This is a genomic window from Paenibacillus jiangxiensis (assembly GCF_046098255.1).
Classification (GTDB): domain Bacteria; phylum Bacillota; class Bacilli; order Paenibacillales; family Paenibacillaceae; genus Paenibacillus; species Paenibacillus jiagnxiensis.
Genome location: NZ_JBJURI010000029.1, coordinates 1 through 57,671, shown reverse-complemented (window position 1 = coordinate 57,671; position 57,671 = coordinate 1). Strand labels below are relative to the sequence as shown.

The following is a 57,671-nucleotide window of genomic DNA, read 5'->3' as shown; positions in this document are numbered from 1 at the left end:
GTGAAGCCAAGTTAGGCGCACCTTTATCCTTCATATAGAAGTGATCTTATATTTTCAAAAGGAGGCTGATTATTGATGCAACCAAGAGTGTACACACCTGCCATGCAGGGAAAAGGCGAATTTGACGGCGGGAAAATCAAGGAACAAAAGCCCATCGGCTTCTCGGGCGAAGGCTCGGTCATCAAACGTGTGGGGCCTCTGTTCTACTGGGCATGGGGAATCTCAAGTGCGAATGCCATAATCGGTCTGCATCCTCATGAGGGCTTCGAGATTTTGACCTACGTGGTGGAAGGGACATCCTATCACAAAGATACCGCGGGAACAGACAGTGCAGTGGGCGCAGGCGGGGTACAGATCATGCAAACCGGCTCGGGTGTCAGCCATCAGGAGAAGCTTAGTCCGGATACGGAGTTTTTTCAAATCTGGTTTGAGCCTTATTTAGAGGAAGCGATGCAGAGACAACCGGCCTATCACCAATATGAGCATGCAGATTTCCCACTTGAAAGCTATGAAGCAGGCTATAATGCAAAAACGGTAATTGGCAGCGGCTCCCCTATCGAACTTGTAGCTGACGCTGAAGTGTGGGATGTTGAAGTCAGCGCTGAAGCCAAGTATGAGCATATAGTACCTGCAGGCTATACTTTAACGGCTCTTGCCATTCGCGGAGACGGAGCCTGGGGAGAAGCTGGCGCAGCGAAGCAGCCCATTCCTTTTCATCATAAAGATTTCATTGTTGGGTACGCGGATTCAGATACAACGGTGGAAATCACAAACCCGAATAAAGGGATTCTGCGGCTGATTCTTATCAAGGTACCGACAACCGTAAGTTATCCGCTTCAACCGAAGCGATAATATCAGGAATGTAAACGTTACTCACGTCATATATCTCTAATTAGAGATTATCAAAATAAAATCAAAATCAGGAGATGATTAAAATGTCGATGGCAATTGGATTATTGGTGGTACGTGTGGTTGTAGGCTTGTTGTTTGTGGGACATGGTGCGCAAAAGCTGTTCGGCTGGTTTGGCGGTCACGGTCCGAAAGGAACAGGCGGATGGCTGGAATCGATCGGCGTTAAACCCGGTGTCACGATGGCAGTCATAGCCGGACTCCTGGAGTTTCTGGGAGGTCTTCTGTTTGCCCTCGGACTGTTGACTCCAATCGGAGCATTGTTCATCATCCTGGGCATGATTGGCGCCATAAAAACTGTACACGCCAAAAACGGTCTCTGGGTAACCAATAACGGCTATGAGTATAACCTTGTTCTGATCGCGACAGCCGTTGGTATCGCATTGACTGGAGCAGGCGCTTATTCTTTGGATGCTGTATTGAATATTTTCTAATGAAATGTAAAAGAACGCTAGGTTTGCCCCATATAGGCTGCTCCATATATAGCAAAAGAGCCCAGGACAGACAACGTTCCGTCCTGGGCTCGCATTTTTCGTACGATTCATTTTCTGCGGAGGGGTACTCTGCGATTAGGTCCGGCTCCGGGGATCGTTTTGCCTCCCGGAAATATTTGGGTGAGCGGTAACGCATTCATCCATATTATCCGGACGTGTTTGTTTTGTGTGCGATGAAATCCGGTCTCCGGATTTTCCCCCTCATCCCTCCATACCTTGGTAGGCGGCAGGCCCCTGTGCAACTTTTGCTTGACCCGGCTTAGGATCACAGCGAATTATTGCCATCTGAGCGCCCATTTTTCCATTTCGGTCAGTGAGTGTTTAAAGTCCATCCCCTTCTCCGTCAGACTATACTCCACCGAAACCGGCACGGTAGGAAATACCTTACGGTGCACGATCCCTTTCGCCTCAAGATGCTTAAGCGCGTTCGTTAATGACTGTGTTCTGACGACAGCCACGTCACGATGCAGCTGCTTGAATCGCTTCGGTCCGGCTGCCAGCTTGGCAATAATGAGAATCGACCATTTGGCCTCAAGTACCTCCAGGAATGCGCAGGTATGCATAAACTCCTCGTTCATATTCATGATGTACCACCACTTTCCAAAGTATAGTTGATCAATTTATTTGGTTTATATCCATTCAGTTTGCCTTCTTATCTAAGTATAGCTTCTTAATTATAATACAACCAAGACTTAGGAAGGGAATGGTACTCATGTATCGATCAGCTATTTACCTGCTTGCGCTGGCGGTGTTTCTGACGGCTACTTCGGAACTGGTTATCTCCGGTATCCTGGCCATCATTGCTAACGATATGGGCATTTCGCTTGCCGCTGCCGGGCAGCTTATCACCTTTTATTCACTTGCATTTGCCATTGGCACCCCTGTTGTGATATCACTGACATCCCGCATAGGCCGTAAAAAGCTTCTTTTCTCGGCCATGGTTGCTTTCACAGCGGGCTGCGCACTATCGGCCATCAGTGTGTCGGCGGCCATGCTGATTGTGTCGCGGATTATACTTGGCGTGAGTTCCGGCGTTTTTCTGGTCACCGCATTTGGCATAGCAGCCAAGCTGGTGCCGGCCGAAAAGCTTGGCAGCGCGATCGGAACCATTATTCTCGGCTTTAGCACGGCCATGATTTTGGGTGTGCCCGCGGGTATTACAATCACTGAGTGGCTGAATTGGAAATCCATTTTTGTACTGCTTGGGCTGTTGGGCATCGTGATTGGTATTGTCCTGTTACGCCTGCTGCCGGAGATGGAAGGAGACGAACCGACTCCGTTTTTTCAGCAATTCAAATGGCTGGGGAGCTCTGCCGTGATCATAGGCTTGTTAATTACTCTGTTCCGCGAGGGCGGAAATTCGGTGATGATGACGTATTTAACGCCGTATTTGCAGGAGCTGTATCATTTGCAAACATCAGAGCTGGGGCTTGTTATGCTGGGGCTGGGAGTGATCGGCGCCGTCGGTTCCCGGTTAGGCGGGTACGGTGTCGACCGCTGGGGGGCCGCCGTCGTCATAGGCTATGCCCTTCTGACTCATGCGGCAGCGTTCATGCTGCTTCCCTTATCCGGCCCCGTTCCGGGATTCAGATTTATACTGATCGCATGTGCTGTTTTGGCCATGTTTGCTGCGGGACCGGCCATGCAAAGCTATTTTATTCAGAAGGCACCCCATTCTGCTAATTTTATACTCAGCATAAACACATCCGTCATCCACCTGGGGCTGGCGGCCGGAGCAGGCATTGGCGGCATCGCCGTTAACCAGGCAGCGACGCTGGCGTATCACCCCTGGATCTCGGGTATTCTGCTGCTGCTTGGGCTGTCAGCCTGGGCGATCGGCGTCGTCGCGGGCAGAAAACGCGTTCAGTCAGTGTAATGATCCCCGAGAATCGTTATAAATCCAAAAATATGATTGACGAGTAAGTTTCGAAAATTTTACAATGGCTGTACATCGAACTGAGAGTGATAAACGTGAGTTGATAGATGAAGTAATATATCTTTATCACTAATTTGGTCGCTTATACCCAAGAGTGAATTTACCTTTGCGAAAGGAAGATCTTTATTACGAGGCCAGATCGTCAAACAAATCGTTTATCCTCTTTGGATCGCCAGCCTTGGATCGGGGATGTCGCACTGCTCCTTGTATCGCTCGCGTGGGGTTCCAGTTACATAACGGCTAAATTTGTGCTCCATGAGACGGAACCTTTTTTATTCCTGTTTCTGCGATTTCTCATCACCGTTCTAATCATGCTGCCCTTCACGTTGAAAAGCTTAATCAAAGCCTCCAAAGACACCTGGATCACAGGGATCATTTTCGGACTGTTTATCTACGCTATTTTTTCATTTGAAACGTGGGGAATCCGTTTTACTTCCGCGTCCAACTCAGCTTTTATCATTAGCTTGATAATCATTTTAACGCCACTAGTGGAGTGGAAAGTGAACCGCAAATTTACAGGCTATTTGTTTCTGCTTGCTGTGGCCATATCATTCGCAGGTACCGCCCTGCTTACGGTAAAAGAGAACCTTCTTTTCAATTGGGGAGACATCCTGATCTTTACCGCCGCTTTATTAAGAGCAACCCAGATGACTTATACGAAAAAATTAACGAACGGCAGAACGTATGACAGCAGCGCATTAACGATAATCCAGCTGGGAGTCGTGGCCATTCTTTCCGGATTTTCAACCCTCATCGTCGAAGGCCCCTCTTCTTTCTATATCCCTGTCTCTGCGAGTTTTTGGTTAAGTACGCTGTACCTGTCTGTCGTATGCACGATCTTCGCCTTCTATGCCCAACTTGTGTTTATTCGTCGAACCTCTCCTTCGCGTGTGGGATTGCTGATGGGGATGGAACCTGTCTTCGGGGCTTTGTTTGCGGTCATGCTCGGCGGTGAAGTATTGACGTTCTGGAATGTGCTTGGCGGCCTTATGATTATTGGCGCCACTTTCTGGGGCCGATATTTGTTGGACCGAAGAAATGCCCGGCAGGCGCAGACGGAACATGAGGCGGAAACGGAACATGCCAACAGTGCTCAAGCGTAGCAAAAGCCCAGTTCTGCCACTCTTTAGCGAAGCCAATCAAGCACCCGCCAGGCCTAAACGGCCAAGCGGGTGCTTGAATTTTGCTGCTTCCGGGTGCTTTAAGTTACTTGATGTCGTCGGGTGAGAAATCATAGTTATTTCTGTAAAATCACATTCAAATCCGCCCTAATCCTCTGCTCCTCACCACTTCCTGTTGTAGCAAATCTAAGCAAGGGAAGTTCGTAGGCTCTAAAAATACTATCCTTCAAGCAATCTCGTTTTAGCTGCCTTGGATTATTTTCATGAAACGCAAATCCATCGACCTCGATTGCAAGAACTGGAGATTTATCAAGCTTATTATAGAGAACAAAATCAACTGAAGCACCATTTTTTATATAACGGCGTTCCTCTTCCTTCAGCTTATCCATGTGAGCAAACAAATTTCCAAGAAAAACTTGATTACCTAACTCAAGCATATTGTAAGGTGGCTCATGCAATATATCCTCCAGCAAGGTTCGCATGATATTCTCAGATGCATACTTCGATTTCTGCTTGATCCGTTTCTTGAAAGCTTCTAATTTCTCTGAATATTCCTTATACAGCAAATCAAAAACAGATACGATCTCACTCTCAACTATGTTGTCATCGACTGTACTGTACTCCATGTACCTAATCAAATCACCAATTTCGTTACCATATTTGCGGAATACAGAATGATCGGTGACCAGGATGAATTTTTGCTGAGCCCTGGAAACTGCTACATTGATCATACAGGGGTCATTGACAAATTTAAGGCCCTTCTTTCCCGCTTTTGAACTATCTAGTACTGACGACATGATCATAATTGGCTTTTCACGACCTTGGTATTTATGTATGGTGTCGAATTCAATGGTCTGGGATAGCTGATTTGACGCTTTATCAACTTGTTTTCGATAAGGAGTCGCAAACCCAATGTCACTATACCTGCTGGCTGCTGCTCTCAGGTCCACAAGCACCTCTTGCTCAATCACATCAAGCTCTCGTTGATTGAACTTTCCTTTCTGACCATGCGTCAGTTCTCTCATATGATTACCGGCTACCGTTCGGTAGATTAACAAGGGACTATCCCCTTCCTGTTCAGTAGTATACGCTATGAGCTGCCCATCATAATACTTCCTGTTACAGAATTCAATAATTTGGGGATGACACCTGTAATGCTCCCTCAACATCACCTTAGGAACCGCATTACCATACAATTTGACCATAGCGGACAATAGATTGTGTCTAAAATAGTCATAGGGTCCACCTTGCTCCACCACGGCACCATTTAATTTCTCCTCTATACTCATGTCGGCTATCTGGGGCAGCTGTTTTACATCACCTACAATAATGACATTTTCGCAGCAGGAAAGTGCCAGTGCTGCTGTCAAAAGATCAACCTGGGAAGATTCATCTATTATGACGTAATCAAAAAGAAAGTTGTTAGGCACACAATTCCGAAGAGAATGTGTCGTGCTTAGCATTATAGGATACTGCTCCAGGAACTTGGCAAAATTCTTCATATAAGAGCTGGCGGTTACCTGAACAGGTTTGTAATTGAGATACTTTTGATAGAGTTTATGACGGAATAATTTCTCTGAATATTGCTGATGTTGCATTAGCAGGTTTTTAAAAGAATTTTGGGCTAGTTTACGTTCAATAGCTGTTACTTGCTCAGTCAATTGCCTGACTTTAAGCTCATAATATTTTCTTTGAAAATTTAAAATCACTTCCAGTTCTCGATCCTTCAGCCGCCTAAAATCATTGAAGCCGTGTCGTAATAATAGCTTTAATTTATGGAGAATGCTGTAAGTTTTACCTTGCTCCGAGGCTATATGACTATCTGCTAAGAAGGTTAATATTTTATCTGGTGTTTGACGATAAAACGAGAGTCTACCGATTTGTTCAATATCCTGCTTAGCAAAATAAGTTTTGAAGTGCTCCCATTCCAACCGATAGGCAGACAACAACTGTTGAAGTTGGGCTTTATTTCTTTCCAATTCCATCAATTCATGAATCTGAACGTCAATCTCTCTAATCTGTTGCAACAGTTCGCCTTCATCTATTTCACTTTTCCACATAGTTACGTCTTGGTAAGGCGGATTTGCAAAAAACCTCTTCTTATTCTCCGTATTGCCAAGAGCAGCCACGAGAAAATGGTACCCTTTCGCCTCCAGCTTGTCCCACACATTTTGAACAGCGGCATTATTTCCTGATACAACAGCCACCTTCTTATTCTGCATAACCACAAGATTGGCTAGAATGTTAAGGATGGTTTGCGTTTTTCCAGTGCCTGGTGGCCCCTCAATAATGGAGATCTGACTACACAGTGCCTTATCCAGTGCTTCCTTCTGACTTAAATTAAAATTGAATGGGAATATCGTATTAGAAACGGCTTTGGGTTCTACTTTTATCGGATCCCCATTTAGATAACAACTCAATACACTTTTCGGACTAATAAATGCGAGCTTTTTGAATTGCTTTTCCAGGAATGCTTCCTCTTCCGAGTTCTCTTCTGTAATGCGCGTATAATGAGAGATTGTCTCTAAATAATGCATAATAGATTTAGCCGTATTTGTCGTTACACTGCTGCTCTCTACCCGAATCGAATCTGCATGATATACGCGACTGGTGTTATTGTTGAATTTTATTCTGATTTTGGACCCAAAATCTATTGTGAGTTTAACATTATTCAGCGGAATATTCTTATGATAAACCACCATTTCACTTGTAATCTCTGTGATAACCGGGTTCTGTGCAAACACAACATCTCTTAGTGCATATGGGTATGTTTTTAAAGACCCTCGATAGGTGATCCAAACTACCGACTCTCTGACTTCGTATGATTGAATCTCGGTAGTTTTGTCCTTGCCCTTGACTAAAACTAAATAATATTCCTCGTTCATAGAAGAAGGACCTTTCGATTTAATGCGAATTTTGTAAGATATACGAATACAAATTTCGCCAATTGGGGTGTTAATTCCTGCAATAAAAAGAACTAAGATAAGCTTATATAAGATGATATCAATGAAGAAGTTGATCTTCCGTGCAGTTTGGACACTTGTCCGGAAACCGTAAACCATCGCTCGTGTAATATTCAAGATTCGTATCATCAAATATAAAAGGACTTCCGCAGGACCGGCATCCCAAAAAAATCGGGTCTTTCGAGCGAATGATCAGTGATTTGGCCCGCTCCGCCACTAGCTGTTTCCATTCCGCATCATCCAGATCATCGCTCTGTTGCAGTGCTTGGATCACATGACGGATTTCAGCCCGTACTTTTTTGAAATCAATGGGTTCCCACAACGCCAAGAAAGGAATATACTTCTTATTCCTGGAGCATAAAATTTTGTACAAAAGCAAGAAGATCATTCCCCGATTTCGTTCTTTCAAATACTCCATGCTGAGCGGTGTTACGTTATTCTCCAGCCAGTGATCCCATTCTTGCAGGAACTCTTCAGCCCGTCTCTCCCTCTCGACTGCCCATCCGCGGGAAGTAAACACAATCAGAGGGTACTTGCCGCTCATCTCCGTTTCCAAAAAATCGGTCCGGATCATCAGATCCACTTTATCCATGATCTGCTCTAATGTAATGTCTTTATAGTAACCATACGAGGGGTTTTGATCTAATCCAAGCCCCAGCACCTTACGATCCTTTGAACCTTTCAAAATTTTCGCAAGCAGCGTCCTTCCACCTTGGGCAATAATATCGTCGGCAGCCCGCAAAATAGCCCGCAGTTCAGGGTCCGGCAATGGTTTTACACGCTTCTTCATCCCTCTTCACCCTCCAGTCTATCAAAAATCAGATAAACTCAGTCTGTACGAGACTGTGGCTCACAGCTCCGGCGGGAGCGTAGCGTAAAGGCTTTCCTCATCGGCAAGCCTGTCCATTTCCCCACATGTTATACCATACGGAAAGCCCCATCCCGTATATCCGGCAATATATGCAAGCGTTCCGTCAGACCAAGGAGTTTCGCCTAATTGCTGCTCCCGCTGGCGTTGCAGCCTCTTTTCCTTGCGGATCTGTCTTGCCCTTGCAGCCTCTTTCTCACCTTCTCTAGCCTTCTGGGCGGCATCATCGCTTACCGCTACTCCCAACATGCGGAGCTCTATTATGGCCGTCTCTGTGTTAACACCAAAATGCTTGCGATAACCCCGGATGTAGCTTTTCCCGTCATAAGACTTCAGCCAACTTGCTGCAGCTGACTGCAGCCGCCTCTCCCTGTTCATTCTTTTGACTCGCGGTGTATTTGTACTTTTCTTTTTCTTCTTCCCCAACGATGTCCCTCCCACAGAGTTACGAAAAGAACAGATTAGATCAGTTTTCCTCAGAATGCTCTTCCAGAATAGCAGCGATCGCCTCCACCGAGTGTAGCCCTTGTACATTTTATCAAATCTTTTCATGGGCATAAAACTAAACCAGCTAATAGTGCTGTACACGCGCCAGATCTAATAACGAACTAAAGTATGAAAAATTATCCAATGGTTATAATTGATAACATTCTTCTTAAGGGGGCAACCTGTTTGTTTGCTTTGGATGCATTAGCTCTTATCATTTCGGGATTTATTTTGCTCAGGATTGCAGGAAAAAAGGTCATTTCTGAAATGACCCCCCTTGAGATGGTGACCACGCTGGCCATCGGTACGATCATTGGACATGTTGACGCACACAGCAGGTTATTGAGGACGATTATTACAATCGGGTTGTTCATAACTATACTGATCGTGTTTCAATATACCGCTATGAAATGGCCTTTTTTTCAAAAAATGATTATTGGCAAACCCACGTTAGTGATCAAGGATGGGCAAATATTACAACAAAATTTGGCCAAATTAAGAATGACTACTGAACAATTGGAGCTGCGCGTCAGACAGCAAGGTATAGAGAGTATATCCGATATCAAAACGGCAACGCTTGAAGTGAACGGCCAGATTGGCTATGAACTCACCAAATCGGCCAGCCCGGTAACTCGTAAGGAGTGGGAACAGCTGTTAAAAGCTTTAAAGGTTGAGTTGGAAAAAGAGGAGCCGAAAAAAGACAATGTGTTTGAAAAGGTGCGGAGGAGTGCTGAGTAAAATCAATGGTTGAGAGGAATTTCCCTGGGTCTTCTGATACGAAAAAGGCACTGATCTTATTGCTCAGTGTCTTTAATGTGTTGAGGCGATCTGCATCTGAGTAAATCCTCAGCTTCTGCCGCTTTTTCTATGGCGTCATAAAAAATCTCGAACTTATTCCCTTCGAATCTTCACCACACGTTTGCTGTTGAAAGGCTCCCCCTAAAGAGCTGGCTGACGGCGGAATTCATATTGCAAGTAACACTTCTGAAAAGCCGCCCGATATAAAATCAGCCTCTAGATTGAGTTTTAAATCTATAATTGTATAATTGTTATAACAGTTGAATAGAATGATATGGGGGATGCTCAATGAATAGGGTGGTTGAAATGGAACGAAAAGTGACGAAATTCGGTAACAGTTTGGGTATAACAATGACCGATGCACTGAAACAAATAGGACTGGATCAAGGAGATACCGTTAGTATCGATGTAAACAAATCTACTGGAGAAATCATTATCAGAAAATCAACAAAAGTGTCACTCCCTAATGGGATTAGTGGGGACTTCATGGAGTCTTTATCTGAGGCAATTAATGAGTACGATCAAACCTTAAAGGGCCTCAAAGACAGATGACGCCGGTTCGTTATTTATCTGTCCAAGAAATTATAGCCATTAATCTTGCCATGATTCAACGCTACAGTCCAGGTGAGCAAGTTGGAGTGAAAGACCCGGGATTGCTCGAATCAGCAATCCTTCGGCCACAATCTTCCGCTTTTGGAGACGATGCTTACCCGACCATTTTCGAAAAAGCAGCCGCTCTTTTTGAGTCACTAGGTCAAAACCATCCATTTCACAATGCAAACAAACGAACTGCTTTTACGGCACTTTTTATTTTTCTACGTTACAATAATCTACTTTTTAAGATGGATCCAAAAAAAGCTGAAGACTTTACTGTAGATATGGTTAATCACAAATATGAGTTTCAAGAATTGGCTGCGATTATTCAAACACATTGTGTGGAGAAAACGAAAGCTTAGAGTATGGGCGAAAAAGCAACCGGGCAAGGTTGCTTTTTCCTGTTAAGTGTGGCTTTAAAGGTGCCTTTAATATATGAGCGAACCATAATCATACAAATCCCCAGTGCATGTGCTCTTACTTTTCAACTGAAATCTGCTCTTAATGATTTGGGGTCGATTCTTTTAAGATTAGCAACATCAGAAAGCGGTAACGCGCTAGAGCCCATCCAGACTGTCTACTCCAATTCCATATAAAAAAGATTAGTAGTATTATCTTTTGTAATAGTATGCGCCCCTGGAGCAAGTGACACACTGACAATACCATTCGTCATTGGATAACTTGTTCCATCAACTTTGACCTTTGTTCCGTCTGGCGAATTAAACACTAATGTTAATGTAGCAGTTTCCGTAGAGGTAAAGGAAATACGGGTTGAACTCTCGATTTTCAAACATTGGGTTAGCGTCAAGCCGTTATACACCACGGTTCCCTTTGTTGTGGAAAGATTCCCTGCAATATCAAAAAAATCGCTTTTCAATCCGGAGGTTGTAAAGTTGTGGACCTGTTCCCCGGGGGATGGATTCGGTTCGGGCTCTGGCTCCGGTTCCGGCCCCGTCGAGGTTGAATTCCCGCCTACGGATACAAGTTGAGAGGTGTAGCTGCTTATTTTGGCCATAAGAGCTGTATTGAGGGCAAAGGATGTGTCGTCAACGGAATCATTAAACTCCCAGGTGAAGTCTCCGTTATTCAGGCGTCCGGCTTGTGCGGTAACGATCTGTTCCACATCGCTCACGTTAGCAATGTCCGCGCTGTTTACTCCCGTATCAACGCTTGTATCGAAGTTATTAAAAGCCGTTCCTCCCACTAATGCTTTGTATGAGCTAGGTACGGTTTCATTTCTTGACGAAGCCAAGTATGCATCGAATGAGGTTGCATTTGCCGGAGCTGTCCCGGTATTGGAGTTTGCATAAATCAGACTGTCTGCATCTATTATCATATTGTTATAGGCCTTGATCACGCCTCCGTCTTCGCCCGAAAATGTCCCTTCCCCTAAAGCATCCGTACCTTGCAAGGAGCTTAACATTGGGTATTTGCTATGTCTAAAATAATTGGATTCCACAAAGGCCGAAGCTCCTGTAGTAACACCGACACCATATTTTGAGACTCCGTCATAGAAGTTATTATATATGTGAACCGATGCTAATCTGATTCGTGGATGGCGGGAGTCCGAGTGATCAAACCAATTATGGTGGAACGTGACAAAGAATTCCTCCGATTCACTCAAACCGACCAAAGCCGCTTTTCCCGAATCCCAGTAGTGGTTGTAAGAGATTGTAATATAGGTCGACCCTTTCTTCAGGTCTGTTGAACCATCGCCCTTGGCCTGGTCGGCATCTCCTCCTGCGGTTCCATAAAATAGATCATTGTTATGCACCCACACGTTGACGTTTCCCGTATCCATGGAAATCCCGTCGTCAGGGAACAACATGTGCCCCAGATTTCTCACTTCCACATTCCCGACATATCTCAGGAGGAATCCCCACCCGTAAGCATAGGCGTCGTCTCCGATCCCTTCGACCGTTATATTCATTTCCGAATAATCGTTTTTGCCTTTTACTTGAAGGTATCCGCTGCTATTCAGTTGCCCGCTCATGTCGTCATCTGTAACTTTTCCAATAAACCGGATGGCAAGAGGGGTTGTATCATAGCCTTTTTGTCTTAGTGTCAAAATCTCGCCGATACCCACACCCGTTTGAACACCGCCAGAGCTATTGATTTTCACATCAAGAGTTACGGTTCGTGCCGTCTCGGAGGTCACATAAATAACTTGTGCACCATGCTTAAGTGTTCCGTCATCATTGTAGGCACCCGATCCTGTACCGTATTGCGAGTCTGAGGAAAAAGCAAATCCGGATCGATCATATGACACTACAGATAAGCTGTTCGAAACGGCTCTTGCCGTTGAACCGTCCGTCAGCCTGGCTTCAACCTTCATTACATAAGTTCCGGCCGCAAGACCTACGGCGTCCGCTCTCCAATAGGAGGGGTATTGTCGGATCAGCTCATTATCAATTTGCTGATAGCTGGAATCCGGCGCACTTGCGTGTTTAACATATACATTGTATCCCTCCGCATTACTCACCGGTGACCATTCTACATACGCCGTTTCATTCCAGCCCCCACCGCCGATGATCGAAATCCCGGCAGCATGGACCGTTGTATTCGCCCATCCCCCTGCTACTAAAGATAGGGCCAGAGAAAACAACAACACAATGCCGGTTACCTTTGCAACTCTGTTTTTCATTTGATTTCCTCCTGTTTTTTATTATGTTACCCATCTTTTTGTAACCGTTTACAAATTGACCGGAACTTCCTTACCCACCTCCTCGCTTATGGATCGATCATGTCTTTCAAAGTGAACGCCTTGTTAAGTTCAACAAAATTGTGAACTTCACGCACAGCATATCAGCGGCGAAAGCAGTTCCAGAATAATCATTTTCTCATACTCTGTATTCCGCTGTATTCTGAGTTAATGATTATATGTAAGGGAAATGACACTTCACTCTTGGACAAATTGTTCTCTTGTCCAAAAAAGCAAAAATCCACAACCGGATTCGGTTGTGGATAACACTTTTAAATTTACAAATCGCTATTTTTTAATGCATTGAGAAATAGTTTGCTGCATAAAAAAGTTGCCAACAACCATATAGGGGTCATTGGCAACCGAAAGTATGATTCATGAAGAGTATCGTGTGTTTCTCAACCGCTCTATTTCTTCTTTTGTTAATCCGGTGGATGAAGCAATGATAGCAACATCCACTCCTGATTGAATCAATTTCTTGGCAATATCGGTGGTCTTGCTACGTTCTCCTTCTGCCTTAGCTCCTTCAATCATGGAAGCTTCATCATGAAGATACTTCTGTCTGTCTTCGTACAATCGGCGGGCCTCAGCATCCTGACTCAGAAACTCCAACGTATCCATTGCTTTTTTCAATATAGGTTCATTCATCGTCAGCACCTCCCAATTGGATTTATCTACACCCTTCAAAAAGAGCAGCCAATTGACCAAACCGCCGCTTTCAACAGGAGATGCATGCTCCCCGAGTTTTGGAAGCTCAAGAAAATGCAGTTCTATGTCATCAATGAGCGGTATACCGCTTCGATCTTCACGCAGATGGAATACGTTATGATATTGATTATTGGACAGGAAAGAATAATTCAGTATATTGATGGTCACACATTTCTTCAACGCTTTATAAGATTGTCCCTCTTGAAGCTGTCCACTGTAAAGCTTGCTCCAATAGAACATGGTGCGTTTCTCGGTATCGTATTTGTTGAATAGTTGCATTTCAACGTTGATAAGCTCACCATCCACTGTTTTCCCTCGAATGTCCAGAATCGACTGTTTGTCGCGAGGAGCATCTTTATCAGTATACGGATTGACCAGAATGATTTCAGTTAAAGGCTGTTTGCCGGCCTCAATAAAAGTCTTATTCAAGAACTCAAGCAGGACATCGCGGTTTTCCTCACTGCCGAATATACGTTTAAATAGAAAATCGTTTCGGGGATCAAGCAGTTCGTTCATCTGCAATCAACTCCATTCGTCATTAGTATACCATGCTTACAAATTCTTAGACAGACAAAGCAAACATACCAAAAACCACGGTAACATTACTCAATATTCATATTCCTGAAGATGTTCAGTGCGGTAACACCATACCATCAGTGACGGTCACTGGCTACATCAACAACACACGGAACAAACCCAGCCACTGTAAACCTTTCTAACCGTGATGTACCCTGAAACATCCCCATAAAATGTAGAAAGACCACCTTCAAAGGTGGTCTCACTGATGATTTAAATGGAGGCGAGGGGAGTCGAACCCCTGTCCGAAGATAACGCCACATAAGCTTCTACGGGTGTAGTAACAGTTTTGATGTCACCCTAGAGACTCCCCGTTACCGGATTCCCTTCGGGTCAGCCTGGTTGTCTTCTTCAGCTAGCCGCAGGCGGAGACTAGACAGCGTATCCCACTAAAGTTGAGCCCTCATCCCGGTACATGGGCGATACAGAGCGAGAGCACGTCTGCAGGTTATTAAGCTGCGAGAGCGTAGTTAGTTTGTTGTTTGCCGTTTAATAGGCTTTAGCGTTGATGAAGCGGACGCGTCCCCACTACCCGCTACTCATGCTCGAACTATCCCCGTCGAATCCATAAACGCCCCCTCAATATAAAAGGGCTTCTGGATCAGATCCGGCATAACCGGGCATAAGCATTGATCTATTCCTCATCCTTTCCCTCCATAAAAGAAAGGATGTTCAGAAGCATCACGGTGCAGTTTCCCTAAGAACACTGCTTAAATAGTATACCATACATCAGCATCAAAATATAGACGTTTCGATATACTGAGCGTATATAAATTACCCCAACTCAGGTACCCCGACCCGCCACAAGCAGCATGTTCCTGCACAGCCAACTCCGTGTTAACGCGCGACCTTCTGCTTCTCACGCAGCGCACGCTGGATGTCGCGTTGAGCATCCCGTTTGGCGGCCGTTTCGCGTTTGTCGTACTGTTTCTTACCTTTACCCAGCCCAAGCAGCAGCTTCGCATATCCGTTGCGGACGTAAATCTTCAGCGGCACGATCGCGTAGCCGTCCTGCTTCGACAGGCCCAGCAGCTTGTTGATCTGCTCCTTATGCAGCAGCAGCTTGCGCGCGCGGGTCGGATCGTCGGGATTATGCCGGTTGCCCTGCTCGAACGGGCTGATATGCATGTTATGAATATGAATTTCCCCGTTACGAATGGTTGCAAACGCATCGTTGATATTGGAACGCCCGTTGCGGACGGACTTGATCTCCGTTCCCGTTAGCACCATTCCCGCTTCGTAGGTATCTTCAATAAAATAATCATGGGAAGCTTTCTTGTTCTGGGCGAGCACTTTCCCGTCGGCTTTTTTACCCATGACAATCACTCCTTTAACAAAATAACATATAGCGAAGCCAGACATTAATTGTAGCAAAAGCACCTTGGCAAAAGCAAGGATATCCGGCTTCAATCAGCTGCAATTACGTCACATACTATGCTCCGCAAGCGAACAGCCTGTCGTCGTAACAGGCTGCTTGTGCATGCTGTGGCCCCTTGAGCAAGCAGCCTGCCCCATGACAGGCTGCCAGTGCTTGCCATGACCCTTGAATATTCAGGGACATCGCCGACCGTCTGACCGTCGCAAAGACGGTTTGAGATCCTCAAAACTTCCACAAATCAACTGTCCGTCCGTTCACTTTTTCTTCTTACGCACAAAGGCTGCTGTCGCGTTCCCGCCGCTGCCGCCTTTGGACTTCTTCCGCTTGCGGCGCACCGGACCGCCAGCATCGCTGCCCGGCGTGGCCGACTCGCCGATGAAGATGCCGCTCGCCGACGTCTTCTTGCGGCGGCTCCCCCCTTCGGCAGTCGGCGAGCTGTAGCCGCCTTTACCGCTGCCGAAGCCGAAGCTCACCGCAGGGGCTGCGGCACCCCCACGATCGGACCGGCCACCATTGCCGCCCCGTTTGCCTTTACCCTTGTCTCCGGAGCGTCCGCCTTCCGACGCCGCTGGCGCACCACCACGGCCGCCTCCCTTGCCGCGGCCGCCCGAACGCCCGGAGCCGCCGCCAGCCCAGTCGGGCCGTCCGCGCTCGCTGCGCGGCTTCATATCCACCAGCTCGAAATCGATGGTGTGCTCTTCCATGCTGACGCGCGCCACCCGTACCTTCACCTCATCGCCGATGCGGAATACGCGGGAGGTGCGCTCCCCGATCAGGGCCATATGGGCCTCATCGAAGTGGTAATAATCGTCCGTCAGGCCACCCATCCGGATGAGCCCCTCCACCGTATTTTCCAGCTCAATGAACATACCGAAGCTGGTAACGCTGCTGATAATGCCGTCGAACTCTTCCCCGACCTTATCGAGCATGTACTCTGCTTTCTTCATCTGCTCTACATCGCGCTCGGCATCCACCGCAACCCGCTCCCGTTCGGAAGACTGCTGCGCAATATCCTGCATGCGGGAAGCGAGGTATTCCTGGCGCTCCGGCGAAAGCGTGCCGCCGCTCTGCAGCACTTCCCGAATCACACGGTGAATGACCAAATCGGGATAACGGCGAATCGGGGACGTGAAGTGGGAATAAAACTCCGCCGCCAGCCCGAAGTGACCCGTCGATTCCGAATCATATTTCGCCTGCTTCATGGAGCGCAGCATCATCGTGCTCAGCACAGTCTGCTCCTTCGTGCCCTGGATATCCTCCAGCAGCGTCTGCAGGGCACGAGGGTGAATTGAATTGCCGCGGCCTTTAATCTGATGGCCGAAATTAGCGGCAAACGCCATAAAATTCTGCAGCTTTTCCTGATCCGGGTCCTCGTGAATCCGGTAAATAAACGGCACCTTCAGCCAGTGAAAATGCTCCGCCACCGTCTCATTCGCCGCCAGCATGAACTCCTCGATAATCTGTTCGGCCACCGTGCGTTCCCGCTTGACGATATCGACGGCCTTGCCTTCCTCATTGACGATGACCTTGGCTTCGTCGAAATCAAAATCCACCGCGCCCCGCTTCATCCGGTTGCTGCGCAGCTTCATGGCCAGCTCCTTCATCAGCTTGAAGGTATCGACCAGATCCTTGTAGCGCTCCAGCAGCTCCGGATCCTCCTCATCGAGGATTTTGCGGACATTCTTGTAGGTCATCCGTTCTTTCGTCTTGATCACACTTGTAAAAACATCATGCCGCACGACCTTCATAGTCGGATCGAATTCCATTTCACACGACATCGTCAGCCGGTCAACCTGCGGATTAAGGGAGCAAATTCCGTTAGACAGACGGTGAGGAAGCATCGGGATGACACGATCCACCAGATACACGCTGCAGCCGCGGTTATACGCTTCCTGATCAAGCTTGGAATTCTCGCGCACATAATACCCTACATCCGCAATATGAACGCCAAGCAGGTAGTTTCCGTTCGGCAGGCGTTCCACATTGACTGCGTCATCGAGATCCTTCGCGTCTTCGCCGTCGATCGTCACGATCGTTTTGTCGCGCAGATCCCGTCTCCCTTGCCGGATGATTTCATCCTCTGTAATAGAATCGGGAGCCGCATCCGCTTCAGCCATGACTTCCTCGGGAAAAGATTCCGGAAGCTGATGCTTGCGGATAATGGACAGAATATCCACGCCCGGGTCGTCCTTATGACCAAGAATTTCAATAATTTCACCTTCGGCAGCCGCACGGCCCTCGGGGTAGTTCACAATCTTGACAACGACCTTCTGTCCATTGACCGCTCCATTAAAACTGGGCTGAGGAATAAAAATATCCCGATTAATCCGTTTGTCGTCAGGAATTACGAAGCCGTATACTTCATGGCTCTGGAACACGCCGACCACCTGCAGAATGCCACGCTCGACGATCCGCACCACTTCACCTTCCAGGCGTCCGCCCGCAGGCCCTCTGGAGGTCACACGGACCAGCACGGTATCGCCGTTCATTGCCCCCTTGAGGTCATTCGCATGAATATAGACATCCGGATGATCCCTGTCCTCCGGAATAAGGAAAGCAAAGCCCTTGGCATGAGCCTGCAGGCGCCCGCGCACCAGGTTCATCCTCTCCGGAACGCCATACCGGCTGCCGCTGTTCAGCAGCAGCTTGCCGCTCTCCTCCAGCGTGTTCAACAGCTTCAGGAATTCCCTGAAATCCGCCGCATTATCAATCCCGAAATGCTTCTCCAGCTCCTGATATGTCATCGGCTTATAAGCGGCATCCCGCATAAATTCAAGTATTTGTTCTTCAGTTATCATTTCGTCCACCTCGGGTGACCTTTAATTTTCGACCCATCCCTCTCTAATCTGTTCCTGCTCTACGTTCGTGAGGTGCAGGCGCCTCATCCGGTCATCATTAGACCAGTCCTAGTATACTCATACCCTAGTATACACAGATTCAATCCCATGCATCCCTGCACCCGGTAAAGTATGAACTTTCCTATATTAGAATATCGCTTATTATGTATTTCGGTCACGGCCGTATAAATATTCAAAAAAAGCCTCCGTTTCGGTTGAAACGAAGGCTTTAGGTGTTCGTATTAGCTCACCAGGACAGCAACCAGAATGGAGACGATCATAAACGCTGCTCCGAGTCCTGTCGTTACACGCTGCAGAATCAGATCCATCCCGCGCGCTTTGGTCTTGCCAAACAGATGTTCCGCTCCTCCGGAGATGGCACCGGACAACCCTGCGCTCTTACCTTTTTGCAACAATACAACCGCGATTACAGCAATGGACAATACAACGAGCAAGATTTTCAAAAACAATTCCATGTAATCCACCCCCTAAGACTGAGCATCACTATCTATGCATTAAAATGAAGAGTTCACGTCTCATAAACAGCATTTTTATTTTATCATATCCATTCGCTTAACACAACCAAACTTTCCAAAATCTCCTCAAAGCTCAAGGGATGATAACTGATCTACATGGCTTGCTCATTGACGTAGTTTGCGCGGTTTAGTTTGCTGTTTGCAGCAACCAGACTGTACTGGCCAGCACCAGACCACCCCCAATCGACACACTGTACCAGGACAGCCCGCGATACAAGCTCAGCTTCCAGGATTGTAATGCCTCATCCTGCATCAGACGTTCGTTCTCCCGCTGCAATGATCTGGAGGTTCTGCGCACCCCCTGCAACATGTTTAGCCCTTTCGATAATGGAGCAAAAAAGCCCGTGTTCCGTACATAGGCCAAGGCCCCTACGACCAGAGCCAGCATACCGTACAGAAATAATCGATTCGCAGCCTCCTGCCCGCCCTGAATTGCGGAGACTGGACCAGTACCAGTGACAGCAGCCTGAACACTCCCATTGCAAATGAGCCAGGTGATTCCAGCCGCCAGTCCCGTCACCGCGATTGTCCGAAGCAGCATGCTTACTCCACTACCCGCTTGGCAAAGCGAAGGTCTGCATTGGCGCGGGCATCAAAGACGATCCCTTCCACCTTAGGACTGACCAAAGCGGTATCTGCGGAGAACAGCAGGGTCATAATCGGGAGCTCGTCCATCAGAATGCCCTCTGCCTCATGCAGCTCTGCAAAGCGCTTCTCCGGGTTCTGCTCATACGTTGATTCCTGAATCAATTGATCGTAAGCGGCATTGCTCCAGTTCGTGAAATTGTTCGAGTTATCTGTAGTGTAATGCCCAAGCACGCCAAGAGGGTCCAGATAATTGCCAACCCAGCCCATACGCGCAACCTGGAAGTTCTTCTGCTTGAATGTATCAATATATGTTCCCCATTCCTGGTTTTCCAGTTGAACCTGAACCCCCAGGTTTTCCTTCAGCATTTCCTGAATAGCTTCCGCGACTTTTTTGTGCTTGTCATTGGTATTGTACTTGAAGGTTACCGGTGGCAGCTCAGTCAGGCCCTCCTCTTGCAAGCCTTCTGCCAGCAGTTCCTTTGCTTTATCTACGTTATATTCGTAATACTTTTCTGTAGCTTCGTCCCTGAAATCCTTGCCGGATGGAGCCGTAGTACCATACGGAACATAGCCGTAAGCAGGGACCTCACCTGCTTTGGTGACATTGTTCGCCAGCGCCTCACGGTCGATCGCATAGGAGAAGGCTTGTCTAATCTTTTTGTTATTAAAAGGCTTCTCCTTAACATTGAACGAGTACGTATACACACTGAACGAAGGATGCGACACATATTCCTTATTACTCTTCTCCTGATCAATCGTATCCACAGGCAGGGACAAAATCAGATCGAGATCGCCCGTTTTATACATCTGATAATAAGTCGTGGAATCCTGCACCATCTTAAAGTTAATCGTATCCAGTGCAATGAGGTCCTTGTTCCAGTAATTCTCGTTCTTGCTCAGTGTAATCTCCTCATTATGCTTCCAGGTTTTCGCCGTGAAAGGTCCGTTGCCTACCAATGTCTCCGCTTCTGCTGCCCATTTCTCATTTTGCTCTACAACAGCATGATTTACAGGCAGGTAAGCATGGCCTACCGCTACGATAGGGAAGAAGCTGAGCGGCGCCTTCAATTCCACCTTCAGCGTCCGATCATCTACAGCCGTAATGCCCACATCCTCAGCCTTGCCTTTACCTGTGTTATATTCCTCAGCACCCTTGATGTAATATAAAGATGACGGATCGTAAGCAGCAGTCTCCGGGTTCAATACACGCTTCCACGAGTATTCAAAATCCTGAGCTGTGAGCGGGTCGCCGTTGGACCATTGCGCTCCGTCCCGGATCGTGAAGGTGTACGTCTTGCCGTCCTCCGAAATATCTACGTTGCCCGCAGCGGCCTCTACGACATTGCCCTCTTTATCATAGCCATACAGCCCTTCATACAGATTGTCGATAACCCAGTAGGAGGTTGTATCCGAGGCAAAAGCCGGGTCCAGAGTATAGGGCTCCCCTCCCGCCAGATTGGTAGTCAGCACCTGAGGAACAGCTGCTCCAGCTCCCTCTTTCGTGCTGCCATCGGCCGAACTGGCAGACGGAGAGCTGCCGCTCGAGCATCCAGCCAGCGCCACGGCTGCCAGCAGCAGGATGGTGATCCAAGTTCGAGTGAATGATTTCATATGACTCTACCTCCAAGTAATATAGTAAGTTATTATGTAGTTCCCTTTATCGAAGCCCTTAAAGGCCATATAAGATATTTAAGGGCCCTTGAAGCTAGTTATTGCTTCGGGGATCAAGCACATCCTGTAATCCGTCTCCCAGCGCGTTGAATGCGAACATCGTCAGGGAAATCATGAAACCCGGGAAAAACAGCCTCCACCACTGTCCGCTCAAAATGACCCCTAATGAATCGTTTGCCATCGTTCCCCAGCTTGCTGCAGGAGCCTGAATACCCAGACCAAGAAAGCTCAGAAACGACTCAGAAAAGATAGCCGACGGAATGGTAAAGGTCAGATTCACAACGATGATGCCTGCTGCGTTGGGCAGCAGATGTTTCAGGATAATCCGGGTGTGCGACATTCCCAGCATACGGGCCGCCAGCACATACTCCCGCTCCTTGAGCTGCAGAATCTGGCCTCTGACAACCCGGGCCATACCAACCCAGCCCGTGATGGACAAGGCGATGACCATCGTCCATATGCCCGGCTTCATAATGACCAGCAGCAAAATAATGACCAGCAAATAAGGAATGCTGTACAAAATTTCAACCACCCTCATCAATAGGCCATCTATCCGGTCACCCAGGGGACTTCTCCCAGCCATGTAGCCGGATATTCCTCCGACTACAATGCCCAATATCAGATCAATCACTGCCGCTGCAAACCCTATGAATAAGGATATTCGGGCACCCGCCCAAGTACGTGCCCACACGTCACGCCCCAGATCATCCGTACCGAACCAATGCTCGGCCGACGGAGGCTGGTTCGTCTGGGTTAAAGACTGCGTACTGGGAGTGTGCGGAGTTAAATGAGGCCCCACCCAGGCCATTGCCAGGATCAGCAGCAACAAGACCGCACCACATACCGCCAGCTTATTCCGGAGGAGCCGGATTGCAAGCTCTTGCCAAGCCGGTATGGCGGAGCGTTTCTGGAAGGAAGCAGCGGGCTTGGCCGCGCCAACCAATTGGAACGATGATTCGGAGTAAAGGTTAAGCTGCTCATTGGATGATTTCATGCTATTCTCCTTTGCTCACCAGTTGAATTCTCGGGTCGACCACGCGGTATAAAATGTCAATCAGGAACAACGTGATGACGAGCACCGTGCTGTAAAAAATAGTCGTGCCCAAAATCACCGGATAATCGCGATTAAAGACACTGTCCACAAAATATTTACCGATCCCCGGAATCGCAAAGATCTTCTCGACCACAAAGGTTCCGGTAATCACGGAAGCAAATAACGGCCCCATGAAGGACAGTACGGGAATGAGCGCATTCCGCAGACCATGCCTGACGATAACCTCCCAGGTGGATAACCCTTTGGCCTTCGCCGTACGAATGTAATCCTGATTCAATACATCAATCAGACTTGTTCGCACGAAGCGGGCTATTATCGCTAGCGGTGTAACGGATAGAGCCAACGATGGCAGTACCGTGTGCTTCCACGTGCCCCATGAAGCCACAGGCAGAAGCCTCCACTGCACTGCGGCATATTTAATGAGCAGCGGCGCAAGAATGAAGCTGGGGATGGAGATACCGATGATGGCTACAATCATGGCGAGATAATCCAACGTGCGGTTATGATACAACGCAGCCACACTGCCCAAGGTAACACCTGCCAGAATGGCGAAGATCATCGCTTGCAGACCGATCCAGGCAGAAGGGGGAAAACCCCTGCTGATTAGCGTATTCACATCCGTCGTCTTGGATTGAATAGACGGTCCGAGATCGAATGTCAGCAAATTTTTCAAATACGTCACATACTGCACAGGCAGCGGTTGATCCAGGTGATAGCGTGCCCGCATATTTTCCACTACCGCCTCTGGCAGCGTATTGGAATCAGAGGCAAAGGGGTCTCCAGGAATCATATGCATAATCAGGAAGGTCAACGTAACCACAATCCAGATTGTGAGCAGCATCGTCAGCATACGCTTAACAATATACATCGTTCAATTCTCCTGTCTTCATAATACTCTGTAAAACCATATGTATAGTGAGATTTAAAAGCGCAGCAACACCTTCTCTGTTGAAAGAATAGTAAAATCGCAGGATTTATTCCAACAAATTTAATAGGAATAATATAGTATTCAACTTGTCGTGTCAACTTTTTTCTAATATCGATTTTGATTGATGCCTTCTGTGGTTAGATAACAAATAACAAAGTGTACAAAAAAAAGCGGACCCGGAGTTACCTTGGGGTCCGCTTTCTTATCATGAGCTTCTCACATGAAGAGCTCATATTACGAGTATCCCATCCCTTGTCTTCAGGCGAAGACGATCGGAGTGAGATACTTATTTTTTCAGGTTGTAGAAGGATTTCAAGCCATGGTATTGAGCCAGCTCGCCGAGCTGGTCTTCGATACGAAGCAGCTGGTTGTACTTCGCGATACGGTCCGTACGGGACGGAGCACCGGTTTTGATTTGGCCGGCATTGGTAGCAACCGCGATGTCAGCGATAGTGCTGTCTTCGGACTCACCGGAACGGTGGGATATTACAGCTGTGTAGCCAGCGCGCTTCGCCATTTCGATGGCGTCGAACGTTTCTGTCAGGGTACCGATTTGGTTTACCTTGATCAGGATGGAGTTGCCGATGCCTTCTTCGATACCTTTGCTCAGACGTTCAGTGTTGGTTACGAACAGGTCGTCACCAACCAGCTGAATTTTGCTGCCCAGCTTCTCGGTAAGCAGCTTCCAGCCTTCCCAGTCGTCTTCTGCGCATCCGTCTTCAATCGTAACGATCGGGTATTTCTCAACCCAGGAAGCCAGCAGGTCTACGAACTCAGCGGAAGTGAAGGATTTGCCTTCGCCTTCCAGCGTGTACTTGCCATCTTTGTAGAACTCTGTGGATGCAACGTCCATACCGAGCAGTACGTCTTCGCCTGGCTTGTACCCTGCTTTTTCGATCGCTTCGATGATGGAAGACAGTGCATCTTCGTTGGATGTGAAGTTAGGAGCAAAACCGCCTTCGTCGCCAACTGCGGTGTTCAGGCCTTTGCCTTTCAGAACGGATTTCAGGTTGTGGAAGATTTCCGCACCCATACGCAGTGCTTCCTTGAAGCTTGGAGCGCCTACTGGCAGAACCATGAACTCTTGAACGTCAACGTTGTTGTCGGCATGAGCGCCGCCATTCACGATGTTCATCATTGGCACAGGCAGCTGCTTCGCGTTGAATCCGCCAAGGTATACATACAGAGGCAGGTCCAGAGCCTCAGCAGCAGCACGTGCTACAGCCATGGATACAGCCAGAATTGCATTCGCACCCAGTTTGCCTTTGTTAGGAGTCCCGTCCAGAGCAATCATCGTTTTGTCGATTTCCAGTTGGTCAATCGCGTTCAAACCGATAATTTCCGGTGCGATTACTTCGTTTACATTTTTAACTGCTTGCAGTACACCTTTACCGAGGTAACGGTCTTTATCATTATCGCGCAGCTCTACAGCTTCGTGCGCGCCAGTGGATGCGCCGGAAGGAACGATTGCGCGTCCCATTGCGCCGGATTCCAGATATACTTCAACTTCTACAGTCGGGTTGCCGCGGGAGTCGAGGACCTCGCGGGCGTACACGTCAGAAATAATAGTCATTGTACAGATCTCCTTTTGGTATGTTTATTCTATTCCTAAATTAGCACATCTTATTTACGCGCTGCAATCATGGACTTTCCTGTCATTTCCGCCGGCTGCGGCAGACCCATCAGATCCAGCAGCGTCGGAGCTACGTCAGCCAGGATACCGCCTTCGCGCAGCACCACGTTCTCATCCGTTACGATGAACGGTACCGGATTGGTGGTATGAGCAGTAAATGGACGGCCCTCTTCGTCGATTTCCATATCCGCGTTGCCGTGGTCGGCAATGATGATCACCGTGCCGCCCTTGGCCTTGACGGCATCGACTACACGTCCTACGCACTCGTCCGTCACTTCCACCGCTTTGATCGTAGGCTCCATTTTACCGGAGTGTCCTACCATGTCCGGGTTCGCAAAGTTCAGAATAATCGCGTCATGCTTGTCGGATTCAATCTCCTTCACGCAGGCGTCTGCCACTTCATAAGCGCTCATTTCCGGCTGCAGGTCGTAGGTCGCCACTTTCGGCGAGTTGATCAGCACCCGTGTTTCGCCTGGAAGCTCAACATCACGGCCGCCGCTGAAGAAGAACGTCACGTGCGGATATTTCTCGGTTTCTGCAATGCGCAGCTGCTTCTTGTTATGCTGCACAAGCACCTCTCCGAACGTGTTGTCCAGATTCTTCGGCTTGTAGGCTACAAAGCCGTTTACCGTTTCACTGAACAAGGTCAGGCACACGAAATGCAGGTTTTCCGGGAATTTCGGACCTCTGTCAAATCCGCGGAAATCGGCATTGGTGAATACCTGGGACAGCTGAATGGCACGGTCGGGACGGAAGTTCAGGAACACAACGGAATCCCCGCTCTCCACCAGACCTACCGGGCTGCCGTCCGCTTTGGTAATAACAGTAGGCTCTACAAACTCGTCAAATACGGACTTCTCATACGATTCACGCAAGGCTTGCAGCGGATCCGTATATTTAGGGCCTTCTCCATACACGATGGCACGGTAGGACTTCTCAACCCGTTCCCAGCGTTTATCGCGGTCCATCGCATAATAACGGCCTTGTACGGTTGCAATTTTGCCGATGCCCGCTTCCTGGATTTTCGCGATCAACTTCTCCATGAAGCCTACACCGCTGTCAGGCATTACGTCGCGTCCGTCCATGAATGCATGGATGTATACTTCGTGCAAATCCTCCCGCTTGGCCAGATCGATCATGGCAAACAGGTGGTCAATGTGGCTGTGTACGCCGCCGTCGGACAGCAGTCCGTACAGATGCAGCTTCTTGTTATTATTCTTCGCATAACGAACGGCTTCAACCAAGGTTTCGTTATCGAAGAACTCGCCTTCCCGGATGGACTTGGAGATTCTGGTCAAATCCTGATACACAGTCCGGCCGGCACCGATGTTCAGGTGTCCTACCTCCGAGTTGCCCATTTGCCCTTCCGGCAACCCAACCGCTTCGCCCGAAGCCGTCAGCGTCGTGTGCGGGTAAATGCTTAAGTATTTGTCGTAGTTCGGCTTGTTGGCCTGTGCAACGGCATTGCCTTCCACGGTGTCTCTGAGGCCAAATCCGTCCATGATGATCAATGCCACCGGTCTTGGTGCAGTCATGTTACTTCGCCCCCTCAACAAGCGCGATATAGGAATCCGGCTGCAGGCTTGCCCCGCCAACCAGTGCGCCGTCGATGTCACTTTGGCCCATGTATTCTGTTACATTTTCGGGTTTTACGCTGCCACCGTATTGAATGCGGACTGCATTGGCAGTGCTCTCGTCATACAGCTCTTTAATCAGCGAACGGATGTAGGCAATCACTTCATTGGCATCCTGGGCCGTAGAAGATTTGCCTGTTCCGATAGCCCAGATCGGTTCGTAAGCCACGACAACCTTCGCCGCTTGATCCTGCGGAAGGCCCGCAAAAGCAGCTTCTGTCTGCACTTTGCAGACTTCCTTCGTTTGTCCGGCTTCACGCTCTTCCAGCTTCTCACCGACACATACGATCGGAGTCAGATCGTTGCGGAATGCCGCATGAACTTTCTTGTTCACGGTCTCATCCGTTTCCGCGAAATATTGACGGCGCTCGGAGTGTCCGATAACGACGTAGTCCACGCCAAGATCCTTCAGCATGCGGCCGCTGATTTCGCCTGTATAAGCACCGTCTTCAGCAAAGTGAAGGTTTTGTGCTCCAATTTTGATGGAGGTTCCTTTCACAGCTTCCACCAGAGCCGGCAGGTTCGTGAATGGCGCGCAAATGACGCTCTCTACGCCTTCCACTTCAGCTTTGCCTTTCACGTTCTGGATGAAGTCTGTTGCTTCAGGAACCGTTTTGAACATTTTCCAGTTGCCTGCAATAATCGGTGTTCTCACTCTATTCAGCTCCCTGCTTTTTACTTGTCGTTCAATGCTACAACGCCTGGAAGTGCCTTGCCTTCCATGAACTCAAGGGAAGCGCCGCCGCCAGTGGAGATGTGATCCATCTTGTCGGCCAGACCAAATTTCTCCGCTGCAGCCGCAGAATCGCCGCCACCGATGATGGTGTAACCTTCGGTTGCCGCGCAGGCTTCCGCTACTTCAAGGGTACCTTTGGAGAATGGATCAATTTCAAATACGCCCATTGGTCCGTTCCATACGACCAGCTTGGAGTTTTTGATGACATCCGCATAGATTGCACGGGTTTTCGGACCGATGTCCACGCCTTCCCATTCTGCTGGGATTCCGTCAATGTCCACGATTTGTGTATTCGCGGAAGCGCTGAAATCATCTGCTACCACTATATCCACCGGCAGGTAGAATTTTTTGCCCAGGCTTTTGGCTTTCTCGATAAAGCCAAGGGATTCGTCCAGCTTGGAGTCATCCAGCAGAGACTTGCCGATTTCATAGCCTTGTGCCTTCAGGAAGGTGTAGCTCAGGCCGCCACCGATGATGATGTTGTCCGCAAGGGTAATCAGGTTATTGATCACGTCGATCTTGTCCTTAACCTTGGAACCGCCGACAATAGCCGTAAACGGACGATCCGGATTGGACAGCGCTTTGCCCAGTACGGACAGCTCTCTCTCCATCAGCAGACCGGATACCGCCGGCAGCAGATGTGCAATGCCTTCCGTGGAAGCATGCGCACGGTGAGCTGCGCCAAATGCGTCATTAACGAACAGATCTGCCAGCTCAGCAAATTGCTTCGCAAGTTCAGGATCGTTCTTCTCTTCGCCTGGATAGAAGCGGACGTTCTCAAGCAGCAGCACATCGCCGTTTTGCAGCTCGGCTACTTTTGCTTTTACCGCTTCACCAACAGCCTCGTCAGCTTTAGCCACAGGTTTGCCGAGCAGCTCGGACAGGCGTGCCGCCACAGGTGTCAAACGCATGGATTCAACCACTTCGCCTTTTGGACGTCCGAAATGGCTTGCCAAAATAATTTTAGCACCTTTTTCGATCAGGTAGTTAATGGTTGGCAAAGTTTCACGGATACGCTTGTCGTCGGTGATTTTGCCGTCCTCCACAGGAACGTTGAAATCCACGCGGACAAACACTCTTTTGCCGGTTACATCTACATCGCGAACACTTTTCTTGTTCATATCGATTCTCCTCCGCACCATGAATTTGTTGATGTGCAATACAAGGAAGTCATATATAAAGAGCGGAAACAATGGAATGTTTCCGCTCTATGTTGTTTCATTTTTCGCCGAGCCGTTATTACTTAGCCAGCTTTGCGAAGTGCTCCAGCGTACGAACCAGCTGAGCAGTGTAGGACATTTCGTTGTCGTACCAAGCTACAGTTTTAACCAGCTGTTTGTCGCCGACAGTCAACACTTTTGTTTGAGTAGCGTCGAACAGGGAACCGAAAGTCATACCTTTGATATCGGAAGATACGATTTCGTCTTCTGTGTATCCGTAAGTTTCCGGATCGGAAGCTGCTTTCATTGCTGCGTTGACTTCGTCTACAGTTACGTTTTTCTCCAGAACAGTTACCAGCTCAGTCAGGGAACCAGTTGCAACCGGAACGCGCTGTGCAGCACCGTCCAGTTTGCCTTGCAGTTCAGGGATAACCAGACCGATCGCTTTAGCAGCGCCAGTTGTGTTAGGAATGATGTTCTCGGCAGCAGCGCGTGCACGACGGAAGTCGCCTTTAGCATGCGGAGCGTCCAAAGTGTTTTGATCGCCAGTGTAAGCGTGGATTGTAGTCATCAGACCTTCCACAACACCGAACTTGTCGTTCAATGTTTTAGCCATAGGAGCCAGGCAGTTAGTTGTACAGGAAGCACCGGAGATTACGGTTTCAGTACCATCCAGTGTGTTGTGGTTTACGTTGTACACGATTGTTTTCATGTCGCCTGTAGCTGGTGCGGAGATCACAACTTTCTTAGCGCCGCCTTTCAGGTGCTTTTCGGCTGCTTCTTTAGTCGTGAAGAAGCCTGTGCACTCCAGCACGATGTCAACGCCCAGTTCGCCCCAAGGCAGCTCTTCAGGGTTGCGGTTAGCCAGAACTTTAACTTCTTTGCCGTTTACTTTGAAGAAGCCGTCATGTACTTCAACGTCTCCGTCGAAACGTCCTTGAGTTGTATCATATTTCAGCAAATGAGCCAACATTTTGGCGTCAGTCAAGTCGTTGATTGCTACTACTTCAATGCCTTCCACATTTTGAATACGACGGAAAGCCAGTCTGCCGATACGTCCAAAACCGTTAATACCTACTTTAACCATGAGTAAGTTCCTCCCAAGTTTTGTATGTTTTTATTTATTCAAGACAGGCGGTGAGGCCAGTCAAGACAACAATTATTAAAGTACTTCCTTTAAAAACAACTCAGAAATTGCGTACGATGATTTCCGCCGCCGCTTCGTCGGTGACCAGAATGTCCTCCTGACCAAACCGCAGCACAGCCCGAATCGCCGCCGCCTTGCTCGCGCCCCCGGCGATGCCGAGAACGATATCCGTCCTCATAATGTCCTCGAGACGCAGCCCAATGGTAAGCATCCGGTGCACAACGACACCCTTTTCATTAAAGTAGTAGCCAAAAGATTCAGCCACCGCTCCTTCAGCCTGGATCTCCGCCACCGTATCCGGGTCAAGCCTGCGCCTTTTCGCCATTGCCATGGCATTGCCGATCCCATGAATAATAATCCGGCTCTTGCGGATCGTCTCCACAATCTCCTGAATCATATGATCCTGGACAAGCGACTCATAGGCCTCCTGGCTCAACAGATCCGGCACATGCAGCAGTCTGTACTGCGCTCCTACGTTGCGGGCCATCTTGGACACGATGGAGTTTGCCTGCATTTCCAGGCTTTCACCCAAACCCCCGCGGGCCGGCACAAACCATCCGCCCTTCATCGGTCCGCCGGACGGTGTCGTCAGGTGCTCAGCCACATCAGCAATGGTGGTGCCGCCCGTAACGGCCACAATATCCTCATCCCCCATAACGCTCAGCAGCGCCTTCGCTCCAGCCCGTCCCAACTCCCGTTTGGTCATCGGCGACGTATCCGAATCGCCTGGCACGACAATCACCTTGCGCAGGTTGTAAGCCTGACGGATCTGGTCCTCAAGCAAAGACAATCCGAACAGCTCTTTGGCAATGGGCTCAAGCTGCTCCAGCAGCTCCCTGCCGGCTTCGCTCACCCGCATGCCAATACTCTCAATCTCTATAAGGCCCTGGGCTTTCAAAAGATCGGTTTCGGCGCGCAGCACACGTTCGGTCATATGTAACGATGCCGCAAGCGTTCTGCGCCCAATGACGTCTGACAGCATGATCTGATGAAGGATAGTATACCTTTTCTTCAATACATCCGTGAGATCGGGCAGAAGCTGCTTCTGAATTTCTAATATATTTCGCATGCTTTCCACTCCCGCAGACTTCTACTGGTTCATCTTTCACTTTGTGGCCTTGGTTGGTCTTAAAATGTCCCGGGTTAACTTTTTAAGTCCCACAATCATTTTAACCAATTCCAACCTCACATGCAAGTGTCAGAACCTATATTTCTCATTCCTCCAGCCGATTATGCGCAGCGGTTCAGCAACTATTATTAACGTAAAAGTTATTTGCCAGACCGCTGAAATAAAAACTTGCATTTTGCCAATGAGTCGCATATAATCATTTTTGTGTCCTATTTCATAGGAATACTGAAATATGCGCCCGTGGTCCAATGGATATGACGTAGGCCTCCGGAGCCTGAGATCGAGGTTCGATTCCTCGCGGGCGCGCCATTTATTTGAGTTTATATATACTGTTTAACCAACGGGAGCGCAGAGGGCTCTTTTTTTTCACCAATAGTTTGACTTTCTTTGACTTTTTGCTTGAAATTGTTTATGATGTGGGTAATACGGTAACAGTTTATTATGGAGACTTTACCTGTATCAGGTAGTACGTATCCTAGCACATATTTAAGGGAGGGTTTTACGTGAGCTACATTCCTATGGTCGTTGAACAAACCAACCGCGGTGAGAGAGCCTATGACATTTACTCCAGATTGCTGAAGGACCGTATCATTTTCCTCGGGTCTGACGTGAATGACGTGGTCGCCAACTCCATTATCGCGCAAATGCTGTTTCTGACTGCGGAAGATCCGGAAAAAGACATCCACCTGTACATCAACAGCCCCGGCGGTTCCATCACAGCCGGCATGGCGATTTACGATACGATGCAGTTTATCAAACCCGACGTATCCACTATCTGCGTAGGGATGGCCGCTTCCATGGGCGCATTCCTGCTGAATGCAGGTGCCAAGGGCAAGCGCTTCGCTCTGCCGAACAGTGAGGTTATGATTCACCAGCCTCTGGGCGGCGCTCAAGGCCAAGCGACGGATATCGAAATCCGTGCGCGCCGTATCCTGAAAATGCGGGATAAGCTGAACCGCATCCTCTCCGAGCGTACCGGCCAGCCGCTGGACCGCATCGAGAAGGATACCGACCGCGACTACTTCATGACGGCTGACGAAGCCAAAGAATACGGTCTGATCGATCAGGTGATTTCCAGCACTCCTCCACAAGGAGTCTAAGCCGCGAACCGCGAACAAATTTTTATAAGCAGCATGTACAAAAAATCCGCCCCATGTTCCTGCAGCAGGAACGTGGGGCGGATTTTCTTTTTTTTCCGAATTTATTTTCCGAACGGTTTGGCCCCGGCGGGGAGCAGATCAGCAAAGGCGTAGTAGAACTCCGGAATACCAGCCGCATAAGCGGTATACTCGTACTGCTGGAAGAAAATAACGATGCCTGTTCCAGTGACATAGAAATCCGGTTTATCCGAAAGCCCCTTAAAGCCATCCAAATATCCGTTGGATACCGGCACTTGCTTGAGCAGCTTGTTGTTCAGCGTCTTCTTGTAATCCGGATTAGCTTTCAACACATCGCCAAGTCCCAACTGCTTGCCATCCTCCAGGGAGAATGTAAATGCTGTGCGGGCAGTGGAGCCGTGAGCGCCGCCATAATAGGAATAGTCATCCACAATCAGGCTGATAAAACCTCCCCTGTTGTAGATCACGGCATAATTGCTTTCAAATTGATAAGGTCGGTCTGGGGTAGCTTCTCCGATCTCTTTGATTTGCTTCTTGATCTCTGCCAGCACCTTTTCTTCGTGCTGCTTCAGCACGGCATTGATCTTATCCACACCAGCCTGGTTGCCTGTGAGCTGAGGATATTTCAGATCGAAATTCACCGTATCCGACTTTTCCTGGGACAGGTTTACCGTTTTGATGGAGACGGAATTCAGCTGGCTTTTGGTCATGCTGACCGTCTTGGCGGCTGCGTTCCAGGCAGCGTCAATGCCGAGATAAGCCTTCAGGTGGCCGATAGGAACAAAGAGTCGGTTATTGACCATTCGGGCCTGCATATCAACCGTATGTACCCCGTTTACATTGACGTACGGCTCATCATACCCCATTGCAATTTTCAGCTTGTTATAGTTGGCGCCGATCGTATAAGACTTGTCGGACGCATTATACGACACAGGCAGCTTCAAATCATCCCTCAGGGCCGCGACCGGTATCAGGGTTTGCCCTTTGATCATAAGCCCTTTCGTCTGAAGGGCCTTGCCGTTCCATTTCAAGGTTACCTGGGTTTGCTGAGCAGCTTGGGATGCGCTTCCTGCCGCGTGCAGCTCGGAAATAGGTGCCGTAACTCCGCCGGTGACCAGAGCGGCTGCAAGCAGCGCTGTACCCAGCCGTTTTGTCTTAATGTTCATTTGTTGATGTCCTCCTCTGATCCTAGATGCAAGTAGCGATATGAATTAACCATCTGAGAGATATCTTAAAACAATTCGAGCCGGAAAATGTTACAGGTTGGGTTACAATCCTGACTCTTTCCGGCTCATCGGTTTTTATCGTGTCATCAGTTCATTTCATACTGCGCGCTCAAACGGGTGTCCAGCGTAATCTGGCCGGGTTCTACGGAAGTACTGGCGCCAGCGGCGGAATCTTCAGATTTAGCCATGGCAACCTCGCGGTAAAACACAGGCGCATCGGCATTTGCCAAATTGACGTTCAGCAGGCTGCCCAGCTGGCGGTTGGCCGCTTTGGCTACTGCGGAAGCCTTCATCTGCGCATTGGACAGCGCTTTGGCAATCACTTCTTCTTCATATTTCTCTGGGTTCTCTACCGTAAACCGGACACCATCAATGTTGTTGGCGCCGGCACCGGCTGCCGCATCAAGCAGCTGTCCGATTTTGGACAGATCACGATAAGCCACGTTCAGCGTATGATAAGCTGTATAACCTTTAAGCTTCTGCCCATCCTCTTCGCTATAAGCGTAATCCGGCTGAACCGAAAACTGGGTTGTCTTGATATCCTTGGTGTTAATACCCCAGCTTGTCTTGAGCAAATTGTTCACCTTGTCCATGATCTGTGCGTTCTCTTTCTGGGCGGCGGCTGCCGTCTTGCCCTGTGTCTGGACACCGATGGACAGGTAGGCGATATCCGGGCTTACGGAGATTTCACCTTCGCCATCCACACTGATAACATTACGGACGACATTAACGGCTTCAGCATATGCTTTACCGCTGCTGCCCCCGAAGTCCAACCCGCCAAATCCGCTAACAAACACTGTTCCTGCCAGCAAAGCTGCTCCCGCTGTTTTTGCCCACATTTTCACTGTAATCCGCTCCTTTATGGTACTTTTTTCATGAGATCGATCGTACCCTCTAGACGGAGCCAGCGCCAAAAAGTTGCAGGCAATAAAAAAAGTCCCTGTTCCCAGGGACCCCCTTCTTTCAAGCAAGCCGCTCTTTACTGGTTTTCCAGCTCTTCCTTGCTTACGAGACTTACTAAAGCGTTTACAGCCTGTTCTGCGTCCGCGCCTTCAGCACTGACATAAATTTCTGTGCCGGAACTGATGGCAAGGCTCATAATGCCCATGATGCTCTTGGCATTCACTTTCTTGTCGTCCTTTTCTACAAACACTTCCGAGGAATATTTATTGGCTTCCTGTACGAACAATGCAGCAGGTCTTGCATGCAATCCTGTTTTCAAACGTACAACTACCGGATGTTTAGTCATGAAAAACGGTTCCCCCTTTATAAGTAAATTGACAAATGAATTAAAACCACATTTATTCCATTTTATTTATCACATTATACCATCAACCTGAATCATAAACTAGAAAAAAAACAGGCACCCCTCTCCATGCGTGCCTGTCAGACGGGCTACAGGATGATTCCCCGCTCTGCCCGGACCTTGTCAGCCAGCTCATCAATCTTCCGCAACCGGTGATTTACCCCGGATTTACTGACCGTACCTTTCAGCAGCTCCCCGACCTCTTTCAGATTCATGTCAGGATGGGCCAGGCGGATTTCAGCCACTTCCCGAAGTTTGTCCGGCAGGGAATTCAGCCCGACCTCCTTCTGCAGCAGCTTGATATTTTCGATTTGACGGACCGCCGCTCCGATCGTCTTGTTCAGATTCGCGGTTTCACAGTTTACGATCCGATTGACCGAGTTCCGCATGTCACGCATGATGCGCACATCCTCAAACTTGAACAAAGCCTGATGAGCACCGATAATGCTCAGGAACTCAATGATTTTCTCGCCTTCTTTAATGTAAAGGATGAACCCCTTCTTCCGTTCAATACAACGGGCATTCAAGTGAAACTCGTTCGCGAGATCCACCAGTGCCTGGCAGTGCTCTTCGTACATCGAGGCAATTTCCAGATGATAGGAGGAGCCCTCCGGATTATTCACCGAGCCCCCGGCCATGAACGCCCCCCGCAGATAAGCCCGTTTACAACAGTTTTTCCGAATTATCGCCGGATTAATCCCGTCTGTAAACAGAAACCCCTCTGAGACGATGTACAGCTCCTTCAAAATCTCTTGAACCCGGTCCGGAATGCGGACAATGTACACATTGTTTTTCTTGAGCCGCATTTTCTTGCGGACCAGCAGTTCGGTATGCACTTGAAAATGCTTTTTAATGAAGGAGTAAATGCGCCTTGCGATCGCGGCGTTTTCGGTGGAAATGTCCAATACCACTTTTTTGTTCGAAAGCTGCACGGACCCCAGCATCCGGATCAGCGCCGACAGCTCGGCCTTCTCACAGCAGGACTGGGCTTCAATCATCGTCAGCTCTTTTTTCGTTTGGGCCGCAAAAGACAAGGGACTCACCTCCTTCGTAATATCCAGTTTTGCACGAGCTGATAAATATGCTGGCTCAGCTTGTCGGCATCATGCCGCAGATACGTTCTGAACAGGACCAGCGTATCAGCCACCACTTTATACCCCTGTCCGGTCACCGAATCCAGGTCCAGCTGAACCGGCTTGGCGCCCTGTTCCGCATATTTATCCAGCACCTGGGGCGGAATGTCCCCGTTGTTGACAATCACATAGTCAAAAAGCTGATGGCCTACATGTTCATAAACAGCCTGCAGGTGATCCCCGACACTATAATTATCAGTTTCCCCCGGCTGTGTCATGACATTGCATATGAAAATTTTAACGGCCTGCGAGGCCACAACCGCTTCGGCCAGCTTGGGCACCAGCAGGTTGGGCAGTATGCTCGTATACAGGCTCCCCGGTCCAATCAAAATGGCATCGGCCCGTTCGATCGCCTCCACCGCCTCAGGCAACGGCTCCACGTGAGTCGGCTCAAGGAAAACGCGTTTGATGCGGCCACCGGCTTCCGGGATCTTGGACTCGCCCGAGACCACGCTTCCGTCTTCCATTTCCGCATGCAGCACCACGGCTTCCTCTGCCGCAGGCAGCACCCGCCCACGTACAGCAAATACACGGCTCAGCTCACGAACACCTGTAACAAAATCACCCGAAATATCAGTCATAGCCGCCAAAATAAGATTGCCCAGACTATGACCCGCCAATCCCGAGCCCGAGCTGAAGCGGTATTTGAGCAAATCCGCCATCAGCGGCTCGACATCGGCCAGGGCCGTCAGTACGTTCCGGATATCTCCCGGGGGCGGCATTTGCAGCTCGCTGCGCAGGATGCCGGAGCTTCCCCCGTCGTCAGCAACGGTGACGATCGCCGTAATATCCAGCGGCTTTTGCTTTAATCCCCGCAGCATGACGGACAGCCCTGTTCCGCCGCCCATCACGACAATGCGCGGACGCTCCAGCTGTGTTCCCGCTAATTTCATAATTTCACCTCTATATCAATGCCGATCCCGATCCGCGTCCCGGTGGCTTACCGCAACGGCCTCCGTTTCACTCGTTCCAAGCATTTTACCAAGATATTCGGAGATGGCCACCGACCGGTGCTTGCCTCCGGTGCATCCTATACCGATTATGACCTGACTCTTGCCCTCCTTGCGGTACTGCGGGATCAGGAAATGCAGCATATCCATCAGCTTCGTCAGAAAGGTCTGGGTTTCAGGCCACTTCATTACATATTCATATACGTCGCTGTCCATCCCGGTATTCGGCCGCAATGTCTCTACATAATGCGGATTGGGCAGAAAACGCACGTCAAACACAAGGTCTGCATCAATAGGGATCCCGTATTTGAACCCGAAGGACATGATGTTGATGGAGAGCAGACTGCTTTCCAGATGGGAGAACCTCGATATAATACGCTTCTTCAGCACGGAAGGCTTCATTGTGCTGGTGTCGATGACCTGTGTCGCCGAACTTTTGAGATTCTCCAGCATCTTTCGCTCCAGACGGATGCCGTCAAGCGGCATGCCTTCCGGGGCGAGGGGATGACGGCGTCGGCTCTCCTTATAACGTTGAACCAGGACGCTGTCATTGGCATCAAGAAACAGAATTTCACAGTGAATCGTAAAATGATCTTTAATATAATTCAAGGATTCCGAGAGAGCTGTGAAAAATTCCCGTCCGCGCAAATCGATCACCAGCGCCACCTTGCCGATTTTACCGTTGGACTGCTCAATCAGCTCTGCAAATTTGGGAATAAGGACAGGCGGCAGGTTATCAACGCAAAAGAAACCGAGATCCTCCAGGCTCTGTACGGCGATCGTCTTGCCCGCACCGGACATCCCCGTAATAATAATCAGCGTCGCGCCTGCCGGCGGTGCCGTGTTATTATTTTCCGACATGTTCCTTCTTTCCCCTTCCCATAATCCAAAAATGATAAGCCGGGCACTAGGACCGCAGAAGCAATCCGGCCGCCCCGACGATTCCTGCATCGTTCCCCAGCGTAGCCGGCACAATGGATGTGCCGCGCTGCAGCGGCTCCGGAGTCAATTGAGCGAATACCTGCCGCAATTCGTCGAACAGAATGTCGCCCGCCTTGGATACGCCGCCGCCGATAATGAACATCTCCGGGTTCAACAGCGCGGCCGTTGTGGCCATGGATTTGCCCAGATAAAAAGCTGCCCGGCCCACAATGCGCAGCGCCACTTCGTCCCCGGCCTTGGCAGCATCAAAGACGTCCTTGGCCGCGATTTTCTCCACGGTGGCAAGAGACGTACGATCGCCGCGCTCCACCGCATCGTTGGCCATCCGGATAATGCCCGTAGCTGAAGAAACCGTCTCCAGACAGCCCATTTTGCCGCAGCCGCACTGGATTGCTTCAAGATCTGGCACAACAGCGATATGGCCGACTTCCCCCGCCATGCCGGAGAAGCCCTGATAAATTTTCCCGTCGATAATAATGCCGCCGCCTACACCGGTCCCCAGCGTGAAGCATACACAATTGCCCACACCTTTGCCCGCTCCGGCCCAGGCTTCGCCCAGTGCCGCCACGTTGGCATCGTTGTCAATTTTGATCGGCTTGCCCAGCCGCTCCTCCAATGTGGCCCGAATCGGTACGTCCCGAAAGCCTATATTCGGCGCAAGCACGACTACTCCGTCACGTACGTTCAGAAAACCCGCAATACCGGCGCCAACTCCCTGCAGCTGGTCCCAGCTGTATGGAGACTGCTCCACAATAAGTCTTACGTACTTCTCGATATTGGCCAGGACGGTGTCCACACCCTTAGCCACCTCGGTAGGACCTTCATAGGTTTGCAAAAGCTGCCCTTCCACATTGCAGATGCCGACTTTGATTGTTGTACCGCCCAAATCCACGCCGATATAGATGCTTTCAGACATGTTACAAGCCACCTTTTTCTATACATATAATGGTTCCCGGTCTATCAAATGGCACCGGCAAACGATGGTTCCATATAGTAAGTCTCGTATCCAACTATAAGCGAACCTCCCCATCCGGTCAAGGCGCGGGAAGCAGCTTACAGGCCTGCGGGGAATGCTTGAGTTCCGCAAAGTTTCGTGAAGTCTTTAACACACCGGCTCCTGAAAAAAACACCCGCAAGATATACTGTACGGGTGCTCTCGGTGAAATAAACGCTGCAAAGCCGCATATGCTTCTACAGATTACTTGTCGAGCGTTTCGCTCCAGTCATGTACCATGCTGCCTTCAAGGAATTTCTCGGCATCCATGGCTGCCATACAACCTGTGCCGGCCGCGGAAATAGCCTGACGGTAACGGTTGTCCTGCACGTCGCCGCATGCAAAGACGCCCGGGATATTCGTCTCGGTCGTACCCGGCTTCACTTGAATGTAGCCGTGGTCATCGGTCGTAATTTTGCCGCCCAGGAAGCCTGTGTTCGGCGTATGTCCGATCGCTACGAAGACACCGTCCGCTTCAATCAGTTCCTCCCGGCCAGTCTCGTTATTGCGCACCTTGAGCCCTTTTACCCCGTTGTCGCCTGCAATGACTTCAACCGGAGTACGGCCCAGCGCCCACTGGATTTTCTCGTTATCGCGGGCACGATCCTGCATGATCTTGGAGGCGCGCAGCTCTTCGCGGCGGTGAACCAGTGTCACGGAGGAGGCAAAACGTGTCAGGAAGCCCGCTTCCTCCATGGCGGAATCGCCGCCGCCGACCACAATAATCTTCTTGCCGCGGAAGAAGAAGCCGTCACAGGTCGCGCAGGTGCTGACCCCGCGGCCCACGTTATCCTGCTCGCCGGGGATGCCCAAATATTTGGCGGATGCTCCGGTAGCGATGATAACCGTTTCCGCTTCAAGTACACCCTGTCCTTCCACCTTGACTTTGAAGGGACGCTTGCTGAAATCCACTTCCTCCACCCAGCCGGATCTGAATTCCGCGCCGAAGCGTTCGGCCTGCTTGCGCATGTTATCCATTAACTCGGGTCCCATAATCCCTTCCGGGAATCCGGGGAAGTTCTCGATTTCGGTCGTTGTTGTCAGCTGCCCGCCTGGCTGCATGCCTTCAATAACAAGAGGATTCATGTTGGCGCGCGCCAGATAGATGGCTGCCGTATATCCTGCAGGGCCTGTTCCGATGATAATGGATTTGTACATAGGTGGTACCTCCTTCAGAGATTATTAGATATTTATACCCTTTCGGTAAAAGAAGGGAGACGCTGAGCCATTTTCTGCTTGATTCCGCAGACGCTGTCAATCTGGCGGGCGTAACGGCTGACAGTGGATACCGAGATGCCGTACCGGTCGGCAATCTCCCTGTAGGTTGCCCGGGTGTGATGCATTTTGGCCGTCAAATATTCAAGAGCCGCCGCCCAGCCCTCCACATGCTGAATGGTAAAGCCCTCCGGGCTGATCCGGTCCAGGTACTCGAGCCACAGATCTTTCAGATCGTTCTGCTGGGCAGTGTCATAACGCTTGCCCATCACGGAAAATGCCTTATCCAGCACCGCCTGAATCTGCGGATCGACAGCCTCCGCTCTCTGCTCCAATGTCTGTTCCGCCAGCGTCCCGTCAGGCACTGATGCATGAGCGGACGACCTTCCGGCATCCATATCCTCTAACGCCGCTCTGGCCTGCTCCCTCAGCGCCGGAGCCTGGGACAGATCGGCAAGCAGCAGGCCGAGCGCCTCCCGCACCTCTTCGTCGCCAATCAGCGTCAAGGCTTGGATGACCTGGGACTTGGTCGCATCGTCTCCATGGCGGAGCGCCCAGAAGAACGATGACCGCACAAGCGGGTCCTTCTTCATTTCTTCCGGCACGCTGCGGCTTCCGTATTTCTCCCACAGCTTGAACTGCTCATCAAAAGGCAGATGATAGTGGTAGCTGAGCTTCTCCATGGGCTGGCCCTTGCCGAGTAGTTCATTCAGCCGGGACAGATAGAAACGCGGTGTTTCCGATTCCGGATCGAGCTGCTTCACATGCTCCCACAGCCGTTCCGCCTCCGCATACCTTCCCGTATTGCTTGCGGCCACGGCAGCATAGTGGGACAAAGAGGCGTCCGCCTTATTCTCGCTATCCTTCAGCAGCCGGCGGAAGTGCCTGTAGGCCTCTTCGTGACGGCCCATGATGCCCATCGTCGTTCCCAGCTTGAACACCTGGTCCTGCTGGAAGGGAACGATGATCGCCAGACTCTCCAGCAGCGCATCGAGATCGGGGCCCCCGCCCTCATTCTGATAAAATATAGCCAGGTTGCAGAGCGCATGCAGGTTGCCCGGTTCGTCCTGCAGCACCTGCAGGATGGTCTCCTTCGCCTTCTCGAACATCCCCATATAATAGTAGGAGAGCGCCAGGTTGTTGCGCGCCGCCAGCAGATCAGGCTGGTCGCCGGAGATTTGCTCCAGCAGCTTCGCAGCCTGCGCGAACTTGCCTTCCTCCAGCAGCAGGCGGGCCTGATCATGCTCGACGGCGCCCTGCCGCGCTTTGATCCGGTTCAGCTTGGTCGGACGGTTCAGCTCATAGTAGAGCAGCTCCATCATGTCTTCCGCTTCCTCCAGGAAGTGGCCTTCCTCATCCTCTTCAAGATAGGTTACAAGCGCTTTCTCGGCTGCCTCAAACTGCTCCATGTTGGCATAGTTGTTGGCCATATAGAAATAGCATTCCGTCATCGACGGATTGACATTCTTCAGAATGGATTCCAGCACATCATTGGAACCCTGGTAATCCCCCATCTCAGATAATATACCCGCCATATTGCAATGATTCACGGGATTATCCGGTTCATATTCCACAGCCTTGCGAAAATATTTCAATGCCTTGTCATAATGATTGCGATCCAGCGAGCGGACGGCTCTCTCAAAGAAAAAAGACGCGTCAAGACGCAGGGCAATGATATTGGGGCGAGTGTCCGTAACCCGCAGGTTTTTGCCTTTCATAATAACAAAGGCACCTCCTTTAACTTGCTATTGAGCCTATACATTATAACATAAGATTGACCGCTGCTCATCCCATTTGAAAGCTTGTTTTCTGTAAATTCACCCATACGATTTCATGAAATACAGCTCAAAGAGACACGAGCTTATACACCCGCGTCTTTGAATAAAGTAGCAATCGATCCGCCCTCCACAATGATGCGGACGGCACGGGCCAGCATTGGGGCGACGGAAAGCACCGTAAGCCCGTCCGGAACCTCCTCCGGCAGCTGGATGGAGTCCGTAACGACAACCTCCCGGATATATGGATGCTTCAGCTTTTCCAGGGCGGAGCCGGAGAACAGGCCATGGGTCGCACATACGATGGCCTCTCCTGCCCCTTTTTCCTTAAGCCCCTCAACCACATTAATGATCGTGGAACCGGTATCAATTAAATCTTCAATAATAACAGGCGTTCTGCCTTCTACATCGCCTATAAGATGCGTGATAACGGATTCATTGTGAGCCGGTCTTTTCTTGATCATGATGGAAAAGGGCGAGTCCATGCGGTTCGCCAGCTTCTCCGCCATGGAAGCCCTGCCCGCGTCCGGCGATACGACGACAGGCCTTTCGATGCCGCGCGTGCGCAGATATTCACTGATCAAATCGAGCGCGGTCAGATGATCCACCGGAATATTAAAAAAGCCCTGTATGGCCGCCGCATGCAGATCCAGCGTAACGACCCGTGAAGCCCCGACCGTTGTCAGCACATCGGCCACCATTTTGGCGGAAATGGGCTCACGCGGCGCAGATTTGCGCTCCTGCCGGGCATACCCGTAATAGGGAATAATAACGTTAATGGTACGTGCCGAAGCCCGTTTGGCTGCATCGATCATGACAAGCAGCTCTACGAACAGTTCATTGACGGGGTGGGCCAAAGACTGCACAAGAAAAACGTCACAGTTCCGAATGCTCTCTTCATAATGCACATAAATCTCCCCGCTTTTGAAACGGGACAGCTTGATTTTGCCCGGCTCCACGCCCAGCTTGTCGCACATTTTGCGGGCAAGCATCGGATTCGAGGATCCGGAAAAAATACGCAAGGACTGATGCATCGTTTTCCTCCTTCGGCAGCTTTACGGTCTATGACTGGGCAGCCAGCCTATTTTTCGTATACTTTGAAAAACTACCGCTAAACGTGGTCCGGCTTTTTTTGAATGTACGTCGATAGACGTTTTTATTATACCTTCCAGGGCCATCATATGGAAATAGCCGGCCATTTATAGAAATGACCAGCTTGAACATATATTATATGGTTAGCTTAACACGGGAACGCTCCCGTTTCTTAAACACAGCCAGCTCACGGTAGCCAACCTCATAGAGCAGCGATCTGGCCTGATCCAGATTCTCCGACAGCTTCTCCGGTTGATGCGCGTCTGAGCCTACGGTTACAGGGATACCAAGCCGGTATGCTTCCTCAAGCATGCGCCGGCTCGGGAACATTTCTGCACACGGCTTGGACAGGCCGGAGGCGTTCAGCTCCATGGCGCGGCCGCTTCGCGCCACGGCGGCCAGAGCACCCTCTTCCAACGCGTGCAGCTCCTCTTCCTGCTCCGGAGCAGGCTTATGCCCGAATCTTTTGATCACATCGAGATGCCCCATGATATCGTAAAAGCCGGTTGCAGCGGCTTTAGCTACGGCATCATAGTATGTACGGTACACACTGAGCACATCCTTGCCCTCCCAATGATGCACCTGGCGGAAATCCGTCACGTCCCACTCGCCCAGAAAATGTACCGATCCGATGACATAATCCCAGGGATAAGAGACGATAATGTCCTCAATCTGCCGCTCCCAGCCTTCGATGTAATCCCCTTCAAGGCCGACGCGGATGTCGATCTGCCCGCGGTAACGCTCCTTCAGCTCCAAGCATTCTTCCACGTAACGCGGCAGCTCCTCCATCGGCATGGCCATCTCCGGGTAATAATCCGTCGGATTCACATGCAGGAGCGGCATATGGTCGGACAATCCCAGTTGGTCAAGCCCGAGCCGGATTCCCTGCTGAACATATTCCTCAAGACTCCCGGACGCATGTCCGCAGCGGGCATGATGCGTGTGGTAGTCAATACGCATATAACGCTACTCCTCTGCAAAATGATAGATTCAAGCCGCTGCCGGAAAATTAGTCCCTGCGCGGCCGTTCATGTCTGCGGTTCAGCTCGGCCATAATGTCGTCCAGCGGGAGCTTCCGCTCCTGCAGCAGCACCAGCAGATGGTAGATCAGGTCGCTGACCTCAAGCCGCAGCTCATCGTTATTTTTATTTTTGGCGGCAATAATGGTCTCGGAAGCCTCTTCGCCGACTTTTTTCAGAATTTTATCCACGCCTTTATCAAACAGATACGTCGTATATGCGCCTTCCGGGCGCGTCCGCTCCCGTTCCGCAATGACAGCCTCCAGCTCGGCCAGCACCGCAAACCGTCCGCTGCCTGAGCGTGCTGCCCTCTGCAGCTCTTGATCCGTACCGACGGCAATATCACGGTAGAAGCAGGTCTCTTCCCCGGTGTGGCAGGCCGGGCCCTGCGGATTCACCTGAACCACCAGACTGTCCCCGTCGCAATCCAGGCTCATCCGGACGATTTGCTGCGTATTGCCGGACGTAGCCCCTTTATGCCACAGCTCCTGCCTCGAACGGGACCAGAACCAAGTCTGACCGGTTTCCAGCGACAGCCTCAAGGACTCCTGATTCATATAAGCCAGTGTCAACACCTGTCCCGTAGCCGCATGCTGAACAATGGCGGGAACGAGACCTGCGTCATCCCAGCGAACATTTTCCAAAAGCTGCTCCAGAGAAAGCTCCTGCCGTATATCGTCACTCATCGTATTTCCACTCCTCTGTCCTTCAAATCACGCTTCAATTCAGGGATTGCAATTTCTTTATAATGAAAAATGGTCGCCGCCAACCCCGCATCCGCCTTTCCTTCGGTGAACACATCATAGAAGTGCTCCTTCCGCCCGGCTCCGCCGGAGGCGATGACCGGGATGCCCACCGCATCCACAATAGCCGATGTTAACGGCAGATCGAAGCCATCCTTCGTGCCGTCCGCATCCATACTGGTCAGCAAAATTTCACCTGCTCCCAGCTTTTCAGCATCCTTGGCCCAGGCCAGCGCACGGATGCCGGATGGCTTTCTGCCGCCATGGGTATAGACCTCCCACTCGCCCCATGCCTCGTTATACTTTGCGTCGATCGCCACAACGACACATTGGGAGCCGAAGCTGTGAGCACCGTCCGTAATCAACTGTGGATTGAGGACGGCTGCTGTGTTAATGCCGATCTTATCCGCGCCTGCGCGCAAAATCCGTTTCATGTCGTCCACGTGGGAGATTCCTCCCCCCACCGTGAACGGAATCGTAATTTCTCCTGCGGTCTGGCGAACCACTTCCTCCATGGTTGCCCGGCCTTCTACAGACGCCGAGATATCCAGAAAAACAATCTCGTCGGCGCCTTCACGGTCATAAAGAGCAGCCAGTTCCACGGGATCGCCCGCATCGCGCAAATTCACAAAATTAACACCTTTGACCACCCGTCCGTCCTTCACGTCCAGACACGGGATAATGCGTTTCGCCAGCATCGATGTGCCCCCTTTTTCGCTTCCCAGGTTAACGGGTAATCCCCGCTACGGCGCTAACCGCTTCCTTCAGGTTGATGCTGCCTGTATACAGCGCCTTGCCAACGATCGCCCCGCCGATGCCTTCCTGCGCATGGGCGGACAGCTTCAGCAGATCATCCATCACACTCACTCCGCCAGAAGCGATTACCGTGCGTCCACTTGCCTGGGCGAGAGCAAGAATCGCCTCTACATTTGGCCCCTGCATCATGCCATCCCGCGATATATCCGTGAAGATGAACGTCTCCGCCCCTTTGGCTGCAAGCTCACGCGCGAGATCTTCTGCCTTTACCTCCGACGTTTCCAGCCAGCCTCTTGTCGCCACATAACCGTTCCGGGCGTCCAGCCCAATGGCAACCCGGTCTCCGTAGGTCCCGAGTACCTCTTCCGTAAACGCGCGGTCTTCAATGGCGGCTGTGCCGAGAATAACGCGGCTTACCCCAAGGGACAGCAGGCGTTCCACATCGTTGCGTGTGCGCAGGCCGCCTCCAACTTGAACCGGGACATTGACAGCCGATGCAATTTGGCCTATCAGCGTATCGTTCACAGGATGCCCGGCCTTGGCGCCATCGAGGTCCACCAGGTGGATGAACGTGCCTCCAAGCCGCTCCCACTCTTGTGCGACCTCAAGCGGGTTATCGTTATAAACCGTTTCACGGTTATAGTCTCCCTGAATCAGACGTACACACTTGCCGTCCCGAATATCAATGGCAGGATAGATCGTAAACATGGACTGCCTCCTTAAATATGCTGAAATTAGCTTTACTATGAGTTCCGCCCTTCCGGTTTTCGCGCCGCTCCCGTCAATGCAAGGAAGTTGCCGAGCAGCTTCATGCCAAGCTTACCGCTCTTTTCCGGATGAAACTGCATGCCGAATACCGATTCCCGGCCGACAATCGCCGTAACCGGACCGCCATAATCCGTTACGGCCAGCAGATCGGAGGCTTGCTCCGTCTTGGCGTGATAAGAGTGCACAAAATAGACATGCCCCTCTTCCAGTCCAGCGAACAGCGGGTGATCCTCCTGCGAGAAGTAAAGCCGGTTCCAGCCCATATGCGGCACCTTCAAGCCCGAAGCGGACGGGAAGCGTACGACCGTTCCGGGCAAAATATCAAGCCCTTCGTGCTCCCCATATTCCTCCCCGCTGGTGAACAGCAGCTGCATCCCGAGACATACGCCAAGCAGCGGCTGCCCAGCGGCCGCCGCTTCCTTGACGACGCGATCCAGATCGCTGCGGCGCAGGTGCTCCATTGCATCTCCGAAGGCGCCTACCCCCGGCAGGATGACGCCGTCGGCGGTCCGGATTGCGGCTTCGTCACCCGTGACAACGGCCTCATAACCGAGACGCCCCACCGCCTTGCTGACACTGTGCAGGTTGCCCCTGCCGTAATCCACAATCGCAATGGCCATGGATTACAGCACTCCTTTCGTGGATGGAACTCCCGTCACACGCGGATCGATGCTGGTCGCCTCGTCAAGCGCACGGCCCAGCGCTTTGAACACCGCTTCAATCATATGGTGAGTGTTCTGGCCGTAATGCACGATGACATGCAGCGTCATCCGCCCCTCCAGCGCGAGCTTCCACAAAAATTCGTGCACAAGCTCAGTAGAAAAGCTGCCCACCTGCTGGGAAGGATACTGTGCCCGGTATTCGAAGTGCGGGCGGTTGCTCAAATCGATCACTACCTGTGCGAGCGCTTCGTCCATAGGCACAAACACGCTGGCATAACGTTTGATCCCTTTTTTATCACCAAGGGCCTGCAGCAGCGTTTGCCCCAGACAGATTCCGATGTCCTCTACCGTGTGATGATCATCGATCTCGATATCGCCCTTGGCGTCCACCTTAAGGTCGAACTGACCATGCTTGGTGAACAGGTCGAGCATATGGTTCAGAAAAGGTACATCCGTCTCAATCTCCGACTTCCCTGTTCCGTCCACTGTAAATGCCAGCTTGATATCCGTTTCGTTCGTTCTACGGCTTACCTCCGCCGACCGCACCTGCCCGTTGCCGATATTCTCCATCCCTTATCCCGCCTCTCCTTCGTTTTGCAGCCGAATCCCGATCGCCCGGGCATGCCCTTCCAAGCCTTCATGACGGGCCAGCTCCATAATCGCCGCGCCATTCTTGAACAAGGCCTCTTTGCTGTAATAAATCATGCTGGATTTCTTGATAAAATCGTCCACGTCCACGGGCGAGGAGAATCTCGCTGTCCCGTTCGTCGGAATAATATGATTAGGCCCCGCAAAATAATCGCCTACCGGCTCCGAGCTGTATGTGCCAAGAAAAATGGCGCCCGCATTTTCAATCAGTCCGGCATACGCCATCGGATTCTCCACCATAATCTCCAGATGCTCCGGAGCAAGGCGGTTTACGACCTCAATGCCCTCCTGCAGCGTATCGGTCACGATAATCGCCCCATACTGTTCAATGGAGGCGGAGGCAATTGCCCGGCGCGGCAGCTCGGCGAGCTGCTTCCGCACCTCAGCGGCTACTGCTTCCGCCAGCCGTTGCGATGGGGTGACGAGAATGGCTGAAGCCATTTCGTCATGCTCCGCCTGAGAGAGCAGATCCGCCGCCACATAAGCCGCATTGGCCGTGTCATCTGCGAGCACGACAATTTCGCTCGGGCCTGCAATGCTGTCGATATCGACGGCTCCGTATACCTCTCGCTTGGCCAGCGCCACGTAAATATTGCCTGGACCGCATATTTTATCGACCGGCTTGATGCTCTCCGTTCCGTACGCCAATGCCGCAATGGCTTGAGCGCCGCCAACGCGGTACGCCTCCGTCACCCCTGCTTCTGCAGCGGCAACCAGTGTATACGGATCAATCCCGGCCTTGCCGCCGGTTGCGGGCGGAGTGACCATCACGATCTCCGGAACACCGGCAACCTGTGCAGGGATGACATTCATCAGCACCGAGGAGGGATAGGCCGCTTTGCCGCCAGGGACATATACGCCGACCCGCTTCAGCGGGCGGATGACCTGTCCCAGCAGGCTTCCGTCCGGCTGCAGATCCATCCAGGAATTGCGTTTCTGCTTCATATGAAATGCACGGATATTAGCCGCCGCGGCGCGTATTGCCTCAAGGAAGGATGGCTCCACCTGGCTGTAAGCCGCCTGCAGCTCATCCGGGGTTATGCGCAAATCCTGTGGCGATAGCGTCACCCGGTCAAAAGCTTCCGTGTAACGCAGTAGAGCAGTGTCACCCTCGGCGCGCAGGCCGTGAATAATATCTTTAACGGCCTGATTCTGCTCAGGAGTTCCGTAATCCACCTCCCGCTGCAGTTTGAAATCACGGGCAGATACGATCTTCATGCTCTGTTCCCTCCCTGCGGCTGCACGGCTCTGCCCGGAATGACCTGCTGCAGCCGGTCACATAGCTCCTGGATCGCCGTATTTTTCATCCGGTAGCTGACCCGGTTTGCAATCAGCCTGCTTGTAATATCCAAAATGCTGGTCTGCTCGATCAATCCGTTTTCCCGCAGCGTCTGCCCTGTCTCCACCATGTCGACGATACGATCGGCAAGCCCGATCAGCGGAGCCAGCTCAATGGAGCCGTTCAGCTTGATGACCTCCACCTGCTGGCCCTGCTCCCTGAAATACTGGGACGCCACACGCGGATACTTGGTCGCCACACGCTGGCGAATGCCCGGCTGCCAATCCGGCAGTCCGATCACGGACATGCGGCAGCGGGCAATTTCAAGATCCAGCAGCTCATATACGTCCTTGTTTTCTTCCAGCAGCACATCCTTGCCTACGATGCCGATATCCGCCGCTCCGTATTCCACGTAGGTCGGAACATCAACGGGTTTGGCCATAATAAACTCCATGCCCAGCTCCGGCAAGGGAATGACCAGCTTGCGCGTGTCATCCACGTCCGGCGGGATGGGTACACCTGCTTCGCGCAGCAATCGGGATGCCTGTTTATATATTCGCCCTTTGGGCATCGCCACCTTCAGCGTATCCGTCATGACGGAACCTCCTTCTCCTGTTACCGCAGGCCGGGAGCCGACGCGTCCGACTTGCAGGTGTAAATTTCTTCGTACAATTGCTCGTCTGCAGAAGGCTCCCCGCCCCCGATCAGCCGGGTAACAACAATATTTCCTGCCGAACGAAGCTGTGCTGCCTTTTCAAAGGCTTCCTTGCGTCCGTATTCGTCGTATCTGATCAATATTGGGAGCTGCACCGGCGTTTGAATGCCCTCTATGCCATCCACAATCCGGTTCGTCTTCAGCGAGAAGCCTGTGGCGGGAACGTCGCGTCCAAACTGCTGAAGCAGCTTGTCGTAGCGGCCTCCGCTACATACAGGCGAACCGATCTCGCCCGCATAACCTTCAAAAGTCATGCCTGTATAATAGGAGAAATCCCCGATCATCGTCAGATCGATCAGGACATGCTCAGCCACCCCATACGCCTCCAGCACCTCCCACACCTTGCATAGGTGGGAAATCGAGGACAGGGCTCCCGGTTCTGTGCTAAGCGCCTCCGCCTGCTCACAGATTTCCTTGCCGCCGCGCAGACGCAAAATCGACTCCAGCTTGCTCAGGTGATCTTGTGCAATATCCAGCCTGCCAATAGCCGTCCGGTAGCCGACCACATCCCGCTTGAGCAGCAGCCCCTTCAGCTCCTCCTGCTCATCCGTGCGGCCTGGGATAACCTCCTCAAACAATCCGTTCAGAAATCCGACATGTCCCATCGCAATCTTGAAGGAGCTTACACCTGCGGCCTGCAGCGAGGCAATTGCCAGGGCGACAACCTCGGCATCCGCTTCGGGTGAATCGTCTCCGACAAGCTCAAGACCTGTCTGAAAAAATTCCGCCTCTCTGCCCGCCTCTTCCTCGATAGCACGAAACACGTTGGCATGATAGGACAATCTGAGCGGAAGCGGCTCTTCCTTCAATAAAGAAGCTACAACCCTTGCAATCGGTGCGGTCATATCACTGCGAAGCACAAGAGTAGTGCCCCGGTTATTCAACAGTTTGAAAAGCTTCTGATCCGAGGTGGAACTGGCCACCCCAACCGTATCGTAATATTCCATCGAGGGGGTCATAATCTGACGGTATCCCCAGCGTTCCATACATTCCAGTACGTTGCGTTCAATGGCACGCAGCTTGCTGACCGCACGCGGCAGATAATCCCTGACGCCAGCCGGCTTTTCAAACCCTTTCGGTTTAGACATATATCATTCACCCCGATAGTCTGATTATTATCACATTCTTTACTATGTTAAAGTGCTAACAAACTAAAGTATACTTGGTATATTACCATGGCTTCCTGACACCCGTCAAACTTAAGGTTTTTTGAATTGTTGATTTAATGTGCCTTACAAAAAAGGCTGCTCGGGTATAGGATTACCCGAACAGCCAATTGCCGAACCTGATCTGCTACATATCTGCTTTATGAGCCTGACCCGTAACCTGTCTCTCTTTGAATTTCCCAGCAGCCGCATAGGACTTCGGCACACTTCCCAGAAACAGCTGCGCAAACGGAACATACCTGAAACAGAATGCGACGATGAACCAGGTTATGAACAGCGCCGCCAGCAGCCCGCCCCAAACCCAGACCACGTATGTGAAGGAATCGACGGGGATATAGTAGCGAAAACGGCGATATACAGACAAAATCAGCGGATGAACAAGATAAATCGCAAAAGCAGCTTCCCCCAAACGGATCAGGAAAGTGACCACACCCGGCGCCGCTTGATCGTACAGGCGGAAGGCCGCCTGCAGCAGCACCAGCGACGACAGCATCGTATGCACGTTCCAAAGCAGCTCATACCATAATGAATTGACCCAAATGCCTTCATGCCGGCCGTAGTACCACAGTGTCACATGAATCAGCGATACGATCAGCCAGTAGCCCCATAAGAGAAGGGTCCATCTTTTATGGTCGGCAGACATCTGCCTCCATGAAGCCTTCAGCCAGCCCTTGAATTTATCAAAATACAGAGCAACATAGGCCCCCATCATATAATAAGCCAGATACGATATAGCATAACTTCCCTTGTTCGGAATCTGCCATTCATACTTGTTCAGGAAAATGAAAATCCACTGCAGCGCGAGCCCAATCGGTATCGCCCAGCGTACCGCAAAACGTGAGGACTGCATCAGCTTCAGCATAAATGGAAACAGGATGTAGAATTGAACGCTTATAAATACAAAATATAAATGAGTGTACGCCGAGCCCGTCACCAGCTTGCGCACGAAGCTGGACAGATGCTCCATTACCGGCTGTGCGAACAAGTCGCTGGTTTGCAGAGATAAGATAAAGTACCCGATAGAAATAACCACATAGGGCAGTAAAATATACCCCAGCCTCTTCCCGTAAAAACGCTTTACCAGTTCACGATTAATCGGTCTGTCGTAATAGTTGTAGAACAGCACAAAGCTGCTTAGAAAAATAAATGATGGCGTTCCATACTTGAAAAAGATATTTGCAAAATTCAATATGAAATAATAAGGCGAATCCAGTGCCTGAACTCCGGCCGCGTATGATGTGGCATGCACATGAAGAACACCAAGGATCGCAATAGCCCGGAAAATATCGAGCTGTGGCAGCCTCTCCTTCTGCCCAACCGCCATCGCCACTCCCCCTTTGCAGTTAAATGACCTTTTAACGATACCGGATTATGTGGCTCATTTCAACGCTTTCTGCCTGTTCCTGCGATTTCCCGAAATATGTCTATAACGCGCAAAAGCCCGAAACCTCAAGGGTTTCGGGCAATCTGTGCAGCAAATTCGTATGGTAAAAATAGTTATTTAGTCCCGCCCAGTTCCCGCAGGGGATTGCCGCCGACAAAAGCGCCGGGAGGAACGTTCTTGTGAACCACCGAGCCTGCGGCGACCACCGCTCCGTCCCCAATGGTCACACCGGGTAATATCGTCGTATTCGCCCCAATCAGCACCTCATCCCCGATGATCACCTGGCCAAGCCGGTATTCCTTGATCAGATATTCATGGGCGAGAATGGTCGTATTGTAGCCAATGACCGTATTGCGGCCGATTGAGATTTTTTCCGGAAAAAACACGTCAACCATGACCATCAATCCAAAAGCGGTATGCTCCCCTACCTTCATGCCAAGCAAACGGCGATAAATCCAGTTTTTCAGGGGCAGTACCGGGCAATAGCGGGCCATTTGGATACAAATGAAATTTTTGACACCCTTCCATGGATTGACAGTTTTATAGATCTGCCATAAAGCATTTTGACCCTCTACAGGGTATCGCTCTACGTTTCTCACTTTGCTTCCGTACCATGAGCGACCAGGTCCAGCAGGTCTGTCATATCCTTGAGCATAAAATCCGGGTTGTAGCCGCGCAGCGTCTCCTCGCCTTTAAGAGACCACGCTACTCCGGCGGATTGAACCCCGGCTGCCTGGGCCGCCAGAATATCGAATGAACTGTCCCCTACCATCAAGGTATGAGCAGGGTCCGCGTTCAGCTCTTGTATCGCCTTCAATACAGGCTCGGCATGCGGCTTCGGATGCTCTACATCATCCACCGTTATAATGCTGTCCATGTAAGAAATCAAATCGAACATTTCCAGTACACGAATCGTGTTAGGTCTTATTTTGGTGGTTACCACACCCAGCTTAATACCCTGCTCATGCAAAGTTTTAACAACTTCAAGGACATTCGGGAAGGCCTTGACCATATGATCATGATGAAGCATACTGTATGCCCGATAATCACCTACCAGCCCGGTGACATCCGCCAGGCCCGTAAAGGCCTGAAACTGGTTCTCCATCGTTCCGCCCATATGCGGAATAATCAATTCCCTGGTCAGCGGCTGAAGCGTTTTCCCTTTCAAAACATGGAGAAATGAAGTGATGATCAGCTCATTCGTATCAATTATTGTACCGTCCAAATCAAACAAAATGGTATTGATCATAACTACTCCTTCTTACGCTGGTCTGCGATCGGAATTTCAGATTGATCAAGCGAGTTCTCCGGATGTACCGCACGCTCCTCGTGAAGCTTAGACTGTTCTCCTTCTACTGTATCCGGTACCTGATCTGCCGTAGCTTTGCTGGATACAATCGGATCGCTGTACCGTTCTTGTGCCCTTCCCGATGTGCGCCGCACGATGATAAATATAACTGCAGCTACAATCAGCCCAACTGCCAGCAGCTGGGAGATACGCACATTTCCGTAGGCCGGGTCCAGGTACCCTGGCTCAAAACCGAACCAAACCATTGGAGACCACAGGCCATTAATGAATGAAACAAGCCATTCCGGTCCCTGGAAGGCCAGACTGTCCGTTCTCAGCCTTTCTATAAAGAAACGGCCAATCGAGTACCAGATGAAATAGGAAGCAAACAGTTCGCCCGCACGGAGGAAAGGCCGTCTGCGCAGAATAAGCAGCACTATAACGCCCGCCAAACTCCACAAGGACTCATATAAAAAGGTCGGGTGATGATAAACACCATTCACATTCATCTGGTTAACAATGAAGTCAGGAAGGTTGAACTGCGAACGCAGGAAGGATTCATCGACAGGTCCGCCGTAGGCTTCCTGGTTCACGAAGTTCCCCCAACGGCCAATCATTTGCCCGACCAGAAGACCCGGTGCGCAAATATCAGCAATGCGCCAGAAATTATAGCCTTTATAGCGGAAATAAAAGATCCCGCAGATGATAGCGCCAATCAGAGCGCCGTAGATCGCTATACCGCCATTCCATATTTTGAATACATCCCAAAGGTTGTTTCGGTAATCCTCCCACTTGAAGGCAACATAATAAATCCGGGCTCCAATAATCGCAGACGGTACCCCGAGCAAGAGCATATCCATAAAAAATTCCTGCGGTATTCCGTACCGTTTACCCTCACGGATCGCCACCACCATTCCGGCAAGGGCTGCCAATCCGAGAATGATTCCGTACCAGTGTACCCGCAGAGGCCCGAGCGTAAACGCAATCGGGTCAATCAGCAATGTTGCCATATTGTTCGATCACTCCTTGTTTAGCCCTATACGCTTTTAGTCCATATCATCCATATCTTCGGAAATGGTAGCCGTCAGCTTGTTCGTAAACTGCAGTGCCGCATTGTAACCCATCTGTTTCAGGCGGTAGTTCATGGCCGCCACTTCAATAATAACCGCAAGGTTCCGTCCCGGCCGAACCGGAATGGTTACGAGTGGAACATCGGTATCAATGATGCGCGTGGTTTCCTCATCAAGTCCCAGACGGTCGTATTGTTTATCCTGCTGCCATGCTTCCAGCCGTACAACCAGCGTAATTCTCTTGTTGTTGCGGATGGCGCCGGCGCCGAACAGGGTCATGACGTTAATGATGCCTACTCCCCGGATTTCAAGCAGATGCCGGATCAGCTCCGGCGCAGTGCCATGCAGCTGAAAATCGGAGGTTTGCCGGATTTCCACGGCATCATCCGCAACCAGACGGTGGCCGCGTTTGACCAGCTCCAGGGCGGTTTCACTCTTGCCGATACCGCTGCCACCGGTAATGAGCATGCCTACACCGTATACATCACAGAGCACGCCATGAATGGTGGCGGTTGGTGCGAGCTTGCGCTCCAGGAAGCCTGTGATACGGCTGGATAAAATCGTGGTGGCCATGCTGCTGCGCAGTACGGGAATATTCCGCTCCGCGCTAATATCGATCAGCTCCTGCGGCACTTCAAGCCCGCGGGTGATCACAATACAGGGGGTCTGCTCCGTGCATAACCGGTCCATCCGGTCCCGCCGGTCTTCTACCGGCAGCATGGATACGAAGGCAAGCTCGGTTCTGCCCAGCAGCTGAACCCGTTCCTGCGGGTGATATTCGAAGTAGCCGGCCATCTCCAGCCCAGGCCGGTTCAGGTCATCTACGGTAATGGCTCTGCGGAGCCCATGCTCCCCGGATATAACCTCCAGGTGAAATTGCTGTACAAGCTCGGATACTTTAACCTTTTTTGCCATTGTCTTGTTTTCTTCCTTTCAGCCTCGTCCTCATCCGTTGTGTCCGTACGAAAAACTGTCCATGTTTAACATTATGCGTATCCCCATCGTAAAGGAATTTGTAACTGATTGCAATGCTCTGACCGTTGTCGTAACAGTCCCAGACATACCAAAAACCGCCTGTCCCGGGAGACAGACGGTTGCTTTATTTCGTTTGCGGATTAGTTTGCAGATTAATCTGTAATCAGAACATTCAATTCAGATTCTTTATCGAAGATATGAACTTTGTTCATATCAATCGCCATTTTGGTTGGTACGCCTTCACGTGTATTGGAGCGTCCGTCAACACGGGCAATGATGGTGTCACCGCCAGCCCCGCTCAGATAGAGCAGCATTTCGTGACCCAGATTTTCGGTGACATCCACGTTGGATGCAAAGATGGTTTTCGGCGAAGCTTCCATGAATACCGGCTCTTCGTGGATATCCTCAGGACGAACACCCAGAATCACTTCTTTACCGATATAACCTTTGCTCTTCAGCAATTGTGCTTTACCCTCAGGCACAAGCAGATCAATATTAGAAGCTGTAAAGTACGTGCCGCCGTCTTTTTCACTCAGCTTACCGTTAATGAAGTTCATCGTAGGAGAACCGATAAAGCCTGCCACAAAAAGGTTCACCGGGCGGTTGTACAGCTCATCCGGGGATGCAGCCTGTTGGATCACGCCGTCCTTCATAACAACGATCCGGTCGCCCATCGTCATGGCCTCAACCTGGTCATGCGTTACGTAAATAACGGTAGTTTCAAGGCGTTTAGCCAGCTTGGTAATCTCCGCACGCATCTGGCCGCGCAGCTTCGCATCCAGGTTGGACAGCGGTTCATCCATCAAGAATACTTGCGGGTCACGTACAATCGCGCGTCCCAAGGCTACACGCTGACGCTGACCACCGGACAATGCTTTCGGTTTGCGGTCAAGCAAATGCTCGATATCCAAAATTTTTGCTGCTTCCCGTACACGTTTGTCGATTTCATCCTTCTTCACCTTACGGAGCTTCAGACCAAAAGCCATGTTTTGGTATACGTTCATATGCGGGTAGAGAGCGTAGGATTGGAATACCATTGCGATGTCGCGGTCTTTTGGAGCTACGTCGTTCACTACACGGTCACCGATATACAACTTGCCGTCGGAGATTTCCTCCAGACCTGCAATCATACGAAGTGTTGTAGATTTACCACAGCCGGACGGACCTACTAATACCAGAAACTCTTTATCCTGAATGTCCAGATTAACATCGATAACCGTCGGTTTCTCAGCACCCGGATACTTTTTGAAAATATGCTCTAAACGTACACCTGCCATGACTTTTGCCTCCCTGAATCAAATTATGAAATCGAATACATTTCCTAATGTTATATTACCCGAGGCTGCTCTGGATGGCTATTCACAAACTGCACAAAAAAATTATTTGCTTTTTGTTACTTTGTACAATAACAAGATTAAACGCACCAGCACCGCATCATTGAACGTCCGGACATCCAGTCCGGTCTCCTGCTTGATTTTATCCAGCCGATAGATCAGTGTATTTCGGTGAATGTACAGCCTCTTGGCCGTTTCGCTTACGTTGCAGTCCAATTGAAAAAAGGTGTCCAGCGTGCTTAAAGTCTCTGCATCCCCGAACAGACCTGAATTAATCCCGTCCTGTTGGATAAAGCTTTGTCTTTGCTCGTCCGGAATACTGTAGAGTAGCCTCTCCAATCTTAGCTCCCAAGGGAGATGAATATGCTCGGACACATGGAACAGCTTGCCCAGATGCAGTGTCTCCCGCAGCAAGGATAAAGCTCCCGGAAGACCTTCCGCCGGCAGTAACGGCCTGTTCACGGATATATGGAATACACCGCCCCATTCATTCGCGATCAGTTCATACAGCCCCAGTGCAAATGCGGTCAGCACCTCTTCAACAGGCTCGGAAGGATCTTTATCCCGCTCGTCCTCTCCCCCAAGCACCGAGTTCTCGCTGGCCAGAATGAACCATTCCTTCGGCTCCAATGGAACGAGCAGCACATCTCCTTCCAAATAACTATCCAACAGCTTGTTCAATTGAGAGTACGAGGCTTGCAAGCTGTCTCCCTGAAGCAGGAGGGGGACCATTCGTTTGGCCAAATCAACCGACAGGTTTAAATCGGCTGGGGGCAGCCCGCTCTCTCCTGTATTTTGCAGCAGCAGCCAGCGCCCGAACTGCCTCATTCTGTCCTCTTCACTCAGCTTGTTTTTATGGGACTCTACAGACCCTGGCTGTACACCGGCCAATAACGCTGCAATTAATTGCCGTTCTCTGGGCGTAATCTGATGTTCACTTACTGTAAAAGCTATCGTATCTTCCGATCCATCATAATATGGGAAATATACAAGCTCATCAAATGTAAAAGATAATAAGTTGCTATCCGATTTGTCATTATTCATGAAGCCCGACAACTCCGGCTCCAAGCTATCCGTTAAGGAGACAATGCCAAAGGAAGTGCCCAAGATTTGCTGGAGCTGCTGCTGAATCGACTCGGCAGATCTCACATCATCACCGCTCTTCAGATTATTTATGCAGGCTGAAAACTTCACCCAATTTATTATGCCTAAATAGACTAACTATTCAAATATATCTGCATATGCAAAAAAAGCCATCAACCTTAGTTGATGACTTTCGGATGAGCCATGAAGGACTCGAACCTTCGACACCCTGATTAAAAGTCAGGTGCTCTACCAACTGAGCTAATGGCTCTTAAAGACTGGTGGAGGCTGATGGATTCGAACCACCGAACTCGTAAGAGAACAGATTTACAGTCTGCTGCGTTTGGCCACTTCGCTAAGCCTCCGTATAAAGTGGCTCGGGACGGAATCGAACCGCCGACACGAGGATTTTCAGTCCTCTGCTCTACCGACTGAGCTACCGAGC

General features: G+C 50.4%; 54 protein-coding genes, 4 tRNA genes and 1 other RNA gene (1 of these 59 running past the window's edge). 10 read left to right on the top strand and 49 right to left on the bottom strand.

The window, feature by feature from the left end; translation table 11 throughout:
* From ACI1P2_RS24205 to ACI1P2_RS24195, 3 genes are all read left to right on the top strand, one after another.
* Positions 1-15 carry the end of a MarR family winged helix-turn-helix transcriptional regulator gene (locus tag ACI1P2_RS24205; RefSeq protein ID WP_355323944.1) on the top strand. It extends 435 nt beyond the left edge of the window, so the window shows 15 of its 450 coding nt (coding positions 436-450); its start codon lies beyond the left edge, outside the window; its stop codon occupies positions 13-15.
* Between the two features lie 60 nt (positions 16-75).
* Positions 76-852, top strand: a complete 777-nt coding sequence (locus tag ACI1P2_RS24200) for a pirin family protein (RefSeq protein WP_355324022.1) — start codon at positions 76-78, stop codon at positions 850-852.
* Positions 853-935: 83 nt separating this feature from the next.
* Positions 936-1,343 carry a DoxX family protein gene (locus ACI1P2_RS24195; RefSeq protein ID WP_355323941.1) on the top strand — a complete coding sequence of 136 codons (408 nt, stop codon included), beginning with the start codon at positions 936-938 and terminating at the stop codon, positions 1,341-1,343.
* A 335-nt stretch (positions 1,344-1,678) separates the two neighbouring features.
* On the opposite strand, the gene ACI1P2_RS24190 is transcribed toward ACI1P2_RS24195, so the two are convergent.
* Positions 1,679-1,987, bottom strand: coding sequence for a winged helix-turn-helix transcriptional regulator (locus tag ACI1P2_RS24190; protein WP_355323938.1), 309 nt, complete (start codon positions 1,985-1,987; stop codon positions 1,679-1,681).
* A gap of 128 nt (positions 1,988-2,115) precedes the next feature.
* On the opposite strand from ACI1P2_RS24190, the gene ACI1P2_RS24185 reads away from it, so the two are divergent.
* Both ACI1P2_RS24185 and ACI1P2_RS24180 read left to right on the top strand, forming a co-directional pair.
* The gene (locus ACI1P2_RS24185; protein ID WP_355323935.1) at positions 2,116-3,279 is read left to right on the top strand and encodes an MFS transporter; all 1,164 of its coding nucleotides are present in this window, start codon (positions 2,116-2,118) and stop codon (positions 3,277-3,279) included.
* A 224-nt stretch (positions 3,280-3,503) separates the two neighbouring features.
* On the top strand, positions 3,504-4,442 hold the full coding sequence (locus tag ACI1P2_RS24180; RefSeq protein WP_355323932.1) for a DMT family transporter: 939 nt from the start codon (positions 3,504-3,506) through the stop codon (positions 4,440-4,442).
* Positions 4,443-4,576: 134 nt separating this feature from the next.
* On the opposite strand, the gene ACI1P2_RS24175 is transcribed toward ACI1P2_RS24180, so the two are convergent.
* From ACI1P2_RS24175 to ACI1P2_RS24165, 3 genes are read right to left on the bottom strand one after another with little or no spacing between them, the layout of a single operon-like run.
* Positions 4,577-7,540 (bottom strand): AAA domain-containing protein, encoded by a 2,964-nt coding sequence (locus ACI1P2_RS24175; RefSeq protein WP_408976330.1) that lies wholly within the window; start codon positions 7,538-7,540, stop codon positions 4,577-4,579.
* Positions 7,464-8,213: an RQC-minor-1 family DNA-binding protein gene (locus tag ACI1P2_RS24170; protein WP_355323925.1), complete on the bottom strand. Its 750-nt coding sequence runs from the start codon at positions 8,211-8,213 to the stop codon at positions 7,464-7,466. Before ACI1P2_RS24170 ends, ACI1P2_RS24175 begins: the two co-directional genes overlap by 77 nt.
* Positions 8,214-8,273: 60 nt before the next feature.
* Complete coding sequence (locus ACI1P2_RS24165; RefSeq protein WP_355323922.1) at positions 8,274-8,717, bottom strand: hypothetical protein; 444 nt, start codon at positions 8,715-8,717, stop codon at positions 8,274-8,276.
* A gap of 246 nt (positions 8,718-8,963) precedes the next feature.
* On the opposite strand from ACI1P2_RS24165, the gene ACI1P2_RS24160 reads away from it, so the two are divergent.
* The 3 genes from ACI1P2_RS24160 to ACI1P2_RS24150 all read left to right on the top strand — a co-directional run bounded on the left by ACI1P2_RS24160 (position 8,964) and on the right by ACI1P2_RS24150 (position 10,531).
* Complete coding sequence (locus ACI1P2_RS24160) at positions 8,964-9,515, top strand: DUF421 domain-containing protein (RefSeq protein WP_355323919.1); 552 nt, start codon at positions 8,964-8,966, stop codon at positions 9,513-9,515.
* A 348-nt stretch (positions 9,516-9,863) separates the two neighbouring features.
* Positions 9,864-10,127 (top strand): AbrB/MazE/SpoVT family DNA-binding domain-containing protein, encoded by a 264-nt coding sequence (locus tag ACI1P2_RS24155; protein ID WP_355323916.1) that lies wholly within the window; start codon positions 9,864-9,866, stop codon positions 10,125-10,127.
* Complete coding sequence (locus tag ACI1P2_RS24150; RefSeq protein WP_355323913.1) at positions 10,124-10,531, top strand: type II toxin-antitoxin system death-on-curing family toxin; 408 nt, start codon at positions 10,124-10,126, stop codon at positions 10,529-10,531. The genes ACI1P2_RS24155 and ACI1P2_RS24150 overlap by 4 nt, the downstream gene beginning before the upstream one ends.
* A gap of 215 nt (positions 10,532-10,746) precedes the next feature.
* Here ACI1P2_RS24150 and ACI1P2_RS24145 read toward each other — a convergent pair whose 3' ends face one another.
* From ACI1P2_RS24145 to ACI1P2_RS24070, 16 genes are all read right to left on the bottom strand, one after another.
* Positions 10,747-12,813 carry a pectate lyase family protein gene (locus ACI1P2_RS24145; RefSeq protein ID WP_355323910.1) on the bottom strand — a complete coding sequence of 689 codons (2,067 nt, stop codon included), beginning with the start codon at positions 12,811-12,813 and terminating at the stop codon, positions 10,747-10,749.
* Positions 12,814-13,245: 432 nt separating this feature from the next.
* Positions 13,246-14,094, bottom strand: coding sequence for an Rpn family recombination-promoting nuclease/putative transposase (locus ACI1P2_RS24140; protein WP_355323907.1), 849 nt, complete (start codon positions 14,092-14,094; stop codon positions 13,246-13,248).
* A 275-nt stretch (positions 14,095-14,369) separates the two neighbouring features.
* Positions 14,370-14,733, bottom strand: a transfer-messenger RNA (tmRNA) gene (ssrA, locus tag ACI1P2_RS24135).
* 258 nt (positions 14,734-14,991) lie between these two features.
* Entirely contained in the window at positions 14,992-15,471 is a 480-nt protein-coding gene (gene smpB, locus ACI1P2_RS24130; protein WP_355323904.1) for an SsrA-binding protein SmpB, read from the bottom strand.
* Positions 15,472-15,786: 315 nt separating this feature from the next.
* A complete protein-coding gene (gene rnr, locus ACI1P2_RS24125) occupies positions 15,787-18,330 on the bottom strand; it encodes a ribonuclease R (protein ID WP_355323901.1) in 2,544 nt (847 codons plus the stop codon).
* 281 nt (positions 18,331-18,611) lie between these two features.
* Positions 18,612-18,845: a preprotein translocase subunit SecG gene (gene secG / locus ACI1P2_RS24120; RefSeq protein WP_355323898.1), complete on the bottom strand. Its 234-nt coding sequence runs from the start codon at positions 18,843-18,845 to the stop codon at positions 18,612-18,614.
* 187 nt (positions 18,846-19,032) lie between these two features.
* Complete coding sequence (locus tag ACI1P2_RS24115; RefSeq protein WP_355323895.1) at positions 19,033-19,446, bottom strand: DUF3899 domain-containing protein; 414 nt, start codon at positions 19,444-19,446, stop codon at positions 19,033-19,035.
* Positions 19,447-19,448: 2 nt separating this feature from the next.
* On the bottom strand, positions 19,449-21,104 hold the full coding sequence (locus ACI1P2_RS24110) for a peptide ABC transporter substrate-binding protein (protein WP_355323892.1): 1,656 nt from the start codon (positions 21,102-21,104) through the stop codon (positions 19,449-19,451).
* A gap of 94 nt (positions 21,105-21,198) precedes the next feature.
* Complete coding sequence (locus tag ACI1P2_RS24105; RefSeq protein WP_355323889.1) at positions 21,199-22,158, bottom strand: ABC transporter permease; 960 nt, start codon at positions 22,156-22,158, stop codon at positions 21,199-21,201.
* Between the two features lies 1 nt (position 22,159).
* Complete coding sequence (locus ACI1P2_RS24100) at positions 22,160-23,086, bottom strand: ABC transporter permease (RefSeq protein ID WP_355323886.1); 927 nt, start codon at positions 23,084-23,086, stop codon at positions 22,160-22,162.
* Between the two features lie 346 nt (positions 23,087-23,432).
* Positions 23,433-24,719, bottom strand: coding sequence for a phosphopyruvate hydratase (gene eno / locus ACI1P2_RS24095; RefSeq protein WP_355323882.1), 1,287 nt, complete (start codon positions 24,717-24,719; stop codon positions 23,433-23,435).
* A gap of 50 nt (positions 24,720-24,769) precedes the next feature.
* Positions 24,770-26,314 (bottom strand): 2,3-bisphosphoglycerate-independent phosphoglycerate mutase, encoded by a 1,545-nt coding sequence (gpmI, locus tag ACI1P2_RS24090; RefSeq protein ID WP_355323879.1) that lies wholly within the window; start codon positions 26,312-26,314, stop codon positions 24,770-24,772.
* Position 26,315: 1 nt separating this feature from the next.
* A complete protein-coding gene (gene tpiA, locus ACI1P2_RS24085; RefSeq protein WP_355323876.1) occupies positions 26,316-27,068 on the bottom strand; it encodes a triose-phosphate isomerase in 753 nt (250 codons plus the stop codon).
* Between the two features lie 20 nt (positions 27,069-27,088).
* Entirely contained in the window at positions 27,089-28,270 is a 1,182-nt protein-coding gene (locus tag ACI1P2_RS24080) for a phosphoglycerate kinase (RefSeq protein ID WP_355323873.1), read from the bottom strand.
* Positions 28,271-28,388: 118 nt separating this feature from the next.
* Positions 28,389-29,396, bottom strand: a complete 1,008-nt coding sequence (gap, locus tag ACI1P2_RS24075; protein ID WP_355323870.1) for a type I glyceraldehyde-3-phosphate dehydrogenase — start codon at positions 29,394-29,396, stop codon at positions 28,389-28,391.
* Positions 29,397-29,496: 100 nt separating this feature from the next.
* Positions 29,497-30,525, bottom strand: a complete 1,029-nt coding sequence (locus tag ACI1P2_RS24070; protein ID WP_355323867.1) for a sugar-binding transcriptional regulator — start codon at positions 30,523-30,525, stop codon at positions 29,497-29,499.
* A gap of 294 nt (positions 30,526-30,819) precedes the next feature.
* On the opposite strand from ACI1P2_RS24070, the gene ACI1P2_RS24065 reads away from it, so the two are divergent.
* A tRNA-Arg gene (locus tag ACI1P2_RS24065) sits at positions 30,820-30,894 on the top strand.
* Positions 30,895-31,088: 194 nt separating this feature from the next.
* Positions 31,089-31,685: an ATP-dependent Clp endopeptidase proteolytic subunit ClpP gene (gene clpP, locus ACI1P2_RS24060; protein ID WP_355323864.1), complete on the top strand. Its 597-nt coding sequence runs from the start codon at positions 31,089-31,091 to the stop codon at positions 31,683-31,685.
* A gap of 101 nt (positions 31,686-31,786) precedes the next feature.
* Here the strand turns inward: clpP and ACI1P2_RS24055 are convergent, their stop codons facing one another.
* The 29 genes from ACI1P2_RS24055 to ACI1P2_RS23915 form a co-directional block, all read right to left on the bottom strand.
* On the bottom strand, positions 31,787-32,869 hold the full coding sequence (locus ACI1P2_RS24055; RefSeq protein WP_355323861.1) for a PdaC/SigV domain-containing protein: 1,083 nt from the start codon (positions 32,867-32,869) through the stop codon (positions 31,787-31,789).
* A 146-nt stretch (positions 32,870-33,015) separates the two neighbouring features.
* Positions 33,016-33,774 carry an SIMPL domain-containing protein gene (locus tag ACI1P2_RS24050; protein WP_355323858.1) on the bottom strand — a complete coding sequence of 253 codons (759 nt, stop codon included), beginning with the start codon at positions 33,772-33,774 and terminating at the stop codon, positions 33,016-33,018.
* A 134-nt stretch (positions 33,775-33,908) separates the two neighbouring features.
* Positions 33,909-34,178: an HPr family phosphocarrier protein gene (locus tag ACI1P2_RS24045; RefSeq protein WP_305757081.1), complete on the bottom strand. Its 270-nt coding sequence runs from the start codon at positions 34,176-34,178 to the stop codon at positions 33,909-33,911.
* Positions 34,179-34,324: 146 nt separating this feature from the next.
* On the bottom strand, positions 34,325-35,269 hold the full coding sequence (gene whiA / locus ACI1P2_RS24040) for a DNA-binding protein WhiA (protein ID WP_355323855.1): 945 nt from the start codon (positions 35,267-35,269) through the stop codon (positions 34,325-34,327).
* Between the two features lie 5 nt (positions 35,270-35,274).
* On the bottom strand, positions 35,275-36,261 hold the full coding sequence (locus ACI1P2_RS24035) for a gluconeogenesis factor YvcK family protein (RefSeq protein WP_355323852.1): 987 nt from the start codon (positions 36,259-36,261) through the stop codon (positions 35,275-35,277).
* 15 nt (positions 36,262-36,276) lie between these two features.
* Positions 36,277-37,179 carry an RNase adapter RapZ gene (rapZ, locus tag ACI1P2_RS24030; RefSeq protein ID WP_355323850.1) on the bottom strand — a complete coding sequence of 301 codons (903 nt, stop codon included), beginning with the start codon at positions 37,177-37,179 and terminating at the stop codon, positions 36,277-36,279.
* A gap of 46 nt (positions 37,180-37,225) precedes the next feature.
* On the bottom strand, positions 37,226-38,176 hold the full coding sequence (locus ACI1P2_RS24025; protein ID WP_355323847.1) for an ROK family glucokinase: 951 nt from the start codon (positions 38,174-38,176) through the stop codon (positions 37,226-37,228).
* A 282-nt stretch (positions 38,177-38,458) separates the two neighbouring features.
* A complete protein-coding gene (gene trxB / locus ACI1P2_RS24020; protein WP_355323843.1) occupies positions 38,459-39,412 on the bottom strand; it encodes a thioredoxin-disulfide reductase in 954 nt (317 codons plus the stop codon).
* Positions 39,413-39,444: 32 nt separating this feature from the next.
* On the bottom strand, positions 39,445-41,187 hold the full coding sequence (locus tag ACI1P2_RS24015; RefSeq protein ID WP_355323840.1) for a tetratricopeptide repeat protein: 1,743 nt from the start codon (positions 41,185-41,187) through the stop codon (positions 39,445-39,447).
* A 143-nt stretch (positions 41,188-41,330) separates the two neighbouring features.
* Complete coding sequence (locus ACI1P2_RS24010) at positions 41,331-42,278, bottom strand: ribose-phosphate diphosphokinase (protein ID WP_355323837.1); 948 nt, start codon at positions 42,276-42,278, stop codon at positions 41,331-41,333.
* A 193-nt stretch (positions 42,279-42,471) separates the two neighbouring features.
* A complete protein-coding gene (gene hisJ / locus ACI1P2_RS24005; protein WP_355323834.1) occupies positions 42,472-43,296 on the bottom strand; it encodes a histidinol-phosphatase HisJ in 825 nt (274 codons plus the stop codon).
* Between the two features lie 49 nt (positions 43,297-43,345).
* Positions 43,346-44,041 carry a bifunctional phosphoribosyl-AMP cyclohydrolase/phosphoribosyl-ATP diphosphatase HisIE gene (gene hisIE / locus ACI1P2_RS24000; RefSeq protein WP_355323831.1) on the bottom strand — a complete coding sequence of 232 codons (696 nt, stop codon included), beginning with the start codon at positions 44,039-44,041 and terminating at the stop codon, positions 43,346-43,348.
* Entirely contained in the window at positions 44,038-44,796 is a 759-nt protein-coding gene (gene hisF / locus ACI1P2_RS23995) for an imidazole glycerol phosphate synthase subunit HisF (RefSeq protein ID WP_355323828.1), read from the bottom strand. The genes hisIE and hisF overlap by 4 nt, the downstream gene beginning before the upstream one ends.
* Positions 44,797-44,824: 28 nt before the next feature.
* Entirely contained in the window at positions 44,825-45,562 is a 738-nt protein-coding gene (gene hisA / locus ACI1P2_RS23990) for a 1-(5-phosphoribosyl)-5-[(5-phosphoribosylamino)methylideneamino]imidazole-4-carboxamide isomerase (protein ID WP_355323825.1), read from the bottom strand.
* A gap of 35 nt (positions 45,563-45,597) precedes the next feature.
* Complete coding sequence (gene hisH / locus ACI1P2_RS23985) at positions 45,598-46,242, bottom strand: imidazole glycerol phosphate synthase subunit HisH (RefSeq protein WP_355323822.1); 645 nt, start codon at positions 46,240-46,242, stop codon at positions 45,598-45,600.
* Positions 46,243-46,245: 3 nt separating this feature from the next.
* The gene (gene hisB, locus ACI1P2_RS23980) at positions 46,246-46,854 is read right to left on the bottom strand and encodes an imidazoleglycerol-phosphate dehydratase HisB (RefSeq protein WP_355323819.1); all 609 of its coding nucleotides are present in this window, start codon (positions 46,852-46,854) and stop codon (positions 46,246-46,248) included.
* Positions 46,855-46,857: 3 nt separating this feature from the next.
* Positions 46,858-48,150, bottom strand: a complete 1,293-nt coding sequence (gene hisD, locus ACI1P2_RS23975) for a histidinol dehydrogenase (RefSeq protein WP_355323816.1) — start codon at positions 48,148-48,150, stop codon at positions 46,858-46,860.
* Positions 48,147-48,806, bottom strand: coding sequence for an ATP phosphoribosyltransferase (hisG, locus tag ACI1P2_RS23970; RefSeq protein WP_355323813.1), 660 nt, complete (start codon positions 48,804-48,806; stop codon positions 48,147-48,149). Before hisG ends, hisD begins: the two co-directional genes overlap by 4 nt.
* Before the next feature lie 20 nt (positions 48,807-48,826).
* Positions 48,827-50,014 (bottom strand): ATP phosphoribosyltransferase regulatory subunit, encoded by a 1,188-nt coding sequence (locus ACI1P2_RS23965; RefSeq protein ID WP_355323810.1) that lies wholly within the window; start codon positions 50,012-50,014, stop codon positions 48,827-48,829.
* 205 nt (positions 50,015-50,219) lie between these two features.
* A complete protein-coding gene (locus ACI1P2_RS23960; protein WP_355323807.1) occupies positions 50,220-51,416 on the bottom strand; it encodes an acyltransferase in 1,197 nt (398 codons plus the stop codon).
* 173 nt (positions 51,417-51,589) lie between these two features.
* Positions 51,590-52,075, bottom strand: a complete 486-nt coding sequence (locus tag ACI1P2_RS23955) for an acyltransferase (protein WP_355323804.1) — start codon at positions 52,073-52,075, stop codon at positions 51,590-51,592.
* Positions 52,072-52,725 carry a pyrophosphatase PpaX gene (gene ppaX / locus ACI1P2_RS23950; protein ID WP_355323801.1) on the bottom strand — a complete coding sequence of 218 codons (654 nt, stop codon included), beginning with the start codon at positions 52,723-52,725 and terminating at the stop codon, positions 52,072-52,074. Before ppaX ends, ACI1P2_RS23955 begins: the two co-directional genes overlap by 4 nt.
* Positions 52,726-52,727: 2 nt before the next feature.
* Positions 52,728-53,774, bottom strand: a complete 1,047-nt coding sequence (gene lgt, locus ACI1P2_RS23945) for a prolipoprotein diacylglyceryl transferase (RefSeq protein ID WP_355323798.1) — start codon at positions 53,772-53,774, stop codon at positions 52,728-52,730.
* Between the two features lie 36 nt (positions 53,775-53,810).
* Positions 53,811-54,749, bottom strand: a complete 939-nt coding sequence (gene hprK, locus ACI1P2_RS23940; protein WP_355323795.1) for an HPr(Ser) kinase/phosphatase — start codon at positions 54,747-54,749, stop codon at positions 53,811-53,813.
* Positions 54,750-54,961: 212 nt separating this feature from the next.
* Positions 54,962-56,086 carry an ABC transporter ATP-binding protein gene (locus ACI1P2_RS23935; RefSeq protein ID WP_355323792.1) on the bottom strand — a complete coding sequence of 375 codons (1,125 nt, stop codon included), beginning with the start codon at positions 56,084-56,086 and terminating at the stop codon, positions 54,962-54,964.
* A gap of 102 nt (positions 56,087-56,188) precedes the next feature.
* Positions 56,189-57,292, bottom strand: coding sequence for a PucR family transcriptional regulator (locus tag ACI1P2_RS23930; RefSeq protein WP_355323789.1), 1,104 nt, complete (start codon positions 57,290-57,292; stop codon positions 56,189-56,191).
* Between the two features lie 132 nt (positions 57,293-57,424).
* Positions 57,425-57,497 (bottom strand) — tRNA-Lys (locus ACI1P2_RS23925).
* 8 nt (positions 57,498-57,505) lie between these two features.
* Positions 57,506-57,591: transfer RNA gene (locus ACI1P2_RS23920), tRNA-Tyr, on the bottom strand.
* 8 nt (positions 57,592-57,599) lie between these two features.
* Positions 57,600-57,671: transfer RNA gene (locus tag ACI1P2_RS23915), tRNA-Phe, on the bottom strand.

What these genes read in the sequence shown, in the direction of transcription:
- ACI1P2_RS24105 (WP_355323889.1), bottom strand. Translation starts at nt 22,158, where the DNA reads ATGAAATCATCCAATGAGCAGCTTAACCTTTACTCCGAATCATCGTTC.
- trxB (WP_355323843.1), bottom strand. Translation starts at nt 39,412, where the DNA reads ATGTACAAATCCATTATCATCGGAACAGGCCCTGCAGGATATACGGCA.
- hisB (WP_355323819.1), bottom strand. Translation starts at nt 46,854, where the DNA reads ATGGAGAATATCGGCAACGGGCAGGTGCGGTCGGCGGAGGTAAGCCGT.
- ACI1P2_RS24010 (WP_355323837.1), bottom strand. Translation starts at nt 42,278, where the DNA reads ATGCATCAGTCCTTGCGTATTTTTTCCGGATCCTCGAATCCGATGCTT.
- hisH (WP_355323822.1), bottom strand. Translation starts at nt 46,242, where the DNA reads ATGGCCATTGCGATTGTGGATTACGGCAGGGGCAACCTGCACAGTGTC.
- ppaX (WP_355323801.1), bottom strand. Translation starts at nt 52,725, where the DNA reads ATGATCAATACCATTTTGTTTGATTTGGACGGTACAATAATTGATACG.
- ACI1P2_RS24190 (WP_355323938.1), bottom strand. Translation starts at nt 1,987, where the DNA reads ATGAATATGAACGAGGAGTTTATGCATACCTGCGCATTCCTGGAGGTA.
- lgt (WP_355323798.1), bottom strand. Translation starts at nt 53,774, where the DNA reads ATGGCAACATTGCTGATTGACCCGATTGCGTTTACGCTCGGGCCTCTG.
- gpmI (WP_355323879.1), bottom strand. Translation starts at nt 26,314, where the DNA reads ATGACTGCACCAAGACCGGTGGCATTGATCATCATGGACGGATTTGGC.
- ACI1P2_RS24100 (WP_355323886.1), bottom strand. Translation starts at nt 23,086, where the DNA reads ATGTATATTGTTAAGCGTATGCTGACGATGCTGCTCACAATCTGGATT.
- ACI1P2_RS24185 (WP_355323935.1), top strand. Translation starts at nt 2,116, where the DNA reads ATGTATCGATCAGCTATTTACCTGCTTGCGCTGGCGGTGTTTCTGACG.
- rnr (WP_355323901.1), bottom strand. Translation starts at nt 18,330, where the DNA reads ATGATAACTGAAGAACAAATACTTGAATTTATGCGGGATGCCGCTTAT.
- ACI1P2_RS24115 (WP_355323895.1), bottom strand. Translation starts at nt 19,446, where the DNA reads ATGCTGCTTCGGACAATCGCGGTGACGGGACTGGCGGCTGGAATCACC.
- ACI1P2_RS24140 (WP_355323907.1), bottom strand. Translation starts at nt 14,094, where the DNA reads ATGAACGAACTGCTTGATCCCCGAAACGATTTTCTATTTAAACGTATA.
- hprK (WP_355323795.1), bottom strand. Translation starts at nt 54,749, where the DNA reads ATGGCAAAAAAGGTTAAAGTATCCGAGCTTGTACAGCAATTTCACCTG.
- hisA (WP_355323825.1), bottom strand. Translation starts at nt 45,562, where the DNA reads ATGTTTACGATCTATCCTGCCATTGATATTCGGGACGGCAAGTGTGTA.
- rapZ (WP_355323850.1), bottom strand. Translation starts at nt 37,179, where the DNA reads ATGTCGGAAAATAATAACACGGCACCGCCGGCAGGCGCGACGCTGATT.
- ACI1P2_RS24070 (WP_355323867.1), bottom strand. Translation starts at nt 30,525, where the DNA reads ATGCGAAATATATTAGAAATTCAGAAGCAGCTTCTGCCCGATCTCACG.
- hisIE (WP_355323831.1), bottom strand. Translation starts at nt 44,041, where the DNA reads ATGAGTGACGATATACGGCAGGAGCTTTCTCTGGAGCAGCTTTTGGAA.
- ACI1P2_RS24035 (WP_355323852.1), bottom strand. Translation starts at nt 36,261, where the DNA reads ATGAAATTAGCGGGAACACAGCTGGAGCGTCCGCGCATTGTCGTGATG.
- ACI1P2_RS24200 (WP_355324022.1), top strand. Translation starts at nt 76, where the DNA reads ATGCAACCAAGAGTGTACACACCTGCCATGCAGGGAAAAGGCGAATTT.
- gap (WP_355323870.1), bottom strand. Translation starts at nt 29,396, where the DNA reads ATGGTTAAAGTAGGTATTAACGGTTTTGGACGTATCGGCAGACTGGCT.
- ACI1P2_RS23965 (WP_355323810.1), bottom strand. Translation starts at nt 50,014, where the DNA reads ATGTCTAAACCGAAAGGGTTTGAAAAGCCGGCTGGCGTCAGGGATTAT.
- ACI1P2_RS24080 (WP_355323873.1), bottom strand. Translation starts at nt 28,270, where the DNA reads ATGAACAAGAAAAGTGTTCGCGATGTAGATGTAACCGGCAAAAGAGTG.
- ACI1P2_RS24155 (WP_355323916.1), top strand. Translation starts at nt 9,864, where the DNA reads ATGAATAGGGTGGTTGAAATGGAACGAAAAGTGACGAAATTCGGTAAC.
- ACI1P2_RS24110 (WP_355323892.1), bottom strand. Translation starts at nt 21,104, where the DNA reads ATGAAATCATTCACTCGAACTTGGATCACCATCCTGCTGCTGGCAGCC.
- eno (WP_355323882.1), bottom strand. Translation starts at nt 24,719, where the DNA reads ATGACTATTATTTCTGACGTGTACGCCCGCGAGGTCCTCGACTCCCGC.
- ACI1P2_RS24145 (WP_355323910.1), bottom strand. Translation starts at nt 12,813, where the DNA reads ATGAAAAACAGAGTTGCAAAGGTAACCGGCATTGTGTTGTTGTTTTCT.
- ACI1P2_RS24025 (WP_355323847.1), bottom strand. Translation starts at nt 38,176, where the DNA reads ATGTCTGAAAGCATCTATATCGGCGTGGATTTGGGCGGTACAACAATC.
- secG (WP_355323898.1), bottom strand. Translation starts at nt 18,845, where the DNA reads ATGGAATTGTTTTTGAAAATCTTGCTCGTTGTATTGTCCATTGCTGTA.
- ACI1P2_RS24015 (WP_355323840.1), bottom strand. Translation starts at nt 41,187, where the DNA reads ATGAAAGGCAAAAACCTGCGGGTTACGGACACTCGCCCCAATATCATT.
- ACI1P2_RS24150 (WP_355323913.1), top strand. Translation starts at nt 10,124, where the DNA reads ATGACGCCGGTTCGTTATTTATCTGTCCAAGAAATTATAGCCATTAAT.
- hisJ (WP_355323834.1), bottom strand. Translation starts at nt 43,296, where the DNA reads ATGCGTATTGACTACCACACGCATCATGCCCGCTGCGGACATGCGTCC.
- ACI1P2_RS23960 (WP_355323807.1), bottom strand. Translation starts at nt 51,416, where the DNA reads ATGGCGGTTGGGCAGAAGGAGAGGCTGCCACAGCTCGATATTTTCCGG.
- hisD (WP_355323816.1), bottom strand. Translation starts at nt 48,150, where the DNA reads ATGAAGATCGTATCTGCCCGTGATTTCAAACTGCAGCGGGAGGTGGAT.
- smpB (WP_355323904.1), bottom strand. Translation starts at nt 15,471, where the DNA reads ATGGGTAAAAAAGCCGACGGGAAAGTGCTCGCCCAGAACAAGAAAGCT.
- hisG (WP_355323813.1), bottom strand. Translation starts at nt 48,806, where the DNA reads ATGACGGATACGCTGAAGGTGGCGATGCCCAAAGGGCGAATATATAAA.
- ACI1P2_RS24055 (WP_355323861.1), bottom strand. Translation starts at nt 32,869, where the DNA reads ATGAACATTAAGACAAAACGGCTGGGTACAGCGCTGCTTGCAGCCGCT.
- ACI1P2_RS24045 (WP_305757081.1), bottom strand. Translation starts at nt 34,178, where the DNA reads ATGACTAAACATCCGGTAGTTGTACGTTTGAAAACAGGATTGCATGCA.
- ACI1P2_RS24170 (WP_355323925.1), bottom strand. Translation starts at nt 8,213, where the DNA reads ATGAAGAAGCGTGTAAAACCATTGCCGGACCCTGAACTGCGGGCTATT.
- ACI1P2_RS24195 (WP_355323941.1), top strand. Translation starts at nt 936, where the DNA reads ATGTCGATGGCAATTGGATTATTGGTGGTACGTGTGGTTGTAGGCTTG.
- ACI1P2_RS23935 (WP_355323792.1), bottom strand. Translation starts at nt 56,086, where the DNA reads ATGGCAGGTGTACGTTTAGAGCATATTTTCAAAAAGTATCCGGGTGCT.
- hisF (WP_355323828.1), bottom strand. Translation starts at nt 44,796, where the DNA reads ATGCTGGCGAAACGCATTATCCCGTGTCTGGACGTGAAGGACGGACGG.